At 50.3% G+C, this 57,671-nt stretch carries 53 protein-coding genes and 2 pseudogenes (1 of these 55 running past the window's edge); 30 read left to right on the forward strand and 25 right to left on the reverse strand.

Annotated elements, in window-relative coordinates:
* On the reverse strand, nt 1–70 hold a 70-nt coding region (locus tag HEN21_RS17155), incomplete at its 3' end, for a Hok/Gef family protein (RefSeq protein WP_183082921.1).
* A 400-nt stretch (nt 71–470) separates the two neighbouring features.
* Here HEN21_RS17155 and HEN21_RS17160 point away from each other — a divergent pair.
* A complete protein-coding gene (locus HEN21_RS17160) occupies nt 471–2,111 on the forward strand; it encodes a methyl-accepting chemotaxis protein (RefSeq protein ID WP_176252646.1) in 1,641 nt (546 codons plus the stop codon).
* Nucleotides 2,112–2,148: 37 nt separating this feature from the next.
* On the opposite strand, the gene HEN21_RS17165 is transcribed toward HEN21_RS17160, so the two are convergent.
* Complete coding sequence (locus HEN21_RS17165; RefSeq protein WP_000414571.1) at nt 2,149–3,072, reverse strand: LysR substrate-binding domain-containing protein; 924 nt, start codon at nt 3,070–3,072, stop codon at nt 2,149–2,151.
* Between the two features lie 216 nt (nt 3,073–3,288).
* Between HEN21_RS17165 and hglS the strand changes: the two genes are divergently transcribed.
* The 4 genes from hglS to rimL all read left to right on the forward strand — a co-directional run bounded on the left by hglS (nt 3,289) and on the right by rimL (nt 7,477).
* On the forward strand, nt 3,289–4,632 hold the full coding sequence (gene hglS / locus HEN21_RS17170) for a 2-oxoadipate dioxygenase/decarboxylase HglS (RefSeq protein WP_176252645.1): 1,344 nt from the start codon (nt 3,289–3,291) through the stop codon (nt 4,630–4,632).
* A 224-nt stretch (nt 4,633–4,856) separates the two neighbouring features.
* A complete protein-coding gene (opgD, locus tag HEN21_RS17175; RefSeq protein ID WP_071990632.1) occupies nt 4,857–6,512 on the forward strand; it encodes a glucan biosynthesis protein OpgD in 1,656 nt (551 codons plus the stop codon).
* A 141-nt stretch (nt 6,513–6,653) separates the two neighbouring features.
* Nucleotides 6,654–6,878 carry a YdcH family protein gene (locus tag HEN21_RS17180; RefSeq protein ID WP_010351400.1) on the forward strand — a complete coding sequence of 75 codons (225 nt, stop codon included), beginning with the start codon at nt 6,654–6,656 and terminating at the stop codon, nt 6,876–6,878.
* 62 nt (nt 6,879–6,940) lie between these two features.
* A complete protein-coding gene (gene rimL, locus HEN21_RS17185; protein ID WP_176252644.1) occupies nt 6,941–7,477 on the forward strand; it encodes a 50S ribosomal protein L7/L12-serine acetyltransferase in 537 nt (178 codons plus the stop codon).
* On the opposite strand, the gene ydcK is transcribed toward rimL, so the two are convergent.
* Nucleotides 7,472–8,452 carry a YdcK family protein gene (ydcK, locus tag HEN21_RS17190; RefSeq protein ID WP_176252643.1) on the reverse strand — a complete coding sequence of 327 codons (981 nt, stop codon included), beginning with the start codon at nt 8,450–8,452 and terminating at the stop codon, nt 7,472–7,474. The two genes, rimL and ydcK, sit on opposite strands and share 6 nt — an antisense overlap.
* A gap of 123 nt (nt 8,453–8,575) precedes the next feature.
* On the opposite strand from ydcK, the gene tehA reads away from it, so the two are divergent.
* The 3 genes from tehA (at nt 8,576) to HEN21_RS17205 (ending at nt 11,110) form a co-directional block, all read left to right on the forward strand.
* Nucleotides 8,576–9,568, forward strand: coding sequence for a dicarboxylate transporter/tellurite-resistance protein TehA (tehA, locus tag HEN21_RS17195; protein WP_001190279.1), 993 nt, complete (start codon nt 8,576–8,578; stop codon nt 9,566–9,568).
* Nucleotides 9,565–10,158 carry a tellurite resistance methyltransferase TehB gene (gene tehB / locus HEN21_RS17200; RefSeq protein WP_000586747.1) on the forward strand — a complete coding sequence of 198 codons (594 nt, stop codon included), beginning with the start codon at nt 9,565–9,567 and terminating at the stop codon, nt 10,156–10,158. Before tehA ends, tehB begins: the two co-directional genes overlap by 4 nt.
* Before the next feature lie 283 nt (nt 10,159–10,441).
* A complete protein-coding gene (locus tag HEN21_RS17205) occupies nt 10,442–11,110 on the forward strand; it encodes a DUF3313 domain-containing protein (RefSeq protein WP_176252642.1) in 669 nt (222 codons plus the stop codon).
* Nucleotides 11,111–11,144: 34 nt separating this feature from the next.
* Here HEN21_RS17205 and ydcO read toward each other — a convergent pair whose 3' ends face one another.
* The gene (gene ydcO, locus HEN21_RS17210; RefSeq protein ID WP_176252641.1) at nt 11,145–12,317 is read right to left on the reverse strand and encodes a BenE family transporter YdcO; all 1,173 of its coding nucleotides are present in this window, start codon (nt 12,315–12,317) and stop codon (nt 11,145–11,147) included.
* Nucleotides 12,318–12,409: 92 nt separating this feature from the next.
* Between ydcO and HEN21_RS17215 the strand changes: the two genes are divergently transcribed.
* Together HEN21_RS17215 and rlhA are read left to right on the forward strand one after the other, a co-directional pair.
* A complete protein-coding gene (locus HEN21_RS17215) occupies nt 12,410–12,946 on the forward strand; it encodes a helix-turn-helix domain-containing protein (protein ID WP_176252640.1) in 537 nt (178 codons plus the stop codon).
* A gap of 72 nt (nt 12,947–13,018) precedes the next feature.
* Nucleotides 13,019–14,980 carry a 23S rRNA 5-hydroxycytidine C2501 synthase gene (rlhA, locus tag HEN21_RS17220; RefSeq protein WP_176252653.1) on the forward strand — a complete coding sequence of 654 codons (1,962 nt, stop codon included), beginning with the start codon at nt 13,019–13,021 and terminating at the stop codon, nt 14,978–14,980.
* Between the two features lie 92 nt (nt 14,981–15,072).
* On the opposite strand, the gene HEN21_RS17225 is transcribed toward rlhA, so the two are convergent.
* On the reverse strand, nt 15,073–15,303 hold the full coding sequence (locus HEN21_RS17225) for a YncJ family protein (protein WP_016158301.1): 231 nt from the start codon (nt 15,301–15,303) through the stop codon (nt 15,073–15,075).
* A gap of 221 nt (nt 15,304–15,524) precedes the next feature.
* Here HEN21_RS17225 and hicA point away from each other — a divergent pair, with 221 nt between their 5' ends.
* The 8 genes and pseudogenes from hicA (at nt 15,525) to patD (ending at nt 23,240) form a co-directional block, all read left to right on the forward strand.
* Complete coding sequence (hicA, locus tag HEN21_RS17230; protein ID WP_176252639.1) at nt 15,525–15,701, forward strand: type II toxin-antitoxin system mRNA interferase toxin HicA; 177 nt, start codon at nt 15,525–15,527, stop codon at nt 15,699–15,701.
* Nucleotides 15,702–15,745: 44 nt separating this feature from the next.
* Entirely contained in the window at nt 15,746–16,162 is a 417-nt protein-coding gene (hicB, locus tag HEN21_RS17235) for a type II toxin-antitoxin system antitoxin HicB (protein WP_077630331.1), read from the forward strand.
* A 78-nt stretch (nt 16,163–16,240) separates the two neighbouring features.
* Nucleotides 16,241–17,650 (forward strand): aminotransferase-like domain-containing protein, encoded by a 1,410-nt coding sequence (locus tag HEN21_RS17240; protein WP_000760664.1) that lies wholly within the window; start codon nt 16,241–16,243, stop codon nt 17,648–17,650.
* Nucleotides 17,651–17,891: 241 nt separating this feature from the next.
* Nucleotides 17,892–19,037 (forward strand): annotated as a pseudogene (ydcS, locus tag HEN21_RS17245) (putative ABC transporter substrate-binding protein YdcS).
* Between the two features lie 17 nt (nt 19,038–19,054).
* Nucleotides 19,055–20,068, forward strand: a complete 1,014-nt coding sequence (locus tag HEN21_RS17250; protein WP_000220385.1) for an ABC transporter ATP-binding protein — start codon at nt 19,055–19,057, stop codon at nt 20,066–20,068.
* On the forward strand, nt 20,069–21,010 hold the full coding sequence (locus HEN21_RS17255; protein ID WP_001251309.1) for an ABC transporter permease: 942 nt from the start codon (nt 20,069–20,071) through the stop codon (nt 21,008–21,010).
* Nucleotides 21,000–21,794, forward strand: a complete 795-nt coding sequence (locus HEN21_RS17260) for an ABC transporter permease (RefSeq protein WP_176252638.1) — start codon at nt 21,000–21,002, stop codon at nt 21,792–21,794. Before HEN21_RS17255 ends, HEN21_RS17260 begins: the two co-directional genes overlap by 11 nt.
* Nucleotides 21,795–21,815: 21 nt before the next feature.
* Nucleotides 21,816–23,240 carry an aminobutyraldehyde dehydrogenase gene (patD, locus tag HEN21_RS17265; protein ID WP_001163916.1) on the forward strand — a complete coding sequence of 475 codons (1,425 nt, stop codon included), beginning with the start codon at nt 21,816–21,818 and terminating at the stop codon, nt 23,238–23,240.
* Between the two features lie 98 nt (nt 23,241–23,338).
* Here patD and yncL read toward each other — a convergent pair whose 3' ends face one another.
* Entirely contained in the window at nt 23,339–23,434 is a 96-nt protein-coding gene (gene yncL / locus HEN21_RS17270) for a stress response membrane protein YncL (protein ID WP_071598995.1), read from the reverse strand.
* A gap of 193 nt (nt 23,435–23,627) precedes the next feature.
* Here yncL and HEN21_RS17275 point away from each other — a divergent pair, with 193 nt between their 5' ends.
* Both HEN21_RS17275 and ydcY read left to right on the forward strand, forming a co-directional pair.
* Complete coding sequence (locus tag HEN21_RS17275) at nt 23,628–23,801, forward strand: GhoT/OrtT family toxin (RefSeq protein WP_000051844.1); 174 nt, start codon at nt 23,628–23,630, stop codon at nt 23,799–23,801.
* 85 nt (nt 23,802–23,886) lie between these two features.
* Nucleotides 23,887–24,120 (forward strand): DUF2526 family protein YdcY, encoded by a 234-nt coding sequence (gene ydcY / locus HEN21_RS17280; protein WP_000018633.1) that lies wholly within the window; start codon nt 23,887–23,889, stop codon nt 24,118–24,120.
* On the opposite strand, the gene HEN21_RS17285 is transcribed toward ydcY, so the two are convergent.
* Nucleotides 24,121–24,570, reverse strand: coding sequence for a DMT family transporter (locus tag HEN21_RS17285; RefSeq protein WP_021550811.1), 450 nt, complete (start codon nt 24,568–24,570; stop codon nt 24,121–24,123).
* Nucleotides 24,567–25,085 (reverse strand): GNAT family N-acetyltransferase, encoded by a 519-nt coding sequence (locus tag HEN21_RS17290; RefSeq protein ID WP_176252637.1) that lies wholly within the window; start codon nt 25,083–25,085, stop codon nt 24,567–24,569. The genes HEN21_RS17285 and HEN21_RS17290 overlap by 4 nt, the downstream gene beginning before the upstream one ends.
* A gap of 180 nt (nt 25,086–25,265) precedes the next feature.
* Here HEN21_RS17290 and curA point away from each other — a divergent pair, with 180 nt between their 5' ends.
* The gene (gene curA / locus HEN21_RS17295) at nt 25,266–26,303 is read left to right on the forward strand and encodes an NADPH-dependent curcumin/dihydrocurcumin reductase (protein ID WP_176252636.1); all 1,038 of its coding nucleotides are present in this window, start codon (nt 25,266–25,268) and stop codon (nt 26,301–26,303) included.
* Nucleotides 26,304–26,342: 39 nt separating this feature from the next.
* Here curA and pqqU read toward each other — a convergent pair whose 3' ends face one another.
* Nucleotides 26,343–28,445: a TonB-dependent receptor PqqU gene (pqqU, locus tag HEN21_RS17300; protein WP_194313396.1), complete on the reverse strand. Its 2,103-nt coding sequence runs from the start codon at nt 28,443–28,445 to the stop codon at nt 26,343–26,345.
* Nucleotides 28,446–28,685: 240 nt separating this feature from the next.
* Between pqqU and yncE the strand changes: the two genes are divergently transcribed.
* Nucleotides 28,686–29,747 carry a 7-bladed beta-propeller protein YncE gene (gene yncE, locus HEN21_RS17305; RefSeq protein WP_176252635.1) on the forward strand — a complete coding sequence of 354 codons (1,062 nt, stop codon included), beginning with the start codon at nt 28,686–28,688 and terminating at the stop codon, nt 29,745–29,747.
* Nucleotides 29,748–29,872: 125 nt separating this feature from the next.
* On the opposite strand, the gene ansP is transcribed toward yncE, so the two are convergent.
* On the reverse strand, nt 29,873–31,366 hold the full coding sequence (ansP, locus tag HEN21_RS17310; protein ID WP_176252634.1) for an L-asparagine permease: 1,494 nt from the start codon (nt 31,364–31,366) through the stop codon (nt 29,873–29,875).
* Nucleotides 31,367–31,632: 266 nt separating this feature from the next.
* Between ansP and HEN21_RS17315 the strand changes: the two are divergent.
* Nucleotides 31,633–31,737, forward strand: a pseudogene (locus HEN21_RS17315) (glutathione S-transferase); the annotation flags it as partial.
* On the opposite strand, the gene HEN21_RS17320 reads toward HEN21_RS17315, so the two are convergent.
* Both HEN21_RS17320 and HEN21_RS17325 read right to left on the reverse strand, forming a co-directional pair.
* On the reverse strand, nt 31,738–32,787 hold the full coding sequence (locus HEN21_RS17320) for a GGDEF domain-containing protein (protein ID WP_000236735.1): 1,050 nt from the start codon (nt 32,785–32,787) through the stop codon (nt 31,738–31,740).
* 105 nt (nt 32,788–32,892) lie between these two features.
* Nucleotides 32,893–34,869 (reverse strand): alkyl/aryl-sulfatase, encoded by a 1,977-nt coding sequence (locus tag HEN21_RS17325; RefSeq protein ID WP_001176569.1) that lies wholly within the window; start codon nt 34,867–34,869, stop codon nt 32,893–32,895.
* Between the two features lie 310 nt (nt 34,870–35,179).
* Here HEN21_RS17325 and pptA point away from each other — a divergent pair, with 310 nt between their 5' ends.
* Complete coding sequence (pptA, locus tag HEN21_RS17330; RefSeq protein ID WP_001120153.1) at nt 35,180–35,407, forward strand: tautomerase PptA; 228 nt, start codon at nt 35,180–35,182, stop codon at nt 35,405–35,407.
* 3 nt (nt 35,408–35,410) lie between these two features.
* Here the strand turns inward: pptA and HEN21_RS17335 are convergent, their stop codons facing one another.
* On the reverse strand, nt 35,411–35,980 hold the full coding sequence (locus HEN21_RS17335) for a flavin reductase family protein (RefSeq protein WP_000077276.1): 570 nt from the start codon (nt 35,978–35,980) through the stop codon (nt 35,411–35,413).
* A 174-nt stretch (nt 35,981–36,154) separates the two neighbouring features.
* Here HEN21_RS17335 and nhoA point away from each other — a divergent pair, with 174 nt between their 5' ends.
* On the forward strand, nt 36,155–37,000 hold the full coding sequence (gene nhoA / locus HEN21_RS17340) for an N-hydroxyarylamine O-acetyltransferase (RefSeq protein ID WP_176252633.1): 846 nt from the start codon (nt 36,155–36,157) through the stop codon (nt 36,998–37,000).
* A 42-nt stretch (nt 37,001–37,042) separates the two neighbouring features.
* On the opposite strand, the gene HEN21_RS17345 is transcribed toward nhoA, so the two are convergent.
* The 7 genes from HEN21_RS17345 to yddG all read right to left on the reverse strand — a co-directional run bounded on the left by HEN21_RS17345 (nt 37,043) and on the right by yddG (nt 47,286).
* Nucleotides 37,043–37,936 carry a PhzF family isomerase gene (locus HEN21_RS17345; protein WP_176252632.1) on the reverse strand — a complete coding sequence of 298 codons (894 nt, stop codon included), beginning with the start codon at nt 37,934–37,936 and terminating at the stop codon, nt 37,043–37,045.
* A gap of 79 nt (nt 37,937–38,015) precedes the next feature.
* Entirely contained in the window at nt 38,016–38,696 is a 681-nt protein-coding gene (gene narI / locus HEN21_RS17350) for a respiratory nitrate reductase subunit gamma (RefSeq protein WP_000617142.1), read from the reverse strand.
* Nucleotides 38,693–39,388: a nitrate reductase molybdenum cofactor assembly chaperone gene (gene narW / locus HEN21_RS17355; RefSeq protein WP_001166380.1), complete on the reverse strand. Its 696-nt coding sequence runs from the start codon at nt 39,386–39,388 to the stop codon at nt 38,693–38,695. Before narW ends, narI begins: the two co-directional genes overlap by 4 nt.
* Nucleotides 39,388–40,932: a nitrate reductase subunit beta gene (gene narH, locus HEN21_RS17360; RefSeq protein WP_000702538.1), complete on the reverse strand. Its 1,545-nt coding sequence runs from the start codon at nt 40,930–40,932 to the stop codon at nt 39,388–39,390. Before narH ends, narW begins: the two co-directional genes overlap by 1 nt.
* Complete coding sequence (gene narZ / locus HEN21_RS17365) at nt 40,929–44,669, reverse strand: nitrate reductase Z subunit alpha (RefSeq protein WP_000040425.1); 3,741 nt, start codon at nt 44,667–44,669, stop codon at nt 40,929–40,931. The genes narH and narZ overlap by 4 nt, the downstream gene beginning before the upstream one ends.
* An 81-nt stretch (nt 44,670–44,750) precedes the next feature.
* Nucleotides 44,751–46,139 (reverse strand): nitrate/nitrite transporter NarU, encoded by a 1,389-nt coding sequence (narU, locus tag HEN21_RS17370; RefSeq protein ID WP_032225171.1) that lies wholly within the window; start codon nt 46,137–46,139, stop codon nt 44,751–44,753.
* Between the two features lie 265 nt (nt 46,140–46,404).
* Entirely contained in the window at nt 46,405–47,286 is an 882-nt protein-coding gene (yddG, locus tag HEN21_RS17375) for an aromatic amino acid efflux DMT transporter YddG (RefSeq protein ID WP_176252631.1), read from the reverse strand.
* A gap of 231 nt (nt 47,287–47,517) precedes the next feature.
* On the opposite strand from yddG, the gene fdnG reads away from it, so the two are divergent.
* The 3 genes from fdnG to fdnI are packed head-to-tail and all read left to right on the forward strand — an operon-like array spanning nt 47,518 to nt 52,108.
* Nucleotides 47,518–50,565 carry a formate dehydrogenase-N subunit alpha gene (gene fdnG, locus HEN21_RS17380; protein WP_176252630.1) on the forward strand — a complete coding sequence of 1,016 codons (3,048 nt, stop codon included), beginning with the start codon at nt 47,518–47,520 and terminating at the stop codon, nt 50,563–50,565.
* Between the two features lie 12 nt (nt 50,566–50,577).
* On the forward strand, nt 50,578–51,462 hold the full coding sequence (fdnH, locus tag HEN21_RS17385) for a formate dehydrogenase N subunit beta (RefSeq protein ID WP_001240582.1): 885 nt from the start codon (nt 50,578–50,580) through the stop codon (nt 51,460–51,462).
* A complete protein-coding gene (gene fdnI / locus HEN21_RS17390) occupies nt 51,455–52,108 on the forward strand; it encodes a formate dehydrogenase-N subunit gamma (protein WP_000045638.1) in 654 nt (217 codons plus the stop codon). Before fdnH ends, fdnI begins: the two co-directional genes overlap by 8 nt.
* Before the next feature lie 50 nt (nt 52,109–52,158).
* On the opposite strand, the gene HEN21_RS17395 is transcribed toward fdnI, so the two are convergent.
* From HEN21_RS17395 to bdm, 5 genes are all read right to left on the reverse strand, one after another.
* Nucleotides 52,159–52,443, reverse strand: a complete 285-nt coding sequence (locus HEN21_RS17395; protein ID WP_105285739.1) for a HigA family addiction module antitoxin — start codon at nt 52,441–52,443, stop codon at nt 52,159–52,161.
* Between the two features lie 146 nt (nt 52,444–52,589).
* Nucleotides 52,590–53,600 carry an alcohol dehydrogenase AdhP gene (gene adhP / locus HEN21_RS17400; protein WP_000642427.1) on the reverse strand — a complete coding sequence of 337 codons (1,011 nt, stop codon included), beginning with the start codon at nt 53,598–53,600 and terminating at the stop codon, nt 52,590–52,592.
* A gap of 133 nt (nt 53,601–53,733) precedes the next feature.
* Nucleotides 53,734–55,431, reverse strand: a complete 1,698-nt coding sequence (gene maeA / locus HEN21_RS17405; RefSeq protein ID WP_176252629.1) for a malate dehydrogenase — start codon at nt 55,429–55,431, stop codon at nt 53,734–53,736.
* Nucleotides 55,432–55,585: 154 nt separating this feature from the next.
* Entirely contained in the window at nt 55,586–55,723 is a 138-nt protein-coding gene (gene sra / locus HEN21_RS17410) for a stationary-phase-induced ribosome-associated protein (RefSeq protein ID WP_000841554.1), read from the reverse strand.
* Nucleotides 55,724–55,824: 101 nt separating this feature from the next.
* Complete coding sequence (gene bdm, locus HEN21_RS17415) at nt 55,825–56,040, reverse strand: biofilm-dependent modulation protein (RefSeq protein ID WP_000495766.1); 216 nt, start codon at nt 56,038–56,040, stop codon at nt 55,825–55,827.
* A gap of 343 nt (nt 56,041–56,383) precedes the next feature.
* Here bdm and osmC point away from each other — a divergent pair, with 343 nt between their 5' ends.
* Together osmC and HEN21_RS17425 are read left to right on the forward strand one after the other, a co-directional pair.
* Nucleotides 56,384–56,815, forward strand: a complete 432-nt coding sequence (osmC, locus tag HEN21_RS17420; protein WP_000152304.1) for a peroxiredoxin OsmC — start codon at nt 56,384–56,386, stop codon at nt 56,813–56,815.
* Nucleotides 56,816–57,124: 309 nt separating this feature from the next.
* Nucleotides 57,125–57,671 carry the 5' portion of an omptin family outer membrane protease gene (locus tag HEN21_RS17425; protein WP_105285741.1) on the forward strand. It continues 377 nt past the right edge of the window, so 547 of the gene's 924 nt are visible here — the first part of the coding sequence; its start codon is at nt 57,125–57,127; its stop codon lies beyond the right edge, outside the window.

Here is a 57,671-nt window from a genome sequence, read left to right on the forward strand (position 1 = left end):
TCAGAAGTGTGAATGCCAGTATTGTGAAACAAATAATGAGCAGACACACCACCAGAGGGTTGCGCTTCATAGCCTTTCTCCTTGCCGGATGGCGGGTAAGAGGCTAACATCTGAATTGTTGGGTTCATTCGTCGGCCTCGGTTGATAGAAATATCGGTCGGGGCCTTCGTCTTTCTGATTCCCGGTTAGCCTGAAAACAGAAAGTCTCAGGCACCCGCGATCATCCTATGCAGTTTCTCTTAGCAGGAAAATAATCACTTTACGAAAGTGCGTAACGCTTTCCAGAATTTCACGCAATACACCTCACAAAGCATCCTTATTCGCCAGCCTATTCATTGCGGCGCCCGATGATCTGTTAACGCATAAAATGTTGTAAAAATGTGAAGTGAAAACGTTTTTGGCAGTAAGCAATTACCACCGATTGCCGATGATTCTCTCTCGGGAGTAAATCTGGAAGAGAGACAACGGCCATGCATACAACACCCTCACACCGCTTAGGTTTTTTATATCACATCAGGCTGGTTCCGCTATTTGCCTGTATTCTGGGCGGCATATTACTTCTATTTGCCCTGAGTTCAGCTCTGGCTGGGTTTTTTCTCTGGCAGGCTGACCGCGATCAGCGTGACGCTACTGCGGAGATCCAGACTCGCACCGGTTTGGCAAATAGCTCTGATTATCTGCGTTCAGCCCGCATCAATATGATTCAGGCCGGGGCGGCGAGCCGTATCGCAGAAATGGAAGAGATGAAGCGAAATATTGCACAAGCGGAATTGCAGATTAAACAATCGCAGCAAGGTTATCGTACTTACCAGAATCGCCAGGTGAAAACGGCTGCAGATGAAGCTCTGGATGCTGAATTAAATCAACGTTTTCAGGCTTATATAACTGGCCTCCTGCCTATGCTGAAATATGCCAAAAACGGCATGTTTGAAGCGATTATTAATCATGAAAGTGAGCAGATCCGAACGCTGGATAATAGTTATACCCATATATTAAACAAAGCCGTTGAAATACGTAGCGCCAGAGCGAACCACCTGGCGGAGCAGGCGCATCAGCGCACTCGACTGGGTGTGATGTTTATGATTGGTGCGTTTATCCTTGCCCTGGTCATGACGCTGATGACCTTCATCGTTTTGCGTCGGATTGTGATTCGACCTCTACAACATGCCGCGCAACGTATTGAACAAATCGCCAGTGGCGATCTGACAATGAACGACGAACCGACGGGGCGCAGCGAAATAGGACGATTAAGTCGTCATCTACAGAAAATGCAGCATTCTCTGGTGATGACCGTCGGGACGGTACGCCAGGGGGCGGAGGAGATTTATCGCGGCACCAGCGAAATTTCCGCTGGCAATGCTGACCTTTCTTCGCGCACGGAAGAACAAGCGGCGGCGATTGAACAAACCGCTGCCAGCATGGAGCAACTCACCGCGACGGTGAAACAGAATGCGGACAATGCACACCACGCGAGCCGTCTGGCACAAGAGGCTTCCGTTAAAGCCAGCGATGGCGGGAAGACAGTCTCCGGCGTGGTGAAAACGATGGGCGATATCTCCAGTAGCTCGAAAAAAATTTCCGAAATTACCGCCGTGATCAACAGTATTGCTTTCCAGACAAATATTCTGGCGCTCAATGCCGCCGTTGAAGCTGCGCGAGCTGGTGAGCAAGGTCGCGGATTTGCGGTTGTCGCCAGCGAAGTGCGTACACTTGCCAGTCGCAGCGCCCAGGCGGCGAAAGAAATTGAAAGCTTGATTAGCGAATCAGTCAGATTAATTGGGCAAGGGTCAGATGAGGTTACAACCGCCGGGAAAACGATGAGTGCCATTGTGGATGCCGTGGCGAGCGTCACACATATCATGCAGGAAATTGCCGCTGCCTCGGATGAGCAAAGCAGGGGGATAACGCAGGTCAGCCAGGCGATTTCTGAAATGGATAAAGTAACGCAACAGAATGCCTCTCTGGTGGAAGAGGCCTCTGCAGCGGCAGTGTCTCTTGAAGAGCAGGCGGCACGATTAACTGAGGCTGTGGATGTATTCCGCCTGAAGAAACAATCGTTACCTGCGAATCAACGAGGGGCAGGGCGCTCGGTTAGTTTGGCAACGGCGTGATAATGTCAAAGAAGGGATCGCAAGATCCCTTCACCTTTCAGAACGGCATTGATTTCCGAATTGCGTTAATCATTAGCTGACAGCCGGAAGAGAGCGTTGCATCTACGCGGGTCAGTATTCCAATAGGTTCGCCTGCGCCATGTCCCGGAACAGGTAGCGCCACCAGCGTGGCATGACGCAGGTCGTCTTTTACAGCGCCAGAAGGGACAAACCACACATAGTCATATTCAACCGTAAGCTGACGCGAAAGCGATGCTGAAAGCGTTTCAATACAACCCGAAGGAATTTTGCAGCCCTGGCTTTGTACTAACGCATCTGAATGTTGGCGGGGCGCAGTGCCTTCTGGCGATACGACAACCGGCCATTCCAGCACCCGACTTAACGTCACGTTTTCCTGAAGAAGCGGGTGGTTAGGCCGGACAACCAGTTTCAGTGATTCGAGAAACAGCAATTCGTAATTAAGCCCGGTCATCAGTTCAGGATCTGACATCCGACCAACACCGATATCAATTTCCCCCGTTTTTAAGCCTGCCAGAATCATGGTGTTACTCATAGTGGCAACTTGCAGAGTGGTCTCTTTTTGTTGCTGATGAAACTGACCAATAACGGAAGGCAAGATCCCCAGTGCAGCAGTGGGTAATGCACCAACCCTTACAACATCATTGTTAAGCCCTTCTTTACGATTAAGCGCCTGACCTGCGGTGTTGATGGCGTCAAGCACTCTGACTGCATGGGTTAAAAATTGCTCGCCAGGTAAGGTAAGCTGTGCGCCCTGACGTCCACGGTCAAATAAGCGGGTGCCTGTCAATTGTTCAAGTTCATTCAATGTTTTAGAGAGCGCAGGTTGACTCAAATTAAGGGTTTCAGCCGCGCGCCCCAAAGTTCCTTGTTGTGCGACAGCTACGAAAGTATGAAGGTGGCGCAAACGGATGCGCTGACTAAACAGACTATTTTTTTCCATAAGCGATGTTAAAAACGAAGCGGTGCCGCTGACAAGTGAAGTTGTTTGATTATGATAACTTGATTGCAAAATATTATTAACATATAAAGCAATTTTGTTACGTTTACAGGCGTGGTTTTACTGATTTCGTGGGGAGATCACAGTTTGTAAATTCTTCCCACCAGAGTAAATGTGGTTACCTACACTCCAGATTACTGACCACTGGAGGCAGAGATTATGGCGAACAGCATCACGGCGGATGAGATTCGGGAACAGTTTTCGCAGGCTATGTCAGCCATGTATCAGCAAGAAGTTCCACAGTACGGTACGCTGCTGGAACTGGTGGCTGACGTCAATCTGTCTGTGCTGGAAAACAATCCCCAATTGCATGAAAAAATGGTAAATGCGGACGAACTGGCGCGACTTAACGTTGAACGTCATGGGGCGATTCGCGTCGGCACCGCGCAAGAGCTTGCCACGCTACGGCGGATATTTGCCATTATGGGGATGTATCCGGTCTGTTATTACGATCTCTCGCAGGCTGGCGTGCCGGTACATTCCACGGCATTTCGTCCTATCGATGATGCCTCGCTGGCGCGTAATCCTTTTCGGGTTTTTACCTCATTACTTCGCCTTGAACTCATCGAAAACGAAACCTTGCGCCAGAAGGCGGCGGAGATTTTACATCAGCGCGATATCTTTACCCCGCGTTGTCGGCAACTGTTAGATGTATATGATCGGGAGGGCGGCTTTAGCAAAGCTCAGGCGCGGGAGTTTGTGCAGGAAGTCCTGGAAACGTTTCGCTGGCATCAGTCAGCAACAGTAGATGAAGAAACCTATCGCGCGTTGCACAACGAACATCGACTGATTGCTGATGTGGTCTGTTTTCCTGGCTGTCATATTAACCACCTGACGCCACGCACGCTCGACATTGACCGGGTGCAGTCGATGATGCCCGAATGCGGTATTGAACCCAAAATTCTGATCGAAGGGCCGCCGCGCCGCGAGGTGCCGATTTTACTGCGCCAGACCAGTTTTAAGGCGCTGGAAGAGACCGTGTTGTTTGCTGGGCAAAAGCAGGGAACGCATACCGCACGCTTTGGTGAGATAGAGCAACGTGGTGTGGCGTTAACGCCGAAAGGACGGCAACTGTATGATGATCTTCTGCGTAACGCCGGAATCGGACAGGATAATCTCACTCACCAACTGCATTTACAGGAAACTTTCAGCGCCTTCCCGGACAGTGAATTTCTGATGCGCCAGCAGGGATTGGCATGGTTTCGTTATCGCCTGACGCCATCGGGTGAGGCGCATCGTCAGGCAATCCATCCCGGTGACGATCCACAACCTTTGATCGAACGTGGTTGGGTAGTGGCGCAACCTATTACTTATGAGGATTTTCTGCCGGTTAGTGCTGCGGGGATCTTCCAGTCTAATCTGGGTAATGAAACGCAAATGCGCAGTCACGGTAATGCCAGCCGGGAGGCTTTTGAGCAGGCACTGGGGTGTCCGGTATTTGATGAATTTCAGTTGTACCAGGAAGCGGAAGAACGCAGTAAACGCCGCTGTGGTTTGCTTTAAATTCTGACCATCCGACTTTGCAAAAATTTGCCTGATTTTACAAACGAATCAGGCTCATCCCATCGACAGAAAAAAATTGCCGATTTATGCATATTCTCTGAGTTCAACAATTGGATTATTAATAAATATTGTCTAGAGTGAGCGGTCATTAATAAGCATTTTCTTGCCGCTGAATACGACCAGCGCGGGACCATTCACTACACCAGAAGGACTCACTTTCAGGTATGGATCGTAGACGATTTATTAAAGGTTCAATGGCTATGGCCGCCGTGTGCGGGACTAGCGGCATTGCTTCTCTTTTTTCTCAGGCTGCGTTCGCAGCAGAATCTGATATTGCCGACGGGCAAACCCAGCGTTTTGACTTCTCTGTTTTACAGTCGATGGCGCACGACTTAGCGCAAACGGCGTGGCGTGGTGCGCCGCGTCCGTTACCCGATACGTTGGCGACGATGACGCCGCAGGCTTATAACAGCATTCAGTATGACGCCGAAAAATCACTCTGGCATAACGTTGAGAATCGCCAGCTGGACGCTCAGTTCTTCCATATGGGGATGGGGTTTCGCCGCCGCGTTCGCATGTTCTCTGTTGATCCAGCAACACATCTGGCGCGCGAAATACACTTCCGTCCGGAGTTGTTCAAATACAACGATGCGGGTGTTGATACCAAACAATTAGAAGGGCAAAGCGATCTCGGTTTTGCGGGGTTCCGTGTGTTTAAAGCCCCGGAACTGGCGCGCCGTGACGTGGTTTCTTTCCTCGGTGCCAGCTATTTCCGTGCCGTTGATGACACTTATCAATACGGTTTATCGGCGCGTGGTCTGGCGATCGACACTTACACCGACAGCAAAGAAGAGTTTCCCGACTTTACCGCCTTCTGGTTCGATACGGTAAAACCTGGCGCGACCACTTTTACCGTTTATGCGTTGCTCGATAGTGCCAGCATTACTGGTGCTTACAAGTTCACCATCCACTGTGAGAAGAATCAGGTGATTATGGATGTCGAGAATCACCTGTATGCGCGTAAAGACATTAAACAGCTGGGCATCGCGCCGATGACCAGTATGTTCAGTTGCGGGACTAACGAACGTCGTATGTGCGACACCATTCATCCGCAAATCCATGATTCCGACCGTCTTTCCATGTGGCGGGGCAATGGCGAGTGGATCTGCCGTCCGCTGAATAATCCGCAGAAATTGCAGTTCAATGCCTATACCGATAACAATCCAAAAGGGTTTGGCTTGTTGCAGCTGGATCGTGATTTCTCCCATTATCAGGACATTATGGGCTGGTATAACAAACGCCCAAGTCTGTGGGTGGAACCGCGTAACAAGTGGGGTAAGGGCACTATCGGTTTGATGGAGATCCCGACGACCGGCGAAACGCTGGATAATATTGTTTGTTTCTGGCAACCAGAAAAAGCAGTCAAAGCGGGCGACGAACTGGCGTTTCAGTATCGTCTTTACTGGAGTGCGCAACCTCCCGTTCATTGTCCATTAGCACGAGTCCTGGCGACGCGTACTGGCATGGGGGGATTCCCTGAAGGCTGGGCGCCAGGTGAACATTATCCGGAAAAATGGGCTCGTCGTTTTGCCGTCGATTTTGTCGGTGGTGATCTGAAAGCTGCTGCGCCGAAAGGGATTGAGCCTGTTATCACACTTTCCAGTGGTGAAGCGAAACAAATAGAAATTCTCTACATTGAGCCGATTGATGGTTACCGTATTCAGTTTGACTGGTATCCGACTTCGGATTCAACTGATCCGGTCGATATGCGTATGTATTTGCGCTGCCAGGGCGATGCTATCAGTGAAACATGGTTGTATCAGTATTTTCCTCCAGCACCGGATAAGCGCCAGTATGTTGACGATCGCGTGATGAACTAAGCGTCATTTTTTCGGCACCTTCTTTCGGGAGGGTGCCGTCTGGTTAAACACGATCCCGCTCGCATTTTTCCTCAAGTTAAATGGGTAATCTGATGTTGTATATTTCATATACATGTTGTCAGCCACTAACAGGGAGTGCGTATGTTTCCAGAATATCGAGATTTAATATCCCGTCTGAAAAACGAAAATCCTCGCTTTATGTCCTTGTTCGATAAACACAATAAACTTGATCATGAAATTGCCAGAAAGGAAGGCTCTGACGGTCGAGGATACAATGCGGAAGTCGCCCGCATGAAAAAACAGAAATTACAAATGAAGGATGAGATGCTTAAAATCCTGCAACAGGAGAGCGTCAAAGAGGTGTAAACTTTGCTGAGCCGCCTGCCAGGCGGCTTTTTTAACGACTGCAAAGAGTGACTGGAGATAAGATGACTGAAACGATAAAAGTAAGCGACTCACTTGAATTACATGCCGTTGCAGAAAGTCATATCACACCTCTTTATCAGTTAACCTGTAAAAATAAAAGCTGGTTACAGCAGTCGCTAAACTGGCCGCAGTTTGTTCTCAGCGAAGAGGACACGCGAAAAACGGTGCAGGGGAATGTGATGCTGCATCAACGCGGCTATGCCAAAATGTTTATGATTTTTAAAGAAAATGAACTCGTCGGCGTTATATCGTTTAATCGAATTGAACCGCTGAATAAAACCGCTGAAATCGGCTACTGGCTGGACGAATCCCATCAGGGGCGGGGGATCATTTCTCAGGCGCTACAGGCATTGATTCACCATTACGCCCAGTCTGGTGAACTTAGACGCTTCGTGATCAAATGTCGGGTGGACAATCCGCAAAGCAACCAGGTTGCCTTGCGCAATGGTTTTATCCTCGAAGGTTGCCTGAAACAGGCTGAGTTCCTTAATGATGCTTATGATGATGTGAACTTATACGCGCGCATTATCGAATCATAATAACCCTGCCAGAGGCGTTCGCGTAATACGTTCCTCACCGTTAATGACTTTTGGACCACGGACATGAATCGTGTCGCCATCAAAGGCTTCAACGACGGCGTGGTCGGTTAACTCGACATGGTTTTCAATCATTACCGCACCTGCAATACGGCTCTCACCTTGTATTATAACGTGCTCGTCGAGCAGAACCGGGCCGCCACGCACAACGGCATTTCCGCCAATCAGAACATGATGTTTTAACACGCAATTGCCTTCTACAATGGCATATTCCGCCACCTGAGAGCTGTAATGAATTGTTGGAATCGCATCTTCTTCAGTTCCGGCAATCACACGTGCGTGACCGTAGACTTTCGCACAGTCACACAGCCAGACGTTATTTTCTTCATTACCTTCAATGCGCGCAAAATCAAAAACTTCGGCACGATGCTCAATAAAAGCATGGCGGACGACGGCATCGCCATAAATTTGCGCCTGATGGACAACGCGCGAGGCGCTGACGCTGGCTCGGTCATAAATTTGCAGCAGAAGATGGTGGTCGGGCGTTAACCCTTGTGCGGCGACGATCATTGAATGTTGATCGATACAGGCCTGACCAAAAATTTTACACTGACCGCAAACTAATGAATCACGAATGGTGACACTGTCACTTATATGGACGCCCTGGCTGATTTCACTATTATCGATCCAGGTGTTATCCGTCGTGAAAACCTCTCCCCATAGCACGCTGGTCCCGGTGATGCGCGTATTACCGGAAACAACCGTTCCGTCGAACGCGAGGGCATTCTGGTCGTAAATCCAGCAATTTCCTTCCTGCGCCAGCACAGTTTCGCTATCGATCCAACCACCAGCCGTTCCTGCTATCACATCGTTAAAATTGGCTATGGCAATAATCTGCCGTAATAGCACACTTTTTTTGAGGCCATCTTCTTGATAACTAAAGGCTCGTTGCTCTTCACTTAGACGATATTTGTGCATAGCGTTTTCCCGCAGGTGACTTACTATAACCGTAGCAAATTCTGCGACTCTGGCTATGCTTGAGAAATTTCCATAAAATGCATTTCAAATATACTTTATAAATTAAACAAAATGAGTAAGAAGATGCAGAGCGATAAAGTGCTCAATTTGCCGGCAGGTTATTTTGGCATTGTGTTGGGGACGATAGGGATGGGATTTGCCTGGCGCTATGCCAGCCAGGTTTGGCAGGTCAGTCACTGGTTGGGGGATGGGCTGGTGATTCTGGCGATGATCATTTGGGGATTGTTGACCACCGCATTCATTACCCGACTGATACGCTTTCCGCACAGCGTGCTGGCGGAAGTGCGCCATCCGGTGATGAGCAGTTTTGTTAGTTTGTTTCCGGCGACGACGATGCTGGTGGCAATTGGTTTTGTGCCGTGGTATCGCCCGCTGGCGGTGTGTCTGTTCAGCGTTGGGGTAGTGATTCAACTGGTTTACGCCGCCTGGCAAACTGCCGGATTATGGCGCGGTTCTCACCCTGAAGAAGCGACGACACCGGGGCTTTATTTGCCGACGGTTGCCAATAACTTTATCAGCGCGATGGCCTGCGGTGCGCTGGGTTATACCGATGCCGGACTGGTATTTTTAGGGGCTGGCGTCTTCTCCTGGTTAAGCCTTGAACCGGTGATCCTTCAACGACTGCGCAGTTCGGGAGAATTACCCACGGCGCTGCGGACATCGCTCGGCATTCAGCTTGCCCCTGCGCTGGTGGCTTGTAGCGCCTGGTTGAGCGTCAATGGCGGCGAGGGTGACACGCTGGCGAAAATGCTCTTTGGCTATGGGCTGCTGCAATTGCTGTTTATGCTGCGCCTGATGCCGTGGTATCTCTCACAGCCGTTTAATGCCTCATTCTGGAGTTTTTCGTTCGGTGTTTCTGCGCTGGCAACCACCGGTTTGCATCTGGGAAGCGGCAGCGATAATGGCTTTTTCCATACACTGGCGGTGCCGCTGTTTATCTTTACCAATTTTATTATTGCATTATTGCTCATCCGTACTTTCGCGCTTCTGATGCAGGGAAAATTGTTAATCAGAACTGAGCGCGCCGTTTTAATGAAATCCGAGGACAGAGAATGATCATTCGTGACGAAAACTACTTTACTAACAAATACGAACTCACCCGCACACACTCCGAAGTTCTGGAAGCTGTGAAAATCGTTAAACCGGGGAAAACGCTGGACTTGGGCTGTGGCAATGGACGTAACAGTCTTTACCTTGCAGCCAATGGTTATGATGTGGACGCATGGGATAAAAATGCCATGAGTATTGCCAACGTTGAGCGCATTAAAGCCATTGAAAATCTGGAAAATTTACGTACTCAGGTTGTCGATCTGAATAGCCTCACGTTTGATGGACAGTACGATTTTATTCTTTCTACTGTGGTGCTGATGTTCCTGGAGGCGAAAACCATCCCAGGGCTGATTGGCAATATGCAACGTTGCACTAAACCTGGCGGTTACAATCTGATTGTGGCGGCGATGGATACCGCTGATTTTCCATGTACCGTCGGCTTTCCGTTTGCCTTCAAAGAAGGAGAGCTACATCGTTATTATGAAGGCTGGGATTTCTTGAAATACAATGAAGATGTCGGTGAATTACACCGCACCGATGCCAACGGTAATCGTATTAAACTGCGTTTCGCGACTATGCTGGCACGTAAAAAATGACCTGAGAAGGATCAACGTAAGAAGTTTGCCTGTTGATCTATTCGGTAAGCATATTTTTTAGCAGGATGATGTGAAATAAGTCACAGCGGATGTGCTTTTTTATCGCCTCAAGTCTCTGAAAATAAATCAATGATGATTGACTCAGCTCCTTTTTCAGCATTGACTATATTGTCGAAAAAGGGGCCGATAAATTTATTTCTGCCAACACTTTTTTTGCCACAACACGAAGCGGTGCTTTTTGCTATAACTTAAAAAGTAATATAATCATCTCAGGAAACTATTCATGCGTACCACATCAATTGCGAAAGTTGCAGCTTTATGCGGCTTGTTGGCTCTGTCCGGCTGTGCCTCTAAAATCACCCAGCCGGATAAATACTCTGGCTTTTTAAAGAATTACTCTGATCTTCAAGAAACAACATCGGCAACAGGTAAACCCGTTTTACGCTGGGTTTCCCCTGATTTCGACCAAAGTAAATATGACAGTATTGTCTGGAATCCAATCACTTATTATCCGGTGCCAAAACCTTCTACTCAGGTAGGGCAGAAAGTGCTGGATAGAATTTTGAGTTATACCAATACCGAAATGAAAGAAGCGATTGCGCAGCGTAAACCACTGGTGACTACCGCTGGCCCGCGTAGTCTGATTTTCCGTGGTGCCATTACCGGTGTTGATACAAGCAAAGAAGGGCTGCAATTCTATGAAGTGGTTCCTGTTGCATTAGTGGTAGCGGGAACACAAATGGCAACCGGTCACCGTACCATGGATACCCGCCTGTACTTTGAAGGTGAACTGATTGATGCGGCTACCAATAAACCTGTTATCAAAGTCGTTCGTCAGGGCGAAGGTAAAGATCTGAATAACGAAAGTACGCCAATTGCTTTTGAAAACATTAAGCAAGTTATTGATGACATGGCGACCGATGCCACTATGTTTGACGTTAACAAAAAGTAATGCCAGTCGCGCCATCGTAAGATGGCGCTTCTTATTATCGGTTTCTGTCAGCAATTAAATTCAACACCACGTAACAGACGCCGCCGGCAATTAATCCCCAAAACGCCGAACCAATCCCAACCAATGTCAGCCCGCTCGCTGTTACCAGAAATGCCACCACAGCAGCGTCGCGCTCACGCTCATTATGTAGCGCCTGATACAAACTACCGCCAATGGTGCTTAACAGCGCCAGACCAGCCAGCATCTGGATCCAGCTAACCGGTAGGGCTGCCATCATTCCGGTAATGGCGCTACCAAACAGACCCGCAAGCAAATAAAAGACGCCCGCAACGGCGGCAGCCAACCAACGCTGATCTTTGTCCGGATGCGCTTCCGGGCTTTGGCAAATAGCGGCAGTAATTGCCGCAATACCGACGGAATAAACTCCAAAAGGGGAAAGAACCAGCGCCAGCAACCCAGTGAATACAATCAGTGGCGAAACCGGAGCCGAATACCCGGCCGCTTTCATTGCCGCAATACCCGGTGCGTTTTGCGACGCCATCGTCACCAGAAACAGAGGCAAGGCAACGCTAAGGCTATGAGCAAACGAAAAATCAGGGGCGATATAAGCAGGGAGAACGGGTTTAAAGATAACGTCAGTTGTGACAACGTCACCTTTTGCGATAACTATCACGATCCCAACAATCATCGCGGCGATCACCGCATAGCGTGGCGCAAAGGCTTTCGTCGCCAGCCACACCAGCAACATACTGCCACACAACGTAAACTGACCATCCAGACTGGCAAACGCTTGTAAACCAAAGCGTAATAAAATCCCGGCAAGCATTGCTGCTGCAAGCGAGTGCGGAATAATGCGCATCAGACGAGCAAAGAGTCCCGTTATGCCGCAGAGGACAATTAATGCATTAGTGACTATAAAAACGCCGATGGCTTCGCCGAGCGTTAATCCCTGTAAACCGGTGACTAACAACGCCGCGCCAGGTGTTGACCAGGCGGTGAGAACAGGCACGCGATACCATAATGTCAGAGCCAGCGTACTGACGCCCATTGCCAGTCCCAGCGCCGTCATCCAGCCGGAGATTTGTGTAGTGGTTGCTCCGGCGACGATCGCCGCTTGCCAGATTATTGCTGCTGAACTGGCGTAGCCAATCAATACCGCCAGAAACCCCGCCAGTAGCGTGGGTGGGGGAATAGAAAACAGACGCATAGTCACCTCTGTGCGTTATAACGTACAAATACCGTAACATTTGTCCGTTATAACGCACAAGTGATAAACTTCGGTTTTGCAGGAGGAGTCGCATGGAAAATCTCGCTCATTTTTTATCCACTACGCTTAAAAATCTTCGTCAACAGCGAGGATGGAGCCTTTCGCGGCTGGCAGCGGCGACGGGGGTTTCAAAAGCCATGCTGGGGCAGATCGAGCGCAATGAATCCAGCCCAACGGTGGCGACGTTATGGAAAATTGCCACCGGGATGAACGTGCCATTTTCGACATTTATTTCGCCGCCGCAGTCCTCCACGCCAGCGGTTTACGATCCCCAGCAGCAGGCGATGATTATCACTTCGCTGTTTCCTTATGATCCTCTGCTTGGTTTTGATCACTTTTCTATTTTATTAGCGCCAGGGGCATTGAGCGAATCGACGCCACATGAAACGGGCGTTATTGAACATGTGGTGGTGATTTCAGGGCAGCTTGAGCTGTGCGTTGATGGCCTGTGGCGCAGCGTGAAGAGCGGAGAAGGTGTCCGCTTTGCTGCCGACGTCACGCATACCTATCGTAATGACGGCAAGCAAGCCGTGCATTTTCATTCCCTCATTCATTACCCACGCAGTTAAGCGGGAAAACTATTTCGCAACGTCGCGCTTGTGGCTAAAATAGCCGCCATTTTTCAGCTACTGGATAAGAAAGTGACCGTATCTTCTCATCGCCTTGAACTGTTAAGCCCGGCACGCGATGCCGCCATTGCCCGCGAAGCTATTTTGCATGGCGCCGATGCCGTATATATTGGCGGCCCTGGTTTTGGCGCGAGGCATAATGCCAGTAACAGCCTGAAAGATATTGCCGAACTGGTGCCATTTGCCCATCGGTACGGCGCAAAAATTTTCGTTACGCTCAATACCATTTTGCATGACGATGAACTGGAACCGGCGCAGCGACTGATTACCGATCTCTACCAGACCGGTATCGATGCACTGATCGTTCAGGATATGGGGATTCTGGAGCTGGATATTCCGCCGATTGAACTACACGCCAGTACGCAGTGTGATATTCGCACTGTAGAGAAAGCGAAGTTTCTTTCGGACGTCGGTTTTACGCAGATTGTGCTGGCGCGTGAGCTTAATCTGGAGCAGATCCGCGCGATTCATCAGGCCACGGACGCGACCATTGAGTTCTTTATTCATGGTGCGCTTTGCGTGGCATATTCCGGTCAGTGCTACATTTCTCATGCGCAAACAGGGCGTAGCGCCAACCGTGGCGATTGCTCGCAGGCGTGCCGTTTGCCATACACATTGAAAGACGATCAGGGGCGGGTGGTTTCCTATGAAAAACATCTGCTGTCGATGAAAGATAACGATCAGACTGCCAACCTCGGCGCGCTGATTGATGCTGGCGTACGCTCCTTCAAGATTGAAGGGCGTTACAAAGATATGAGCTACGTGAAGAATATCACCGCCCATTATCGCCAGATGCTGGATGCCATTATTGAAGAACGTGGCGATTTGGCGCGAGCTTCATCCGGTCGTACTGAACATTTCTTTGTTCCGTCGACGGAAAAAACCTTCCATCGTGGCAGTACAGACTACTTTGTTAACGCGCGTAAAGGCGATATTGGCGCGTTCGATTCGCCGAAATTTATCGGCCTGCCGGTGGGTGAAGTCGTGAAAGTGGCGAAAGATCATCTTGATGTTGAGGTGACCGAACCACTGGCTAACGGTGATGGCCTGAACGTGATGATTAAACGTGAAGTCGTCGGTTTTCGCGCTAATACGGTAGAAAAAACCGGGGAAAATCAGTACCGCGTCTGGCCAAATGAGATGCCAGCGGAGCTGCACAAAATTCGCCCACACCATCCGCTTAATCGCAACCTGGACCATAACTGGCAGCAGGCGCTGACCAAAACCTCCAGCGAACGTCGGGTGGCGGTAGACATTGAACTGGGCGGCTGGCAGGAACAATTGATTCTGACTCTGACCAGCGAAGAGGGCGTCAGTATCACGCATACCCTGGACGGGCAGTTCGACGAGGCGAATAATGCCGAAAAAGCACTCAACAATCTGACCGAAGGATTGTCGAAGCTGGGGCAGACTATCTATTACGCTCGTAATGTACAAATTAACTTGCCGGGTGCGCTGTTTGTGCCAAACAGTCTGTTAAATCAGTTCCGCCGTGAGGCTGCTGAAATGCTGGATGCTGCGCGTCTTGCCAGTTATCAGCGCGGTAGTCGTAAACCGGTTGCTGACCCTGCGCCAGTTTATCCGCAAACGCATTTGAGTTTCCTCGCGAACGTTTACAACCAGAAAGCGCGTGAATTTTATCATCGCTATGGTGTGCAACTGATTGATGCTGCCTATGAAGCGCATGAAGAGAAGGGCGAAGTGCCGGTAATGATCACCAAGCACTGTCTGCGCTTTGCCTTCAATCTGTGTCCGAAGCAGGCGAAAGGCAATATCAAAAGCTGGAAAGCAACGCCAATGCAGCTGGTTAATGGTGATGAAGTGTTAACGCTGAAGTTTGATTGCCGCCCGTGTGAGATGCACGTCATCGGCAAAATCAAAAATCACATTCTGAAAATGCCGTTACCGGGGAGTGTTGTCGCCTCCGTAAGCCCGGATGAACTGATGAAAACATTGCCGAAGCGAAAAGGGTAACAACGCAAGTTTTCAGACCTGTTCACAACTTATTGAATTTGCAGATATTACAGGCCGGGTAAGGCGTCATGCCGCATCCGGCATCAAACGACTCAACGTTGTCCTGCTTCTGGTTTGCGCGATTTTTGCCAGTAAAAATGCTCGCGCAAACCTTCTGCCGATTCTTCCGCAATGGCGCGCAATTCATCACTGTCCGCTTCATGACGCAGTTGATGATCCACATTTTTTACCCACAAAAATTCATGTCCTTTGTGTCCTGCCATCAACTGCCCAGAGAACAGCGCACACGTTAATAAGACAACCGATAACGCCTTCGTAAACATCCCGACACCTTTTTCTTACCTTTTGCCGCTATGATGCCGATCGTTTCTTGAGGTTATTATTCAGTTTTGCAAATTAGCGCAAAGAAATTCTGGAATCTTCCTTCCTGATTTTGCATTGCATTCTTCCGTCGCGGCGATTAAGTGCTATTTTCGAGCAAATTACACACGGATGTAAACACTAATGTTTACTTTGTTGATATACTCAGCGGCAGGGAGGCGATGTGAAACAAAGCGAGTTCAGACGTTGGCTCGAATCTCAGGGCGTCGATGTAGCGAATGGCAGCAACCATTTAAAACTCAGGTTTCGCGGGAGGCGCAGTGTCATGCCGCGTCACCCAAGCGATGAGATCAAAGAACCATTGCGTAAAGCCATTCTGAAACAACTCGGTTTGAGTTAATCGCCAGTTAAAAGGTTAATGACATGCGAGAGACAGTCGAAATTATGCGTTATCCCGTCACTCTTACACCCGCGCCGGAAGGCGGTTATGTGGTTTCTTTTGTGGATATTCCTGAAGCGTTGACTCAGGGAGAAACAGTCGCTGAAGCGATGGAGGCAGCAAAAGATGCCTTAATCACCGCATTTGATTTTTATTTTGAAGACAACGAGCTTATCCCGTTACCTTCGCCATTAAATAATAACGATCACTTTATTGAAGTACCTTTAAGCGTCGCCTCTAAGGTATTGCTGCTAAATGCTTTTTTGCAGTCAGAAATCACCCAGCAAGAGCTGGCGAAGCGAATTGGTAAACCTAAGCAGGAGATCACCCGCTTGTTTGATTTGCACCATGCGACAAAAATCGACGCCGTCCAGCTTGCGGCTAAAGCTCTGGGCAAAGAGTTATCGCTGGTGATGGTTTAATTACAGTTAACGAAAAGTTGTCATTTTTAACAACTGATATAGACTGCCGGATCATCTGCACATAAAAACGATCCGATAATGAAAAAATACCAGCAACTGGCAGAACAATTACGCGAGCAAATTGTGTCGGGCATCTGGCAACCCGGCGATCGTTTGCCTTCGTTGCGTGAACAGGTGGCGCTTTCTGGCATGAGCTTTATGACCGTCAGCCATGCCTATCAGTTGCTCGAAAGTCAGGGACATATTATCGCGCGACCGCAGTCGGGTTATTACGTTGCGCCACAGGCATTAAAACTGCCGAAAGCGCCAGTCATTCCGGTCACACGTGATGAAACGGTCGATATCAATACCTATATTTTTGACATGTTGCAGGCCAGTCGCGATCCTTCAGTGGTGCCGTTTGCATCCGCTTTTCCCGATCCGCGCTTGTTTCCGCTTCAACAACTTAATCGCTCCCTGGCCCAGGTAAGCAAAACCGCAACGGCGATGAGCGTGATTGAAAACTTACCGCCAGGAAACGCAGAACTGCGGCAGGCTATTGCTCGTCGCTATGCTCTACAGGGCATCACAATTTCGCCCGATGAGATCGTCATCACCGCTGGGGCGCTGGAAGCACTAAATCTCAGTTTACAAGCGGTAACCGAACCGGGTGACTGGGTGATTGTCGAGAATCCTTGTTTTTACGGTGCGTTACAGGCGCTGGAGCGGCTAAGGCTGAAGGCGTTATCGGTGGCGACGGATGTTAACGAAGGGATCGACCTTCAGGCGCTTGAACTGGCGTTACAAGAGTATCCAGTGAAAGCGTGCTGGTTAATGACCAACAGTCAGAACCCGCTCGGTTTTACCTTAACGCCACAGAAAAAAGCACAGCTGGTAGAACTCCTTAGTCAGTACAACGTGATGCTAATTGAAGATGACGTCTACAGCGAACTTTACTTCGGACGGGAAAAACCGCTGCCCGCAAAAGCGTGGGATCGCCACGATGGCGTGCTGCATTGTTCATCATTCTCCAAATGCCTGGTGCCAGGTTTTCGCATCGGTTGGGTCGCCGCAGGAAAACATGCGCGTAAAATCCAACGTTTGCAGTTGATGAGTACACTTTCCACCAGTTCACCGATGCAGCTTGCCCTGGTGGATTACCTTTCTACACGCCGTTACGACGCCCATCTGCGTCGTCTACGTCGTCAGCTCGCGGAACGCAAACAACGCGCCTGGCAGGCGTTGCTGCGTTACCTGCCTGCGGAAGTGAAAATACACCATAACGACAGTGGTTATTTTCTCTGGCTGGAACTTCCCGAACCGTTAGATGCGGGAGAATTAAGTCTGGCGGCACTGGCGCATCACATCAGTATTGCGCCGGGTAAAATGTTTTCTACTGGCGAACGCTGGTCGCGTTTTTTCCGTTTTAATACCGCGTGGCAATGGGGAGAGCGTGAAGAACAGGCAGTAAAAGAATTAGGCAAACTTATTCAAGAACATCTGAAGTAGCTTTCAATTTAATTCCTCTCAGGTTGGGTAATATGAATTTCGAATAGAAGCCATATTTCGTAACCCCTTGTCTATACTCCAGAAGATAGCTTCACGGACGGCATAATGCGCGTTAGCTCACAACCTGATTAAATTTTCTCAGGGGCGAAGGTGTGCCTGCAAGCCGCCGTCTATGGTTAAACAAGGAGATATTTTTACGGCACGGCGGCTGAACAATTAATTACGACAGGAGTAAGACCTTATGAGCAAGACATTTGCCCGCAGCAGCCTGTGTGCGCTCACCATGACAATAATGACTGCCCACGCCGCCGAGCCTCCCGCCAATTTAGATAAACCGGAAGGGCGCCTGGATATAATCGCCTGGCCGGGATATATCGAACGCGGACAAACCGATAAACAATACGACTGGGTAACGCAATTCGAAAAAGAGACAGGTTGCGCGGTGAATGTGAAAACCGCCGCGACTTCCGATGAAATGGTCAGCCTGATGACCAAAGGGGGTTACGATCTGGTTACGGCGTCCGGCGATGCCTCGCTGCGTTTGATTATGGGTAAACGCGTGCAGCCGATTAATACCGCGCTCATCCCTAACTGGAAAACACTCGATCCTCGTGTAGTAAAAGGCGACTGGTTTAACGTCGGCGGTAAAGTTTATGGTACGCCGTATCAGTGGGGGCCTAACCTGTTGATGTACAACACCAAAACCTTCCCGACACCGCCGGATAGCTGGCAAGTGGTTTTTGTTGAGCAGAATCTGCCGGACGGCAAGAGCAACAAAGGCCGGGTACAAGCCTATGATGGCCCCATCTATATTGCCGATGCCGCGTTGTTTGTCAAAGCTACGCAGCCGCAGTTGGGCATCAGCGATCCATACCAACTTACCGAAGAACAATATCAGGCGGTGCTGAAAGTGCTGCGCGATCAGCATGGGTTAATCCATCGCTACTGGCATGACACCACCGTACAAATGAGCGATTTCAAAAACGAGGGTGTCGTGGCTTCCAGTGCCTGGCCCTATCAGGCCAACGCGTTGAAAGCCGAAGGCCAACCGATCGCTACCGTATTCCCGAAAGAGGGTGTTACCGGCTGGGCCGACACCACCATGTTGCATAGCGAAGCGAAACATCCGGTTTGCGCCTACAAATGGATGAACTGGTCATTAACGCCAAAAGTGCAGGGCGATGTGGCGGCCTGGTTTGGCTAGTTGCCGGTAGTGCCGGAAGGATGTAAAGCCAGTCCGTTATTAGGCGAAAAAGGCTGTGAGACCAACGGTTTTAACTATTTCGATAAAATCGCCTTCTGGAAAACGCCTATAGCAGAAGGGGGCAAGTTTGTTCCCTACAGTCGCTGGACGCAGGATTACATTGCCATTATGGGCGGTCGCTAACTTCGCTGAGGTGTTTTATGACGTACGCAGTGGAGTTTGACAACGTCTCGCGGTTGTACGGTGACGTGCGCGCGGTAGATGGCGTCAGTATTGCGATAAAAGATGGTGAGTTCTTTTCAATGCTGGGGCCGTCCGGCTCCGGCAAAACGACCTGCCTGCGCCTGATTGCCGGATTCGAACAGCTTTCCGGCGGGGCGATCGCTATCTTTGGTAAACCCGCCAGCAATCTGCCACCGTGGGAGCGGGATGTTAATACCGTTTTCCAGGACTATGCGCTGTTTCCCCATATGTCGATTCTCGATAATGTGGCCTACGGGCTGATGGTCAAAGGTGTGGAGAAAAAACAGCGTTACATCATGGCGCAAGAGGCGCTGGAAAAAGTGGCGCTGGGTTTTGTTCAGCAACGTAAGCCATCACAACTTTCTGGAGGCCAGCGCCAGCGGGTTGCTATCGCCAGAGCGTTAGTGAATGAACCGCGCGTATTATTGCTGGATGAACCACTCGGCGCGCTGGATCTCAAGTTGCGTGAGCAGATGCAACTTGAGCTGAAAAAGCTGCAACAGTCTCTCGGCATTACGTTTATCTTCGTTACCCACGATCAGGGCGAGGCATTATCAATGTCCGATCGTGTTGCGGTATTCAACAACGGTCGCATTGAGCAGGTCGATTCCCCGCGCGATCTCTACATGCGCCCGCGCACGCCGTTTGTTGCCGGATTCGTTGGGACATCAAATGTTTTTGATGCGTTGATGGCAGAGAAACTTTGCGGAATGATGGGTAGTTTCGCATTGCGCCCGGAACATATTCGCCTCAACACCCCTGGTGAACTGCAGGCTAATGGCACGATCCAGGCGGTGCAGTATCAGGGCGCGGCGACCCGTTTTGAACTGACACTGAGCGGCGGTGAAAAACTGCTGGTTAGTCAGGCCAATATGACGGGGGAAGAGCTCCCCGCTACGCTTACTCCAGGACAACAGGTGATGGTTTCCTGGGCGCGCGATGTGATGGTGCCGCTGGTTGAGGAGAGGTGAATGGCGATGAACGTATTGCAATCACCTTCACGTCCAGGTCTGGGCAAGGTGTCCGGTTTCTTCTGGCGGAATCCGGGGCTGGGGCTGTTTTTGCTGCTGCTTGGCCCGTTGATGTGGTTTGGCATCGTCTATTTCGGTTCGCTGCTGACGCTGTTATGGCAGGGCTTTTATACTTTTGATGATTTCACCATGTCGGTAACACCGGAACTGACACTGGCGAATATCCGCGCGCTGTTTAATCCGGCCAATTACGACATCATTCTGCGCACGTTAACCATGGCAGTTGCTGTGACCATCGCCAGTGCTTTTTTGGCCTTTCCGATGGCGTGGTATATGGCGCGCTACACCAGCGGTAAGATGAAAGCGTTTTTTTACATTGCGGTAATGTTGCCGATGTGGGCGAGCTATATCGTCAAAGCCTATGCCTGGACGTTATTGCTGGCGAAAGATGGCGTGGCGCAGTGGTTTTTACAGCATTTGGGGTTGGAACCGTTATTAACTGCGTTCCTCACGCTACCGGCGGTGGGCGGTAATACACTGTCAACTTCCGGGCTTGGACGCTTTCTGGTGTTTCTCTACATATGGCTACCGTTCATGATCCTGCCGGTGCAGGCGGCGCTGGAGCGTTTGCCCTCGTCACTTTTGCAAGCCTCAGCGGATTTAGGCGCACGTCCACGGCAAACCTTTCGTTATGTGGTGTTACCGCTGGCGATCCCTGGCATTGCAGCCGGGTCTATTTTTACCTTCTCGCTAACGCTGGGCGATTTTATTGTCCCGCAACTGGTTGGTCCGCCGGGGTATTTTATTGGCAACATGGTTTACTCGCAGCAAGGCGCGATTGGCAATATGCCGATGGCAGCAGCATTCACCCTGGTGCCGATTGTTCTCATCGCACTGTACCTGGCGTTCGTGAAACGTCTGGGAGCGTTCGATGCACTCTGAACGCGCACCGTTTTTCCTCAAACTGGCGGCCTGGGGCGGCGTGGTTTTCCTCCATTTTCCCATCCTGATTATCGCGGCCTATGCTTTTAACACTGAAGATGCGGCGTTTAGTTTTCCACCGCAAGGTTTGACGCTGCACTGGTTTAGCGTGGCGGCACAGCGCAGTGATATTCTTGATGCCGTGACACTGTCACTTAAAGTGGCGACGCTGGCGACATTGATCGCGCTGGTGTTAGGGACGCTGGCAGCCGCCGCGCTCTGGCGACGAGACTTTTTCGGCAAAAACGCCATTTCGCTGTTACTGCTGCTGCCTATTGCGTTGCCGGGCATTGTCACAGGCCTGGCGTTATTAACCGCGTTTAAAACTATCAATCTGGAGCCGGGATTTTTCACCATCGTAGTCGGTCATGCGACTTTTTGCGTAGTGGTGGTGTTTAACAATGTCATCGCCCGTTTTCGCCGTACCTCGTGGAGTCTGGTAGAGGTGTCAATGGATCTTGGAGCCAATGGCTGGCAAACCTTCCGCTACGTGGTGTTGCCGAATCTCAGTTCGGCGCTACTGGCAGGAGGAATGCTGGCGTTTGCCTTGTCGTTCGATGAAATCATCGTTACGACTTTTACGGCAGGTCATGAACGAACGTTACCACTGTGGTTACTCAATCAGCTTGGGCGACCGCGTGATGTACCGGTAACCAACGTGGTGGCACTGCTGGTTATGTTGGTAACAACCTTGCCGATCCTGGGAGCCTGGTGGCTAACCCGCGAAGGCGACAATGGTCAATAACCACTGATACAGGAATATGCTATGCAACATAAGTTACTGATTAACGGAGAACTGGTTAGCGGCGAAGGGGAAAAACAGCCTGTCTATAATCCGGCAACGGGGGAAGTATTACTGGAGATTGCCGAGGCCTCCGCAGAACAGGTGGATGCGGCTGTTCGCGCGGCAGATGCAGCATTTGCTGAATGGGGGCAAACCACGCCGAAAGCGCGTGCGGAATGCCTGCTGAAACTGGCGGATGTTATCGAAGAAAATGGTCAGGTTTTTGCCGAACTGGAGTCCCGTAACTGTGGCAAACCGCTGCATAGTGCGTTCAATGATGAAATTCCGGCGATTGTCGATGTCTTTCGCTTTTTCGCCGGAGCGGCGCGCTGCCTGAACGGTCTGGCGGCAGGCGAATATCTTGAAGGTCATACCTCGATGATCCGCCGCGATCCGTTGGGGGTTGTAGCCTCTATTGCACCGTGGAATTATCCGCTGATGATGGCTGCGTGGAAACTGGCTCCGGCGCTGGCGGCAGGGAACTGCGTAGTGCTTAAACCATCAGAAATTACCCCGCTGACAGCGTTGAAGCTGGCAGAACTGGCGAAAGATATCTTCCCGGCAGGCGTGATCAACGTACTGTTTGGCAGAGGCAAAACGGTGGGCGATCCGCTGACCGGTCATCCCAAAGTGCGGATGGTGTCGCTGACGGGGTCTATCGCCACTGGGGAGCACATCATCAGTCATACCGCACCGTCCATTAAGCGCACTCATATGGAACTTGGCGGTAAAGCGCCAGTGATTGTCTTTAATGATGCTGACATTGAAGCGGTTGTCGAAGGTGTGCGTACATTTGGCTATTACAATGCCGGGCAAGATTGTACTGCTGCCTGTCGTATCTACGCGCAAAAAGGCATTTACGACGTGCTGGTAGAAAAACTTGGTGCCGCAGTGGCAACGTTAAAATCAGGCGCGCCGGATGATGAATCCACAGAGCTTGGTCCTTTAAGTTCGCAGGCACATCTCGAACGCGTCAGCCGGGCGGTGGAAGAGGCGAAGGCGACGGGACACATTAAGGTGATCACCGGCGGTGAAAAACGGCAGGGTAATGGTTATTATTATGCGCCGACACTGCTGGCGGGTGCGTTACAAGAAGATGCCATCGTCCAAAGAGAGGTATTTGGGCCGGTAGTGAGCGTGACGGCTTTCGATAACGAAGAACAAGTGGTTAACTGGGCGAATGACAGCCAGTACGGGTTGGCCTCTTCGGTATGGACGAAAGATGTTGGTCGGGCGCATCGCGTCAGCGCGCGTCTGCAATATGGCTGCACCTGGGTTAATACCCATTTCATGCTGGTAAGTGAAATGCCGCACGGCGGGCAGAAACTCTCAGGCTATGGCAAAGATATGTCACTTTATGGGCTGGAAGATTACACCGTAGTACGCCACGTAATGGTTAAACATTAAGGATAATGTTGTAAATCTGGAGAGTGTGAGAAGATCTAACGCACTGTCAGAGAGTTGATTTTTCTCTGACAGTGCGTACTGCGTGCAATTTTGCTACATCAGATAAACCATCCAAATCTCATAGAGATAAGAGTAAACAACCCAACAGCAGCAAAGAGATTTATCAGCACTACAGTTCTACTGGAAACGTTCATTTTTGCCACCTTTTGTCATAGCCCTTATGTGTATAGTACGGGTTAAGAAAATCCGCAATCATACTTATTCTGAAGATGGACAAGAACATGCCGTAGGTTATTGAATTTATCTCAAATGGACTGAAAACTTGATATATGTCAAGAAATGACGCATATTTGCGCGCGTTTTATTCATCTGGCTGGATGCCCGTACATGTCTCTTTTTCAATGTTTGCTTGTTTTTTATGCTGTCATGGCAGCAATCGCCTTTCTCATTACCTGGTTTCTTTCCCACGATAAGAAGAGCATTCGCTTTCTGAGCGCCTTTCTGGTGGGGATTACATGGCCGATGAGTTTTCCGGTGGCGCTACTGTTTTCTCTATTTTAAATCTCACTCGCTGGCTTGACGGCACAACGCAGACTTATATCATTTGGGTGAATCGATAAATTTCACAAGTGGCTAAGGAGAAAGTATGTCGCATCTGGATGAAGTCATCGCGCGCGTGGATGCCGCGATTGAGGAGAGCGTCATTGCCCATATGAACGAGTTGTTAATCGCCCTGAGCGATGACGCAGAGTTAAGCCGGGAAGATCGTTACACCCAGCAGCAGCGTTTGCGCACCGCAATTGCTCATCACGGTCGCAAGCATAAAGAAGATATGGAAGCGCGCCACGAACAGTTAACCAAAGGCGGCACCATCCTCTGATTAAAACGTGCGTCTGGCCACCAGCCAGGCGCCAACTACCAATAAAACTGCCCCGCAAATTGGGCCAATCAGCGCCCGAAGTGGCACGCCATGACTGCGGAAAATATCCAGCACCAGACCACCAATAAGTTGACTGGCGACCAGTACAGCAATGGTCGTTGCCGCGCCAACATTCTGATATCCGCTGATACTGGCAAAAACAAAAAACGATCCCAACAAACCAGGGATTAGAGTCCACCAGCGCACGCTGGACACCAGTTCACCAAAGCCTGCTGTTCCTTGCTTAAACCATAAAATAGACACGAACAGCACAATCCCCACCAGTGAGTTCAGCAGCATGGCGATGAGAATGGTGGAGGATGTCTGGGTGATGCGTACCATCAATGTGTTTTGCACCACAAGACCAATCCCGGCAGCGATCAAAAAGGCAAGGGTAAGCGACTGATTCATTCGAGTGAATCCGGTTCGCTACGATCGTCGAGTTGTAATTGCATAAAGGTGAGATCCAACCAGCGACCAAATTTAGTGCCTACCTGTGGCATTTGCGCTGTGACGACAAATCCCAGCGTCTGGTGCAGATGCAACGACGCCTGATTTTGTGATTCTATGCCGGCAACCATCACATGCTTACCGCAGTTCTGCGCTTCATCAATCAACGCGCGCAACAATTTTCGCCCAAGACCTTTACCCTGATGATCCGGATGGACATAAACCGAATGTTCCACGGTATGGCGAAAACCGTCGAAACTACGCCAGTCACCAAACGAGGCATATCCTGTAACTACGCCATCTTCTTCGCTCACCAGCACCGGATAACCCGATAAAGTCCGTGCTTCAAACCAGGCAATGCGGTTATCTGTATCCACAGTCTGGTCGTTCCAGATAGCTGCCGTATGCAGTACAGCGTGGTTATAAATTTCCGCAATTGCAGCACAATCGGCTTTGCGGGCAGAACGGATGGACATCTTAAGCCTCGATAAAATAATGATGATGACGTTATCAATACTATCGAAAACAGCCCGAAGCAACGGATTCCTCGATGAAATTATTGCGTGTTGCAGAGGGGATGTGACGGCTGAAAACAAAACCAATCCAGTGAGCCTGCTACTATTGATGGATTCATGCCAAAAGCACAGGAGAGCATTATGGGGCAACAAAAGCAGCGTAATCGCCGTTGGGTTCTGGCGTCGCGTCCATACGGCGCGCCGGTTCCGGAGAATTTCCGTCTTGAAGAAGATGATGTCGCCACACCGGGTGAAGGACAGGTGTTATTACGCACGGTCTACCTGTCGTTGGATCCGTATATGCGCGGGCGCATGAGCGATGAGCCATCTTATTCACCACCGGTTGATATTGGTGGCGTGATGGTCGGCGGCACGGTGAGTCGGGTGGTGGAATCTAATCATCCGGATTACCAGCCTGGCGACTGGGTGCTGGGTTACAGCGGTTGGCTGGATTACGACATATCCAGTGGCGATGATCTGGTGAAACTTGGCGATCATCCGGAAAATCCTTCGTGGTCACTGGGTGTGCTGGGAATGCCTGGCTTTACGGCTTATATGGGGCTGCTGGATATCGGTCAACCCAAAAAGGGAGAAACGCTGGTAGTTGCTGCAGCAACGGGGCCGGTTGGCGCGACAGTGGGGCAAATCGGCAAACTAAAAGGTTGCCGCGTGGTGGGTGTTGCCGGTGGCGCGGAAAAATGTCGTCATGCCATAGACGTTCTGGGTTTTGATGTTTGTCTTGATCATCACGCAGATGATTTTGCCGAACAACTGGCGAAAGCGTGTCCGAAAGGCGTGGACATCTATTATGAAAACGTTGGTGGTAAGGTGTTTGATGCGGTGCTGCCTTTACTCAATACATCCGCGCGTATTCCCGTTTGCGGTTTAGTGAGCGGTTATAACTCCACCGAACTGCCTTCCGGGCCGGATCGTTTACCGCTACTTATGGCTACGGTGCTGAAAAAACGTATTCGCCTGCAAGGGTTTATTATTAGTCAGGATTATGGTCATCGCATCCATGAGTTCCAGCAAGAGATGGGGCAATGGGTGAAGGAGGGGAAAATTCACTATCGTGAACAAATTACCGATGGTTTAGAGAACGCCCCGCAGACATTCATCGGTCTGCTGAATGGTAAAAACTTCGGCAAAGTCGTGATCCGTGTTGCGGATGATGATTAACATTTCAGGTGGCGGCATTCTTGCCGCCACTAATGAATATTATTCAAATCGCCATGCGAGATTTACGCCTACACCATAATTCCGCCCAGGCGCAGGCTCGTAATATCGACCATTGGATTCATTAACAATCACCGAGCCGACATATTCTTTATCGAATAAATTATCGACACGACCAAATAAATCTATTGTCATATTACGGTAATTATATTTATAGCCGGTGAACAAACCGACGAGAGTGTAAGAGGGCGCTTTTGCCGTATTCTCGTCATCCGCCATGATATCGCCCATATAACGTGCTTCTGTGCCTGCATACCAGCCTTCTTCTGGCACATAACCTAACGACGCAAAGCCCATATTGCGGGCGATCCCGGGCATTCGGTTACCATTACAGTCCTGAGCGTTACAAACATTGCTGCGATAAGTTGCGTCAAGCCACGTCCACGACGCTTTCACACGGAAATCTCCGGCAAAACGCTGATCCCACGCCAGTTCAGCCCCCTGACGGCGCGTCTTCCCGGCATTTTTATAAGTGGTACGCCCGCCGCTACTGCTATCAACAACGATTTCATCATCGGTATCGGTCTGGAATAACGCAGCGGTAAACAAGCCATCGCCGATACGCGTTTTACTGCCGATTTCTATTGTGTCGTTAGTGGACGGTTTTAAACCAAAGTTCATGCCACTTTGCCCGTCGGCACGGTAAGAAAGCTCATTAATGGTTGGTGTTTCAAAACCGCGTCCGGCTGCCAGATAGACATTCCAGGCATCGGTCATGGCGTATTTCAACGATCCCGCAGGAAGCCATTTGTGATAACTGGCATCACCGCTGTCATCACCGTTACCGGGGGTAACGTAATGATCGTTAGAATCAAACCACACGGAGCTGTAGCGCACGCCAGCATCCAGCGACAGTTTGTCGGTTAGTTGCCACTGGGTTTGTAAATAGGGATCGACGTTCCACATCAGATTGCGTTCGTCGCGACGCAAATCACCTTTTTGTCCGTACTCCGGCACGCCGTCATTAAGGCGGAAGTTATTGTAACCCTTTCGGTTTTCACTCATGTTTTCATAGTTCAGGCCAGTAGTGAAAGTGACCGGAACTCCCAGCTCGCCACGATGTGTCCAGCGGCTGTCTATACCCTGGTAATGACGTTGCAGGGTAATTACACCTCCTGCGTGTGACGGGTTAAGCTGCGGGATCATCGGGATCGACTGATACTGGGTCGTTTCCCGTTCGCCTGCGTACATCATCACGCTCATCTCATCCTGCGCATTAAGGCTGCGCTCGTAGCGTAATCCAGCCTGAGTTTGTTTGATGGTTTTACGCGTGTCGTACTGTTCAGCACGCGGAGCTTGTTGCGGATTCGCTTTCCATTCTGCTTCGGTCAACCCACCAGGGTCATCGGCTTTGATGTCCACACTGTTGAAAATCAGGTTTAACTTACTGGCGTCATCAATGCGTACGCCCAGTCTGGCATTGGCTAAATTTTTCTGTGCGCCGCTATGGTCACGATAGCCGTGAGTCGTAAAACGCGTAGTCGAAACGGTGTAATCAACATCGCCAGGTTGGGTGCCGTCGCCCATTGCGCCCGTCGCTTTCAGTCCATAGCGCCAGCTACCATAACTGCCATAGTAACTGCTGGCTTCAATAGTTGGTGGATGTTCGCCGGTTTGTGTGGTGACGTTCATTACGCCGCCAGACGCATTGCCATACAGGGCAGAAAAGGGGCCTCGTAGCACTTCCACGTTTTGCACACTACTTAAATCGATATTAGACGTTTGCCCTTGTCCGTCAGGCATAGTGGCGGGAATGCCATCAACATACAGGCGAATACCGCGAATACCGTAAGTGGAACGGGAACCAAATCCGCGAATAGACAGTTGTAGATCCTGCGCATAGTTCTGCCGGTTTTGTACCTGCAAACCAGGCACACTGGTCAGTGATTCAGACAAATTGATGCGCGGCGTTGCCAGACGCATCTCCTCGCCATCGACCACGCTTACCGCAGCGGGTGTGTCCAGTTCAGAAACTACCTGCGGCGCGGCGCTAACAATCATGGTTTGTTCATTAGCGGCAAAAGTGGAAGGAGAAAGGAGAATCAGTGCGGGCAAAACGGTCTGTCGGACGGAAAAAATCTTCATGAAAAAAGCCAGGTTAAGAATGGGAAAACACCGTCATGGTAATGAATTTGTAAATTTATAGAAAACAAAACGGCACAATACGTTAATCAATTGGGAAAATTGTAGTCGTGGTGGCAAGAAATGCTCCACATTTGAGAAAATAATGATTACCATTCCCATTTATAACAAGGGCGTAACGAAGATTATGCTCAACGAAGCATTGTGAAGCAGCTATAAATCGGTTCATCAAAGGGAGTCGTCATGCATTTACGTCATCTGTTTTCATCGCGCCTGCGTGGTTCGCTACTGTTAGGTTCATTGCTCGTTGCTTCATCATTCAGTGCGCAGGCAGCGGAAGAAATGCTGCGTAAAGCGGTAGGTAAAGGTGCCTACGAAATGGCTTATAGCCAGCAGGAAAACGCGCTGTGGCTCGCCACATCGCAAAGCCGCAAACTGGACAAAGGCGGTGTGGTTTATCGTCTCGATCCGGTGACTCTGGAAGTCACTCAGGCAATTCATAACGATCTCAAGCCGTTTGGCGCCACTATCAACAACGCTACTCAAACGTTGTGGTTTGGTAACACAGTAAACAGTGCGGTCACGGCAATTGATGCCAAAACGGGCGAAGTGAAAGGGCGTCTGGTACTGGACGATCGCAAACGTACAGAAGAAGTGCGTCCGCTACAGCCGCGTGAGCTGGTTGCTGATGATACTACGAACACTGTTTACATCAGCGGTATTGGGAAAGAGAGTGTGATTTGGGTGGTTGATGGCGAGAATATCAAACTGAAAACTGCCATCCAGAACACCGGTAAAATGAGTACCGGTCTGGCGCTGGATAGCAAAGGCAAACGTCTTTACACCACTAACGCTGACGGCGAATTGATTACCATCGACACCGCCGACAATAAAATCCTGAGCCGTAAAAAGCTGCTGGATGATGGCAAAGAGCATTTCTTTATCAACATCAGTCTCGATACTGCCAACCAGCGAGCGTTTATCACTGACTCCAAAGCGGCAGAAGTGTTAGTGGTCGATACCCGTAACGGCAATATTCTGGCAAAGGTAGCGGCACCGGAATCACTGGCTGTATTGTTTAACCCGGCGCGTAATGAAGCCTATGTGACGCATCGGCAGGCGGGTAAAGTCAGTGTGATTGACGCGAAAAGCTATAAAGTGGTGAAAACGTTCGACACGCCGACCCATCCTAACAGCCTGGCGCTTTCTGCCGATGGCAAAACGCTGTATGTCAGCGTGAAGCAAAAATCGACTAAACAGCAAGAAGCCACTCAGCCGGACGATGTGATTCGTATTGCGCTGTAACAGACACAGACATGGAGGAGTTTGTCTTTCGTAGGCCGGATGCGGCGCAAGCGCTGCATTCGGCAAGCGGAGCACCTCGTCAGCAATATGAATATGCCCGGCTCGTAGCCGGGCACATTTTGCAATTAACCCGCCGTCTCAGGTTTAAACACAATTTCCTGTTTTTCTTCTTCGACTACCGGCGCAGTGCTGTGAATTTCGGCAACGCGTTTGCGTACACCAAACCAACCCACAACCAGCAGAATACCGATAATCGGCAGCGCCGCGATGGTGTAAGTCCCGTTCGGGTAATCGAATGCCATCAGCACCAGCACACTCAGTAAAAACAGTAATGTCAGCCAGGACGTGAAGGGCGCACCAGGCAGTTTAAAACTGACATCCGCTGCTTTACCTTCTTTGATGGCTTTACGCAGGCGCATCTGACAAACAATGATAAACGCCCACGAGGCGATAATTCCCAATGACGCGAAGTTCAGGACAATCTCAAATACGCGCGACGGCACCAGATAATTGAGGAATACGCCGACGACATACACAACCAGCGTCGCCAGAATCCCGGCGTACGGCACATGCTGGCGACTCATCTTCGCCATAAAACCCGGCGCAGATCCGCCCATCGCCATCGAACGCAGAATACGCCCGGTGCAGTAGAGGCCAGAGTTCAGACTGGAGAGCGCGGCGGTCAGCACCACAATGTTCATGATGCTGCCAATGTACGGCACACCGAGTTTAGAGAAGAAGGTCACAAAAGGACTTTGACCGGACTGATAGGCGCTCCACGGCAGTAACATGACCAGCAACACGACAGAACCGACATAAAACAGGCCAATACGCCAAATCACGCTGTTAATTGCTTTTGGCACCATAGTCTGCGGATCTTTACATTCTCCGGCGGCAGTTCCGACCATTTCGATGGAGGCAAAAGCAAATACCACGCCCTGAATTAACACCAGCGCAGGCAGCAAACCGTGCGGGAAAAAGCCACCATTATCGGTAATTAAATGAAAGCCAGTGGTGTTGCCATCCAGCGGCTGACCGCTACCGAGGAACACTGTACCCACGACCAAAAAGGTCACAATGGCGAGCACTTTAATCAGCGCAAACCAGAACTCCATCTCTGCGAACCATTTCACACCAATCATATTCATGGTGCCAACGATGGTCAGCGCAGCGAGCGCAAATACCCATTGCGGCACGCCGCCAAACGCGCCCCAGTAATGCATATACAGTGCGACGGCGGTGATATCGACAATCCCCGTCATCGCCCAGTTGATGAAGTACATCCAGCCGGCAACATAAGCGGCTTTCTCACCCAAAAACTCACGGGCATAAGAGACAAAACTACCACTGGAAGGGCGATGTAATACCAACTCACCCAACGCACGCAAAATAAAAAACGAAAACAGGCCGCAGATTAAATAAACCAGTGCCAGTGCCGGGCCGGCCATTTGCAGTCGGGCACCTGCGCCTAAAAACAAACCAGTCCCAATTGCGCCGCCAATGGCGATCATCTGCACCTGACGATTGCCCATCGCTTTGTGATAACCCTCTTCGTGGGCATTAAGCCAGCGGCGTTTCGCGGCGTGTTGATCTGAAGTGTCGGTGTCGTGTTTACTCATTGCTCTCCCTGATTGCTTCGTTGAAAAAGTCTTATAAGTCGCCATGAACAATGTTTATTCATCCTGGCGATGACAGTTATCACCATTATTCTTTATGGGTATAAAACTATCGGCGCAGCATCCTACCTGTTATCGATAAACGATGCAAAATATCCCCTTACAAGTTGAGTGGGGATTAAAAGGATTGCTGAAAAAATGACAAATCTTAGTCCGGGTTGCCCTGTTTACTGACCTACACTTAAGCTTTAACGCTGTACGGGGGAGATATGATTAAGGTTTATGGCGTACCAGGATGGGGTTCCACCATCAGTGAACTGATACTGACTCTGGCTGATATTCCCTATAAGTTTGTTGATGTCAGCGGAATAGAGTTATTTAGCCCACCGATTTCGCCCATTTTCTTTCGCTCGATATAACGCGGCATCGGCATCAGCAACTATTTGTTCAGTCGTTTTTGCGGGGGTAGAACAGGTAATCCCCTGACTAACCGTAACAACTTCACTCACGGAAGATGTCTGATGCGCAATCGCTGCCAGTTTAAGTTCTTGCTTAATTCTGGCTGCTATCGCTTCGGCTTCCTGCAAGCTCGCATTGAAAAGAATAATGGCAAACTCTTCGCCACCATAACGCGTAACTACATCTTCGGGCTGGCGAATTGCGCGTTGCAGTGCGTCGGCAACTTGTATCAGACAACGATCGCCAGCAGGGTGCCCATAAGTGTCGTTGTAGCGTTTAAAAAAATCGACATCCAGCATAATTAAAACGAACGACGTCTTTTGTTCGACGGCATCACGTAAAATACTATCCAACGCTCGTCGGTTTGCCACTCCAGTTAAGGGATCGCGATGAGCTAATGCATCGAGGCGATGAATCAACTGGTTGTTGTACTTATTTTGTTGCCATGCTTCTTCAAACCAACGCAACAAAATAAAACGTCCGCCATAGAGAGCCAGTGAAAAAATGCTCCAGATAACAGCGAAATGAATATTCACATACTGATTGAGCACAAGACTGGCTATCGGGATGGTAAACCATAATGGAATGACAAATGCGAGGAGTGATGGGGTGTGGAAATATAGCGCAACAACGGCACTAAGCATTAGTAATACACACAGTGGATATGCAAAAGGTAGCGTCCAGTGTGCAATAAAATAAAAACAACACCATGACCATAGTAGGCTTAGTATGACCAATAACTGCTGAATATACTGTACTTTGTTGCGTGGGCTAACTAATAAAAGACCACTGATTAGCAAAATACCTAATGATGAAATATCAATAGTGTGTACAAGATTTTTCTCATTAAACCATGGAGTCGTGCCTTCATTAAACAAAACCCCTCGAAGCAAAACCAACGATGCAAAACTGATGTTAATCAACGCAAACCACGGCAGGCTAATCGCCATACCGCGAATAACCATATCCTGGCGGTTTTTCCATGAATAATGAGGGTGTTTTCTTTTGTCAGAATTCATTTTTGTTTATAACCCAAAAAGGGCAGGGAACCTGCCCGACTTACACGAAAATTATGGCGTTACAATATTGAACCAGAATTCAAAGTTATCCATATACCCTAACAGCTCGTTGAGTTTTTCCGCATTTCCAGAGATTTTTACTTCGCCTTTATCCGTGGCTTCTTTTAATGTCTCTTCCTTCAGGATAATTTTATTCAAGACATCGCGGGAGAGGGTGATAGTCGCATCGGCGTCAGAGGCTTGCGTATCAGCAGTGTGATTGAGTACACCGTTTTCCAGTTCCACTTTATAAGTGCCGCCATCTTCACCGAAATCAAAATTCAATACTGCTTTAGCGTCTGCCGCTTTCTCGCCATTTATATGCACAGCAAGATAATCAAAGAACATTTCCGGTGTCATGGCTCGCACGGTGTCAGGGCTGGCTGTATTTGGCGTAGGCAGTTTTTGCACACCATTGCGTAATTCCTGTGCGCCTGTGAGATAGAAGTTACGCCACGGCCCGGATTCGGCCTGGTAGCCTAACTGTTCAAGCGCATCGGCTTCCAGATTCCTTGCTGCCTGGTTGTTTGGATCGGCAAACACTACCTTACTGACAACCTGGGCAACCCAGCGGAAATTTCCCTGGTCATAATCCTGTTTGGCTTTTTGTAAAATGGCATCAGCACCGCCCATATATTCCACGAATTTTTTAGCGGCGTCTTCTGGTGGCAGTTCATCGAGAGTCGCAGGATTACCATCAAACCAGCCGAGATAAAGCACATAAGTTGCTTTCACATCATGGCTCACTGAACCGTAATAACCGCGATTCGCCCAGGTGTTAGCAAGCGAAGAGGGCAATTTGAAGTTTGCGGCAATTTCATCACGAGTCAGCCCCTGATTCGCCATGCGTAGCGTTTGATCGTTGATATAACGGTACAAATCGCGTTGGCTTTTTAGCAGTTTGACAACGTTATCGTTACCCCAGGTTGGCCAGTGATGCTGGGCGAGAATAATCTCCGCTTTATCGCCCCACAGATTGAGTGCTTCGTTGATGTATTTAGACCACGGAAGAGGTTGACGAATTTTGGCACCACGCAGCGAATAGGTGTTGTGGAGGGTGTGCGTGACATCTTCTGCGGTTTCGATCAGTTTCTTTTCTTCAATAAACCACAGCATTTCGGAAGGTGCTTCGGAACCGGGCGCCATCAGAAAATCATAGGTCAGCCCGTCGATAGTCTCTTTTTGTCCGGTTTTGGTTATGTAGTTGGTGGGGGCAATCAATGTAACCGTTCCGGCTGAGGTCGTTGTTCCCAGCCCAGCGCCGACCTGACCTTTAGCATCAGGTTTCAACAAGTTACCGTACATATAACTGGCTCGTCGGCTCATTACATTGCCAGCCATAATATTTTCTGAAACAGCCTCTTCTAAAAATCCGGCTGGCGCATAAATTTTTGTTTTTCCTGATTTAACGTCAGCTTCATCAACCACGCCGCGAACGCCGCCGTAGTGATCGACATGACTGTGCGTGTAGATAACCGCCACCACTGGTTTTTGACCGCGATTTTTATAATAAAGATCCATGCCAACTTTAGCTGTTTCTGCTGAAACCAGTGGATCAACAACGGTAATACCTTCTTTACCTTCAATGATGGTCATATTTGATAAATCGAGATTGCGAATCTGATAGACGCCTTCAGTCACTTCAAATAAGCCGCTGATATTTATCAGTTGCGCCTGACGCCATAAACTTGGATTGACAGTATCAGGTGCTTTATCGCCTTCTTTGATAAAAGAATATTGCTGTGGGTTCCAGATAACATTCCCTTGTTCACCCTTAATCACTTCCTGAGGTAAAGGAGCAATAAAACCTTTATGAGCATCAGCAAAATCGCTGTTATCGGAAAACGGCAATTGACTATAAAGTGCGTTATTCGCTTGTTGGGTGGCAGCGGAGGCCTCTTTTGGCGCTTCTGCTGCGATGAGAGGAAGTGAACTTGTTGTGAATAATCCCATGACTAGCAGACTTTTAGCAATATGGTTAAGCTGCATCGCAAGTGTCTCCAGAAAGGCTTTGTAAAAGAAAGGATATTACGAGTGAAAATTATGATTGAGGGCAAGAATAACTATAATTGGCGTTAATAAATCAGCAAGCTGGATGTCGTGAATTTTCTTAATATGATAAGAAATAAAGAATAGATTCTGTATGTTACAGGACGGGTGCGTATTGGCGCGGAAGCTAATAGTATATGTACGTTATTAAAGTGACGGCGCATATATCGCACATCATTTCGCATCAAATAACACATGACGTTTTCGGCTTGTGCTAATTTTGCTGACATCTTTCAAAAGGAGCACAACAATGCCACACATAGACATTAAATGTTTTCCCCGTGAACTGGATGAACAACAAAAAACGGCACTGGCGGCGGAGATTACCGACGTCATTATTCGCCATCTGAACAGTAAAGAGAGTTCGATAAGCATTGCACTACAACAGATACAACCGGAATCATGGCAAGCGGTCTGGGACGCCGAAATCGCGCCCCAAATGGAGACGTTGATAAAGAAACCCGGTTACAGCATGTAATGCTTAACCTGCCGTAACACGCTTGCCGCTGGTAACAAAGGTGCCAGCGCCTAAATGATGTAGCGTATTGAGTTTATCGTCATCAAATTGCCAGCGGCCTTCGACAAAAACACGAGCGTCTGCCGCTGCTGATACCACTTCGCCAAACAACGTGTCGTATTTTTCTTGCGCAGAAGTCGCGGGAAGCAAGCGGCACTCCATCCATGCCAGACATTTCTCTTCGACCACCGGCAAGCCAAGTACCGGGCCTTTCACAACCGGAATGCCATAACAGTTAAACTTATCTTCATCACGCCCAGAAATGCTGCCCACTGCCCACGTCCAGTTAGTTGCTGCGACTCCTGGGATCACAATGCCAAACATGCCACTACGTTCAATCAACTCCCGTGACCATGTCGATTTATCAACCACAATGGCCACGCGTGGTGGTTCGAACTCTACGGGCATCGACCAGGCCGCAGCCATAATGTTACGTCGCTGGGATTGCTCATCGAAACTGGTGATCAAGACGGTAGGGCCGTGGTTTAACAGACGGCTGGCATGATGCAACTCAACGGGAATAAATTGGCTCATGGTATCGCCTCGCTAAGAAGGTTGTTTTAAAAGCGTAGCTCGTAACGCAATAAGTAACGAAATTAACGGGATTGGCGATTTGCGAACGTGATGCTTGTCCGCGATCGCACAAAATAGCCGGTGTGGCGTCCATTCCAGGTTATAAGTTGAGAAAACCACTAAGGGAAACGCCTGATGACGCCCATTCTGAATCACTATTTTGCCCGTATTCGCTGGACGGGTGCTGCTGCGGTCAATATCGATACGCTAAGAGCATTACACCTGAAACACAATTGCACTATTCCATTTGAAAATCTCGACGTTTTGCTGCCGAGAGAAATCCAGCTTGATGATCAATCGCTGGAAGAGAAACTGGTGACTGCGCGACGCGGAGGTTACTGTTTTGAGCAGAATGGTGTGTTTGAGCGGGTGTTACGCGAGCTGGGATTTAACGTTCGCAGTTTGTTAGGTCGCGTAGTGTTATCTAACCCCGCATCGTTACCGCCGCGCACGCACCGTCTGTTGTTAGTAGAACTGGAAGGTGAACAATGGATTGCCGACGTCGGTTTTGGTGGTCAGACGCTGACCGCGCCAATCCGTTTAGTGCCGGATATCGCGCAAACCACGCCACACGGAGAGTATCGGTTGTTGCAGGAGGGTGATAACTGGGTTTTGCAGTTTAATCATCATCAGCACTGGCAGTCGATGTATCGTTTTGATCTCTGCGAGCAGCAACAAAGTGATTATGTGATGGGCAATTTCTGGTCGGCGCACTGGCCGCAGTCGCATTTTCGCCATCATCTGTTGATGTGCCGCCATTTGCCGGACGGTGGCAAACTGACGCTGACCAATTTCCATTTCACCCATTATGAAAATGGGCACGCGGTGGATCAGCTGAATCTACCGGATGTGGCGTCGTTATATGCCGTGATGCAGGAGCAATTTGGACTGGGCGTGGATGATGCGAAACATGGGTTTACCGTGGATGAACTGGCACTGGTGATGGCGGCGTTTGATACGCATCCGGAGGCAGGGAAATAGTTTGTGCCGGATGCGGCGCAAACGCCTTATCCGGCAACGGTTTCAGAGATCAATGGCCCATTCGGCATGAAACAAAATCACCGCTGTGCCAGAAATGGTGACTTTCTCCGGTTGGTTGTCCCGAATAGTCACCGTCACATCAATCACGCCGTCACGCCCCAGAGCTCGCCCCTGATGGCCTTTAACACGCAACTCGTTGCCATCGTGAGGCAATACGTTGTGATGTACCAACCATGCGCCCATCGGGCCATTGGCATTGCCGGTCACCGGATCTTCCACAATACCAATCGCAGGCGAGAACATGCGACCATCGGTTTCATTTTTGCCTGAGCGGATCTGGAAGGGGAAAAAACCATTGCAGCCAATCTGTTTACTGATAGCGGTCAGCGCAGCAAGGTCAGGCGAAAGGGCGTCGATATCCACTTCCGGTTTCAGCGGAATCATCACTTTTGAGTGTCCTGTGGTTGCCACCTGAATTGGCAAGCCTGGCAAAATATCGTCTTCAGTGAGATGAAGCGCGTTGATAATTGCCGCGCGAGCTTCACCTTCCAGCGGCGGTTCAAAGTCCGGCGAGCCTTGCTCCAGAGAAATACGATAATCCCCGTTTTGTTTTTCGATAGTGACACGGTGCTTTCCCGCCAGCGATGTTTGCCAGACGGTGCAATTTCCCAAACCCAATACCTTTGAACGTACATAGTGCGCTGCTACCGTCGCGTGACCGCAAATCGGCACTTCAACCGTTGGCGTAAAGTAGCGGATGCGCACATCGCTGTCGTCACTGTGCAGCAGAAAAGCCGTTTCCGAATGGCCTAACTCGCGGGCGATAAGTTGCATTTGCGCTTCGCTAAGATTATCGGCAGGGAAAACAACACCGGCAGAATTGCCGCGAAACGGTTGAGAGGTAAAAGCATCGACGTGGTAAATCTGCGGTTTCATTAACGTTCTCCTGTGGCTGGAGAACTATCATAGCCTGCAATCGGCCGGAGAGCGAAAGGCTATCCGGCCAGCATGAGAATTATCGCCGCGAACGTACAATCTGATACCTGCGGGTAAAGTACTCAAATGGTGCGCTCCATACATGCACCAGTCGGGTGAACGGGAAGAGCAGGAAGATGGTCATTCCCAACACCAGATGAACGCGGAAGATGTAAGCTACGCCATCAAGATGCGTCGATGCGCCGCCCTGGAAAGTGACGATGCTTTGCGCCCATCCCACCAGCTTCATCATTTCACTGCCGTCCGGATGTTGTGCTGAAAAGGGAATGGTGGTTAACCCAAGAATGCACTGAATTAACAAAATAGCGAGGATCAGGATATCCGCACCAGAAGACGTCGCCCTGATACGCGGATTCGTTAAACGGCGCACCAGCAACCCCGCACCGCCAATCAACGTTAATACACCGCAAATACCGCCGAGAACCATCGCCATCTGCTGTTTTACCGCTACCGGCAAAAACCACGCATACATCCAGTGCGGCGTTAACATGCCGAACAGATGACCGAAGAAGATCCCCAGAATGCCGATATGGAACAAGTTCGACCACAGCACCATCCCGCGTTTATCCAGCATCTGGCTGGAGGAGGCACGCCAGGTGTACTGCCCGTAATCGTAGCGCAGCCAGCTTCCGAGGATAAAAACCGTGCCACACAAGTACGGGTAGATATCGTAAAAAAAGACGTTCAGATACTGAATCATTTCCCACCTCCCGCACTGATGTCCACATACTGCGGTGCGACATCCTGACTAAAGCGTCGCTGATATTGATTAAGCGGCGAGCTGTCACACGCCGTGGCGTTATCTTCAATAAACTTGACCTGTTCCTCTTCCCACACCGCATCCAGTGCCTGACGGGTGTCGTCGCGCTCCTCGCTGCGTATCTGTTTTGTGACACTGTCACTTGAGAGTGTACTTCCCGCCAGATGCAGCAGGGCGTCAAACAACGGATACCACGGCGCCTCGCGTTGTTTTAAGCGCCCGCCAAGCAGGGCGAGGATTGGCGCAACGTTGAGCAAACCTTCTTTAGCCTGGTTGTCGGGTAGCACACTTAAATACTCCAGATACAAAGGCAGATAATCAGGTAGCTCGCGACAATTTAGTTGCAGGCCGACTTTTTCATACTCCGCCAGCAGATCCACCATTGCCTGACCGCGATCGCGTGACTCGGCATGAACATGTTCAAATAGCAGCAGCGAGGTGGTACGTCCACGGTCAAACACTTCACACCATTCAGCCTGTTTATCCAGCAGCGGCGCATTAAGCAGATCGCAGGTGAAATCGGTGAGCATCGGCGCGTCGTGGCGAATCAGCGCCAGCGCGTCGTCTTTGTTCTCCCATAGCAGCTCGTCCGGGTACTCCATCAACAAGCCGATCACTTTGAGGATTTGCATTATTCCCCCTCCGCTTTATTGCGTACTTCGGTAATGTCGATAGCATCGATCCGGCTACTGTTGAACAGGTTGAATTTAGTATCAGAGCCGTGGCAACCGTCGCCAAAAGTAAAGCCGCAGCCGTTGCGTTCACCGAAGGCGTCGCCCGCCATTTCCCGATGACTGGTCGGAATGACAAACCGATCTTCATAGTTGGCGATAGCGAGATAGCGATACATATCTTCCACCTGGGCGACGCTCAGCCCGACTTCGTCGATTGCGCGGGTATCAGTTACGCCTTCTACGGTTTGCGAACGCATATAGTGGCGCATTGCCATCATCCGTTTCAGTGCCCGCAGTACAGGGCCGGTATCGCCCGCACTCAACATATTGGCGAGGTATTGCACCGGAATACGCAGGCTTTCGATGGCGGGAAGCACGCCTTCGCTTTTGGGCAGTCCGCCCGCGTCGGCGTAAGACTGAATCGGCGACAGCGGCGGCACGTACCAGACCATCGGCAGGGTGCGATATTCCGGGTGCAGCGGTAGCGCCAGTTTCCAGTCCATTGCCATTTTGTAAACAGGCGAACGCTGGGCTGCCTCAATCACGTTTTGCGGGATACCTTGTTTCAGGGCTTCCTCGATCACTGAGGGATCGTGCGGATCGAGGAACACTTCGCACTGGCGTTCATAGAGATCAACTTCGCGCTCGGTGCTCGCCGCTTCCTCGATGCGGTCGGCGTCGTAGAGCAGTACACCAAGATAACGAATGCGACCCACGCAGGTTTCGGAGCAGACCGTTGGCTGACCGGACTCAATTCGCGGATAACAGAAGATGCATTTTTCTGACTTGCCGCTTTTCCAGTTGAAGTAGATTTTTTTGTATGGACAACCGCTAATGCACAAGCGCCAGCCACGACATTTATCCTGATCGATCAACACAATGCCGTCTTCTTCGCGTTTGTAGATAGCGCCGCTGGGGCAGGTCGCCACGCAGCTAGGGTTAAGACAGTGTTCGCACAGGCGCGGCAGGTACATCATGAAGGTGTTTTCAAACTGACCGTACATCTCCTTTTGCATGGCTTCGAAGTTGCGGTCGCGGGCGCGTTTTTCAAACTCGCCGCCCAGCAGTTCTTCCCAGTTTGGCCCCCAGATCACTTTGTCCATCCGTTTGCCGTCAATCAGCGAACGTGGGCGGGCGGTGGGAATGTGTTTACCTTCCGGCGCGCTATGCAAATGTTCGTAGTCGAAGGTGAAAGGTTCGTAGTAGTCGTCAATCTGCGGTATCACCGGGTTGGCGAAGATTTTGGTTATTACGCCCATCTTGCTGCCCAGGCGCGGGCGGATCTTGCCATTCACATCACGCACCCAGCCGCCTTGCCACTCTTCCTGATCTTCCCAGTTTTTCGGATAACCAATGCCAGGTTTAGTTTCGACGTTGTTAAACCATGCGTATTCCATGCCTTCGCGCCCGGTCCAGACGTTTTTACAGGTCACCGAACAGGTGTGGCAGCCGATACATTTATCGAGATTAAGCACCATGCCGACTTGCGAACGTATTTTCATTTTTTCGCCTCCTGTACCTGATCGCGACCTTCATCATCCAGCCAGTTAACGTTCTTCATCTTGCGGATCATGATGAATTCATCGCGGTTCGAGCCGACGGTGCCGTAGTAGTTAAAGCCCCAGGCCAGTTGCGCGTAACCGCCAATCATATGCGTCGGCTTCGGGCAAACGCGGGTGACTGAGTTATGAATACCGCCGCGCATTCCGGTCACTTCCGATCCGGGGATATTCATAATGCGTTCCTGAGCGTGATACATCATGGTCATGCCCGGCGGCACGCGCTGGCTGACCACCGCTCGAGCCGTCAACGCACCGTTGGCGTTAAACACTTCCACCCAGTCGTTATCAACAATGGTCAGTTCGCGGGCATCGGTTTCGCTGATCCAGACAATCGGTCCGCCGCGCGAGAGCGTCAGCATTAGCAGGTTTTCACTGTAGGTAGAATGAATGCCCCATTTCTGGTGCGGCGTCAGGAAGTTAAGTGCTTTTTCCGGGAAGCCGTTTGGCGGGATCTGGCGCATTTCACTGACGCTACGGGTGTCGATAGGTGGACGATAAGCCACCAGGCTTTCACCAAAGGCACGCATCCACGGATGATCCTGATAGAGCTGCTGGCGCCCCGACAGCGTGCGCCACGGAATTAACTCGTGAACGTTGGTGTATCCCGCGTTATAGGAGACGTGATCGCTTTCCAGACCGGACCAGGTGGGGCTGGAGATGATTTTACGCGGCTGCGCCTGAATATCGCGAAAGCGAATCTTCTCATCCTCTTTGTGCAGCGCCAGATGAGTATGTTCGCGCCCGGTGATCTCGCCCAGCGCCTGCCAGGCTTTTACCGCCACATGACCGTTGGTTTCCGGTGCCAGCGCCAGAATCACTTCTGATGCATCAATGGCGGTGTCAATCAGCGGACGCCCCTGAGCCGGGCCATCGCGTTTGGTGTAATTGAGTTTACCGAGGAAATCGATTTCATCTTGGGTATTCCACGAAATCCCTTTACCGCCGTTGCCAAGTTTGTCCATCAACGGCCCCAGCGAGGTAAAACGTTCATAGGTGGCAGGGTAGTCGCGCTCCACTGCCACAATATTCGGCGCGGTTTTACCAGGGATCAGGTCGCATTCGCCTTTGCGCCAGTCGAGCACTTCACACGGTTGGGAGAGTTCGGCCGGAGAGTCGTGTAACAACGGTTGCAGTACAATATCTGTTTCTTTGCCAAGATGCCCCACGCAGACTTGCGAGAATGCTTTGGCGATACCTTTGTAGATTTCCCAGTCGCTGCGAGACTCCCACGCCGGATCGACCGCCGCTGAAAGCGGATGAATAAACGGATGCATATCCGAGGTATTCATATCGTCTTTTTCGTACCAGGTCGCGGTGGGCAGGACGATATCGGAGAATAAACATGTGCTGGACATGCGGAAGTCAAGCGTCACCAGCAGGTCGAGCTTGCCCTCTATCGCGGCGGTTTGCCACTCAACTTCTTCCGGTTGAATTCCCTCCGTCGGCCCAAGTTCTTCCCCCTGAATACCGCTTTCCGTACCCAGCAGATATTTCTGCATATACTCATGGCCTTTGCCGGAGGAGCCAAGCAGGTTAGAACGCCAGACAAACAGGTTACGCGGATGATTGCTGCCGTTATCCGGCTGCTCGCAGGCCATACGTAAATCGCCCGATTTCAGCGCCTGAGCGGTAAATTCGGCGGGTGACAATCCGGCCTTGTCGGCTTCGGCTTTCAACGTGAGCGGATTACGCCCCAACTGCGGCGCAGAAGGTAGCCAGCCCATGCGTTCGGCGCGAACGTTGAAATCAATCAGATGACCGCTGTATTTACTGGCATCGGCAAGCGGTGAGAGCAATTCCTGAGCGGTGACTTTTTCATAGCGCCACTGGCTGGAATGATTGTAAAAAAATGAGGTGCTGTTCATCTGACGCGGTGGACGGTTCCAGTCAAGCGCAAAGGCCAGTGGTAACCAACCGGTTTGCGGACGCAGTTTTTCCTGACCGACATAGTGCGCCCAGCCGCCACCGCTTTGCCCGACACAACCGCAGAAGATCAGCATATTGATCATCCCACGGTAGTTCATATCCATGTGATACCAGTGGTTAACACCAGCACCGAGGATAATCATCGAACGTCCGTGGGTTTTATGGGCAGTATCGGCAAATTCACGGGCGATGGTTTCAATATACTGACGCGGCACGCCGGTAATTTGCTCGCCCCAGGCCGGCGTGTAGGCTTTGATTTCAGCGTAATCTTTCGCGCTGTTTTCATCTTCCAGCCCGCGATCGAGACCGTAATTCGCCAGCACCAGATCATAAACGCTGACCACCGGACAGGTACTGCCATCGGCGAGCGTCAGATTTTTCACCGGAAGCTGGCGTACCAGAATCGGATCGTGTTTTACGCTGCGAAAATGCGGGTTTTCAATGCCGCCAAAGTAGGGGAAAGCCACGCCAGCAACAGCGTCGTGTTGACCGAGCAGGGTTAACGACAACTCTGTTTCTGAACCTGCGGCAATGGATTCCAGATTCCATTTGCCTTTTTCTCCCCAGCGAAAACCAATCGAACCGTTCGGCACCACCAGTTCCCCAGCGGTATTAACTGCCACGGTTTTCCACTGCGGATTGTTGCTTTCACCCAGACCATCCACCAGGTCAGACGCGCGGATCATGCGTCCAGGCACGTAGCTGCCATCGTCGCGCGGTTCCAGCATCACCAGCATCGGCATATCGCTGTAGCGGCGGCAGTAGTTGATAAAGTAGTCGCTGGGGTTGTCGAGATGAAACTCTCTTAAAATCACATGTCCCATCGCCATTGCCAGTGCGCTATCGGTGCCTTGCTTTGGCGCCAGCCACTGGTCGCACAGTTTTGCTACTTCCGAGTAGTCTGGGGTAATGGCGATAGTTTTGGTGCCTTTGTAACGTACTTCGGTAAAGAAGTGGGCGTCTGGCGTGCGCGTCTGCGGTACGTTAGAACCCCAGGCAATGATGTAGCTGGAGTTATACCAGTCGGCGGATTCCGGCACGTCGGTTTGCTCGCCCCAGGTCATCGGCGAGGCGGGCGGCAGGTCACAATACCAGTCATAGAAACTTAAGCAGGTGCCGCCAAGTAGTGATAAATAACGCGTTCCGGCGGCGTAAGAGACCATCGACATCGCCGGGATCGGCGAGAAACCGGCAACGCGATCCGGGCCGTAGGTTTTGATGGTCCAGACGTTAGCAGCGGCAATCAGTTGATTCAGTTCCTGCCAGTTGGAGCGGATAAAGCCACCGCGCCCGCGTATCTGCTTGTAGCTCAGGCACTTTTGCGGGTCATTCATAATCGATGCCCACGCCAGTACCGGATCGCTGTGTTGTTTAAGTGCTTCGCGCCACAGTTCAATCAGCCGTTTACGAATTAGCGGGTATTTCAGGCGGTTGGCGCTGTAGAGATACCAGGAGTAACTTGCGCCACGCGGGCAGCCGCGTGGTTCATGATTGGGTAGGTCAGGGCGAGTGCGTGGGTAGTCGGTCTGCTGAATTTCCCAGGTCACCAAGCCGTTTTTAACGTAGATTTTCCAGCTACAGGAGCCGGTACAGTTAACGCCGTGGGTGGAACGCACGATTTTGTCGAATTGCCAACGCTGGCGATAGCTGTCCTCCCAGTCGCGGTTGCTATGCATCACCTGTCCGTGACCATCGGCAAAGGTTTCGCCCTTTTGTTTGAAGTAGCGAAAGCGATCCAAAAGTTTACTCATGACATGACTCCTGCTCCAGGAATGATTTGGGATCTGATGCCTTGTCGGATGCGACACGGTTGTACATCAGGCATCGATCTCTTATTTTTGGCTAAACTTTCGCCGACCATAGACCAGCCAGGTCAGCAGTACACAGATGATGTAAAAGATTAAAAACACTTTCATCGCGCCCACCGGAGAGCCGGTCATATTCAGCGACATGCCAAACGCCTGCGGAATAAAAAAGCCGCCTACTGCGCCAATGGCTGAGATAAAGCCCAGAGCTGCCGCCGTTTCGGTGATCGCTTCTCGCTGCGCTTCATCATCGCTGCCGCCTTTCATCTTGACGCGATAAATGGTTATCTGGCGGAAGATGACGGCAATCATCTGGAAGGTGGAGCCACTACCCAGACCCGCTGTCAGGAACAACCCCATAAACACGGCGAAAAATGCGATGAAATTGCCGGAACCTGTACCAGGCAGAGTGAGGAACAACAGGGCACTGAAAAGCGCCATAAAAATAAAGTTGATAAGCGTCACCCGCACGCCACCAAATTTATCGGAGATAGCACCGCCAACTGACCGGGCAATCGCGCCGATAAACGGCCCAAAGAACGCCAGTTGCAGAATATTCACATCCGGGAACTGAGTTTTCGCCAGCATGGCAAAACCAGCGGAAAAACCGATAAACGAACCGAAGGTGGCAAGATAGAGCAAACTCAACAACCAGAGATGCAGGCGTTGTAACACAGGCAACTGATCGGCAATTGACGCGCGTGAACTGGCGATATCGTTCATCCCAAACCAGGCGGCGATAGTGGCAATTGCCAGCAGTGGCACCCAAATCCATGCAGCGTTCGCCAGCGACATCACCGAGCCATCGGCCTGCGGTACGCCATTAACACCGAGAAAGGCAAATACCGGAACAAAAATCACCAGTGGCGCAACCAGTTGCATCACGCTGACGCCTAAATTGCCTAATCCGCCATTAATCCCTAATGCGCTACCTTGTTTTGCTTTCGGGAAGAAAAAACTGATATTGCCCATACTGGAAGCAAAGTTCGCGCCAGCGAAACCACACAGCAAGGCAATAACAATAAATATTCCAAAAGGAGTATGGGGATTTTGTACGGCAATACCGAGCCAGACGCAGGGAATAATCAGGATCGCGGTACTAAAAACAGTCCAGCGACGCCCACCAAATATAGGCACCATAAAGGAGTAGGGGACACGTAATAATGCGCCAGAAACGGAGGGTAATGCGGTTAATAAAAAAAGCTGATCGGTCGTAAAATTAAAGCCAATTTTATTGAGATTAACGGTGACTGCGCTAAATAACATCCAGACACAGAATGCAAGAAGTAAACAACTGACTGATATCCAGAGATTTCTTCGTGCTATATGTTTTCCTTTATTTTCCCAGAAGGCCGGATTTTCTGGCTTCCAGTCGCGCAAAAGATAACGATTACTTTTCTCATTTTGCAGTGCCATATTCTTCCTCACATGCACACGTTGGTAATGAAAAAAAGAAAGACAGGACGTTGGGCGCGATGACCCACTTTTAGAATTAAGAGAATCAGGTGAGATACTGACTGAAAGAATAGATAAGAAAGCGCAGCCGCGCGGCGAGAATGCGGATTATCTGAAGGGTTATGTGTTACTGAATGTAACAAAGATATATCATTGCCTTCACTAATATTTCAATCCGCATAGCCTGAACGTGTTTTGTTGCAGCATGAAGCGTTGCTATCTTTCTTTATCGGTGACGTGTCGCCAGCCAACAGAGCAGAGAACCGCCACAGACCATGAGTGCGCCTTGCCAGAATGAGAACGATAGCGGTGCGTTGAGTAGCACGGCAGCCAGAGCAGAAGAAAGTACAGGCGTAAAATAAGAACCCACTGCCATAATCGTTACATTGCCATGTAAAATACCGACATTCCAGGCGGCGTAAGCAAATCCTAAAGTAAATGCCGCAGATATGAGTTTAACGATGACGGGGGTGCTAAAAACCATCTCTGGTTGTGGCGTTATAAAATAGTAAATCCATAGACTTGCTCCCGTCAGAAGAACGAAAACGGTAATGCCGTTAAATCCACGGGCATATTTATTAGTGATTGTGCAATAAGCTGCCCAGATAAACGCACCAATAAACGCCAAAAAATAACTTAATGGACTGGTGGTAATATTATTGATGATTTCATCATATTGTAGCCCATTGTCGCCGCCTAATACCCAACAGACACCCATCAAGGCTAAAAGCAATCCGGGAATAATCAGCCAGTTTGTTTTCTGACCATTAAAAAGAATGGCGAAAAGTATCGTCAGGCTGGGCCATAAATAGTTCACCATGCCTACTTCTATCGCCTGATGGCGGGTAGCAGCATAACCTAAGGAAAGCGCGAGGCAGATTTCATAACTCACGAACAATACGCTGCCAGCAAGTAAATAGCCTTTCGGGATCTGCCGGATACGTGGGAATCCAACGGTGAATATTAACAGCAGTCCGCTTAATGAATAGATCGCCGCCGCACCACCGACCGGACCAAGCCCCTCACTGACGCCGCGAATTAACCCCACCATGGTGCTCCACAGGACGATCGCGATTAGCCCTATGAGCGTTGCTTTTTGTCGTGTCATGCTCGCTGTTTAGTCTCTCTTGCCGTTAAAAATTAAGCTGAAATTTATAGCATTTTTTTAACCGGCCTGTCAGGCAGTGGTGCGTTTTTCTACCGCCATTGAGGTAGGTCAATTTGCGCAGGCGGATTATTTTGTGGCAAACACGTGTTCTTTTTGATTTCGCGCAAAAAGATTCAGAATTTTACTGTTAGTTTCCTCGCGCAGTAATACCCCTGAAAAAAGAGGAAAGCAATGGACGTCAGTCGCAGACAATTTTTTAAAATCTGCGCGGGCGGTATGGCTGGAACAACAGTAGCGGCATTGGGCTTTGCCCCGAAGCAAGCACTGGCTCAGGCGCGAAACTACAAATTATTACGCGCTAAAGAGATCCGTAACACCTGCACATACTGTTCCGTAGGTTGCGGGCTATTGATGTATAGCCTGGGTGATGGCGCGAAAAACGCCAGAGAAGCGATTTATCACATTGAAGGTGACCCGGATCATCCGGTAAGTCGCGGCGCACTGTGCCCGAAAGGCGCCGGTTTGCTGGATTACGTGAACAGCGAAAACCGTCTGCGTTACCCGGAATATCGTGCGCCAGGCTCTGATAAATGGCAGCGCATTAGCTGGGAAGAAGCATTCTCCCGTATTGCGAAGCTGATGAAAGCTGACCGTGACGCCAACTTTATTGAAAAGAATGAGCAGGGCGTAACGGTAAACCGTTGGCTTTCTACCGGTATGCTGTGTGCTTCCGGCGCCAGCAACGAAACCGGGATGCTGACCCAAAAATTTGCCCGCTCCCTCGGGATGCTGGCGGTAGACAACCAGGCGCGCGTCTGACACGGACCAACGGTAGCAAGTCTTGCTCCAACATTTGGTCGCGGTGCGATGACCAACCACTGGGTGGATATCAAAAACGCTAACGTCGTAATGGTAATGGGCGGTAACGCTGCTGAAGCGCATCCCGTCGGTTTCCGCTGGGCGATGGAAGCGAAAAACAACAACGATGCAACCCTGATCGTTGTCGATCCCCGTTTTACGCGTACCGCTTCTGTAGCGGATATTTACGCACCTATTCGTTCCGGTACGGACATTACGTTCTTGTCTGGCGTTTTGCGCTACCTGATCGAAAACAACAAAATCAACGCTGAATACGTTAAGCATTACACCAACGCCAGCCTGCTGGTGCGTGATGATTTTGCTTTCGAAGACGGTCTGTTCAGTGGTTATGACGCTGAAAAACGCCAGTACGATAAGTCGTCCTGGAACTATCAGTTCGATGAAAACGGCTATGCGAAACGCGATGACACGCTGACTCATCCGCGCTGTGTGTGGAACCTGCTGAAAGCGCACGTTTCCCGCTACACGCCGGACGTCGTTGAAAACATCTGCGGTACGCCAAAAGCCGACTTCCTGAAAGTGTGTGAAGTGCTGGCCTCCACCAGCGCACCGGATCGCACAACCACCTTCCTGTACGCGCTGGGCTGGACGCAGCACACCGTGGGTGCGCAGAACATCCGTACTATGGCGATGATCCAGTTGCTGCTCGGCAACATGGGTATGGCTGGTGGCGGCGTGAACGCACTGCGTGGTCACTCCAACATTCAGGGTCTGACCGACTTAGGTCTGCTCTCTACCAGCCTGCCGGGTTATCTGACGCTGCCGTCAGAAAAACAGGTTGATTTGCAGTCTTATCTGGAAGCGAACACGCCGAAAGCGACGCTGGCGGATCAGGTGAACTACTGGAGCAACTATCCGAAGTTCTTCGTTAGCCTGATGAAATCTTTCTACGGCGATGCCGCGCAGAAAGAGAACAACTGGGGCTACGACTGGCTGCCGAAGTGGGACCAGACCTACGACGTCATCAAGTATTTCAACATGATGGACGAAGGCAAAGTCAGCGGTTATTTCTGCCAGGGCTTTAACCCGGTTGCGTCCTTCCCGGACAAAAACAAAGTGGTTAGCTGCCTGAGTAAGCTGAAGTACATGGTGGTTATCGATCCGCTGGTGACTGAAACGTCTACTTTCTGGCAGAACCACGGCGAGTCGAACGATGTCGATCCGGCGTCTATCCAGACTGAAGTATTCCGCCTGCCTTCGACCTGCTTTGCTGAAGAAGATGGTTCTATCGCCAACTCCGGTCGCTGGTTGCAGTGGCACTGGAAAGGTCAGGACGCACCTGGCGAAGCGCGTAACGACGGCGAAATTCTGGCGGGTATCTACCATCACCTGCGCGAGCTGTACAAAGCTGAAGGTGGTAAAGGCGTAGAACCGCTGATGAAGATGAGCTGGAACTACAAGCAGCCGCACGAGCCGCAGTCTGACGAAGTGGCAAAAGAGAACAACGGCTATGCGCTGGAAGATCTCTATGACGCTAATGGCGTGCTGATTGCGAAGAAAGGTCAGTTGCTGAGCAGCTTTGCGCATCTGCGTGATGACGGTACGACCGCATCTTCTTGCTGGATCTACACCGGTAGCTGGACAGAGCAGGGCAACCAGATGGCCAACCGCGATAACTCCGACCCGTCCGGTCTGGGGAATACGCTGGGATGGGCCTGGGCGTGGCCGCTCAACCGTCGCGTGCTGTACAACCGTGCTTCAGCGGATATCAACGGTAAACCGTGGGATCCGAAACGAATGCTGATCCAGTGGAACGGCAGCAAGTGGACGGGTAACGATATTCCTGACTTCGGCAATGCCGCGCCGGGTACGCCAACCGGGCCGTTTATCATGCAGCCGGAAGGGATGGGACGCCTGTTTGCCATCAACAAAATGGCGGAAGGTCCGTTCCCGGAACACTACGAGCCGATTGAGACGCCGCTGGGAACTAACCCACTGCATCCGAACGTGGTTTCTAACCCGGTCGTTCGTCTGTATGAACAAGACGCGCTGCGGATGGGTAAAAAAGAGCAGTTCCCGTATGTGGGTACAACTTATCGTCTGACCGAGCACTTCCACACCTGGACCAAGCACGCATTGCTCAACGCAATCGCCCAGCCGGAACAGTTTGTGGAAATCAGCGAAACGCTGGCGGCGGCGAAAGGCATTGCCAATGGCGATCGTGTCACTGTCTCCAGCAAGCGTGGCTTTATCCGCGCGGTGGCTGTGGTAACGCGCCGTCTGAAACCGCTGAATGTAAACGGTCAGCAGGTTGAAACGGTGGGTATTCCAATCCACTGGGGCTTTGAGGGTGTCGCGCGTAAAGGTTATATCGCTAACACTCTGACGCCGAATGTCGGTGATGCAAACTCGCAAACGCCGGAATATAAAGCGTTCTTAGTAAACATCGAGAAGGCGTAAGGGGGCGAACAGATGGCTATGGAAACGCAGGACATTATCAAAAGGTCCGCAACTAACTCCATCACGCCGCCTTCTCAGGTGCGTGATTACAAAGCAGAAGTCGCGAAACTTATCGACGTTTCCACCTGTATCGGCTGTAAAGCTTGTCAGGTGGCGTGTTCGGAGTGGAACGACATCCGTGATGAAGTGGGGCACTGCGTCGGGGTTTACGATAACCCCGCCGATCTGAGCGCCAAGTCCTGGACGGTGATGCGCTTTAGCGAAACCGAACAGAACGGCAAGCTGGAGTGGCTGATTCGTAAAGACGGCTGTATGCACTGTGAAGATCCGGGCTGCCTGAAGGCGTGCCCGTCTGCTGGTGCAATCATTCAGTACGCTAACGGCATTGTCGATTTCCAGTCGGAAAACTGTATCGGCTGTGGTTACTGCATTGCCGGGTGTCCGTTTAATATTCCGCGCCTCAACAAAGAGGATAACCGGGTATATAAATGCACGCTCTGCGTCGATCGCGTCAGCGTCGGCCAGGAACCGGCTTGTGTAAAAACTTGCCCGACCGGGGCTATCCACTTCGGCACCAAGAAGGAGATGCTGGAGCTGGCGGAACAGCGCGTGGCGAAACTGAAAGCGCGTGGTTACGAACATGCTGGCGTCTACAACCCGGAAGGTGTCGGTGGTACGCACGTCATGTACGTGCTGCATCACGCCGATCAGCCGGAGCTGTATCACGGTCTGCCGAAAGATCCGAAGATCGATACCTCGGTGAGCTTGTGGAAAGGCGCGTTGAAACCGCTGGCAGCGGCTGGCTTTATCGCCACTTTTGCCGGGTTGATTTTCCACTACATCGGTATTGGCCCGAATAAGGAAGTGGACGATGACGAGGAGGATCATCATGAGTAAGTCGAAAATGATTGTGCGCACAAAGTTTATTGATCGCGCCTGTCACTGGACCGTGGTGATTTGCTTCTTCCTGGTGGCGCTGTCCGGGATTTCGTTCTTCTTCCCGACGCTGCAATGGCTGACGCAAACCTTCGGTACGCCGCAGATGGGACGCATTTTGCACCCGTTCTTCGGCATTGCGATTTTCGTCGCGCTGATGTTTATGTTCTTCCGCTTTGTGCATCACAACATCCCGGATAAGAAAGATATTCCGTGGCTGTTGAACATTGTCGAAGTATTGAAAGGCAATGAGCACAAAGTGGCGGATGTTGGTAAGTACAACGCCGGACAGAAGATGATGTTCTGGTCAATCATGAGCATGATTTTCGTGCTGCTGGTGACCGGGGTGATTATCTGGCGTCCGTACTTTGCGCAGTACTTCCCGATGCAGGTTGTCCGCTACAGCCTGCTGATCCACGCGGCAGCGGGTATCATCCTGATCCACGCCATCCTTATCCATATGTATATGGCATTCTGGGTGAAAGGGTCGATTAAAGGGATGATCGAAGGGAAGGTGAGCCGTCGCTGGGCGAAGAAACACCATCCGCGCTGGTATCGTGAAATCGAGAAGGCAGAAGCAAAAAAAGAGAGTGAAGAAGGGATATAATCTCTTTTGAACGTTAAGCTGAAAATGGCGCTGTAAAAGGCGCCATTTTTTTATTGCGTAACCAGACGGCGTAGTCGCGACACATCCACCGTTTTTTCAGCCTCTGCCAGACTCCACGCGTTTTGCAGATTCAACCACATTTGCGGCGAACTGCCGATCACCACGGAAAGTTTAATCGCCATTTCCGGCGTCAAAGCCGCTTTTCCGGTCAGCAATCGGCTTGCCGTTGAGGGCGCAATTTCCATTGCTCTGGCAAACTCGCGCAGGCTGACGTTCAGTTCGTCCAGTGATTCCTGAATGATGTCCCCTGGGTGGGGATGATTGGCCATTTTCATCAGTATCTTTACTCTCAGTAGTGTTCCTTCACTGGGAACACTATCATTGTTGTTCCTTCTTACGTAACAATAATCCATTTAGCCATTTCATGTTGGAGAGAGTGCGATGCTGCGACACCAGGACTGGCAGTCGCAGCAATGGTCTCTTAGCGGCGGAAATCAATCACCATACGGCCACGGATTTTGCCTTCTTCCATCTCGGTAAAGATGGTGTTGATGTCCGCTAACGGACGCAGGGCGACTTTGGGCACCACTTTACCTTCGGCGGCAAACTGGAAAGCTTCGGTGAGATCCTGGCGCGTGCCGACCAGTGAACCGACCACTTCAATACCATCCAGCACCAGCCGTGGGATGTCCAGGCTCATGGACTCCGGCGGCAGACCGACTGCCACAACACGCCCGCCTGCACGAACGGCATCAACCGCCGAGTTAAATGCGGCTTTGGCTACTGCTGTAACAACCGCAGCGTGTGCACCGCCCGCTTTCTCCTGCACAATTTTGGCGGCGTCTTCGGTGCGTGAGTTAATCGCTAAATCAGCGCCCATTTCAGTTGCCAGTTTTAACTGCTCATCATTGACATCAATGGCGATCACTTTGGCGTTAAAGACATTCTTCGCGTATTGCAGGGCGAGGTTACCCAAGCCACCAAGACCATAGATAGCAATCCACTGACCGGGACGAATTTTTGACAGCTTCACCGCTTTATAGGTGGTGACGCCCGCACAGGTAATGCTGCTGGCAGCAGCCGAGTCCAGGCCATCTGGCACTTTTACTGCGTAATCAGCCACTACGATGCACTCTTCCGCCATGCCGCCATCAACGCTGTATCCGGCGTTTTTAACTGAACGGCAGAGCGTTTCGTTACCACTGTTACAGTATTCGCAATGACCGCATCCTTCGTAAAACCATGCCACGCTTGCGCGATCGCCTGGTTTTAATGAGGTGACACCTGGGCCAACTTCTGACACAACACCAATGCCTTCGTGTCCCAGAATCACGCCGGTTTTATCACCAAAATCGCCATTCTTAACATGAAGATCGGTATGACATACGCCACAACACTCCATTTTCAGCAGGGCTTCGCCATGTTTCAGTGAGCGCAGCGTTTTATCCGTAACGTCAACATGATGATCCTTCGTAACAACCGCAGCCTTCATAGTTCCTCCTTTTCGGATGATGTTCTGCATAGCAGGTGAGGCAAATGAGATTTATTTGCCACTACCCAGTATGGATGAGATCTGAAAAAGGGAGAGGATAATTGCCCGGTAACATTCACTACCGGGCGGAGACTTAGATGGAGGTACGGCGGTAGTCGCGGTATTCGGCTTGCCAGAAATTATCGTCAATGGATTGTTGCAAAGCTTCGGCAGACGTTTTCACCGCCACGCCTTGCTGCTGCGCCATTTTGCCAACGGCAAAAGCAATCGCTCTGGAGACTTTCTGGATATCTTTCAGTTCCGGCAGTACCAGACCTTCGCCGTTCAGCACCAGCGGCGAATACTGAGCAAGAGTTTCACTTGCCGACATCAGCATCTCATCGGTGATACGTGACGCGCCGGAAGCAATAACACCCAGCCCGATGCCTGGGAAAATAAAGGCGTTGTTGCACTGGGCGATAGGATAGATTTTGTCTTTCCATACCACTGGATTAAACGGGCTACCGGTGGCGACCAGCGCGTTACCTTCGGTCCAGGCGATAATGTCCTGCGGAGTGGCTTCCACGCGTGAAGTCGGGTTAGACAGCGGCATCACGATCGGACGCGGACAGTGTTTATGCATCTCACGGATGATCTCTTCCGTAAACAGCCCGGTCTGTCCTGAGACGCCAATCAGAATATCTGGTTTTACATTGCGCACCACATCCAGCAGTGACAGCACATCGCTGTCGGTATCCCAGTCACTGAGGTTTTCGCGTTTCTGCACCAGTTTGGTCTGGAAAGGCAGCAGGTTCGGCATCTTGTCGGTGAGCAGACCAAAGCGATCGACCATAAACACTTTCTGCCGCGCCGCTTCCTCGCTTAATCCTTCGCGCTGGGTCTGGGCGATGATCATTTCGGCAATGCCGCATCCCGCTGAACCTGCGCCGAGGAAGACGATTTTTTTCTCGCTTAACTGACCACCTGCTGCGCGGCTGGCTGCGATCAGTGTGCCGACTGTTACCGCCGCAGTGCCCTGAATGTCATCGTTAAAAGAACAAATTTCATGGCGATAGCGGTTAAGCAACGGCATCGCATTTTTTTGTGCAAAGTCTTCAAACTGTAGCAACACGTTCGGCCAGCGTTGCTTCACTGCCTGGATAAATTCGTCAACGAATTCATAGTATTCGTCGTCAGTGATACGCGGATTACGCCAGCCCATATACAACGGGTCGTTAAGCAGTTGCTGGTTATTGGTGCCGACATCCAGCACCACCGGAAGAGTATACGCCGGGCTGATGCCACCACAGGCGGTATAGAGCGACAGTTTACCGATTGGAATACCCATCCCGCCGATGCCCTGGTCACCAAGACCCAGGATACGTTCGCCATCCGTCACCACAATCACTTTAATGTTGTGATTCGGCACGTTTTGCAGAATGTCGTCCATATTGTGGCGGTTCTGGTAAGAGATAAACACGCCGCGCGAACGGCGGTAGATCTCAGAAAAACGCTCACAGGCTGCGCCAACGGTCGGGGTGTAAATAACGGGCATCATCTCATCAAGATGATTGTTTACCAGTCGGTAGAAGAGGGTTTCGTTAGTATCCTGGATGTTACGCAGGTAGATGTGCTTGTCGATTTCGGTTTTGAATCCCTGATACTGGATCCATGCTCGTTCCGCTTGTTCTTCGATGGTTTCGACCACTTCCGGCAGTAACCCCAGCAGGTTGAAGTTACGGCGTTCTTCCATGCTGAAGGCGCTGCCTTTATTCAACAACGGAAATTCCAGCAGTACAGGGCCAGCGTAAGGAATATAAAGCGAACGCTGTTTTTTTGTTTTTGGTTCCATGTCACTCACTCTTTTTTGAATATCCATCCCTGGGGTTTTTATCGTCTTTGCTTTACCGCCAGGGCGTCGCCCCCAAGTATAAAGCAGATAAAAACAAAAACACCATTGCGCAGGCAATGGTGTTTAATCGTCATTGAGGACTGATTGTTAAGAATTACTTTTCAGCGGGGCGTTTTCTGCCGGTTGGGTTATTTACCACGCTGGATTTGTCACCTTCGGTAACTATTTTGCGCTGGTTAGAAATTTTATGATCCAGTCCAAGAATATGACGTGCCTGACGGTTCGATTTCATTTTAACTCCTCAATCCTGTTGCTAGTTTTAAGGACAACATCGCCGTAGCGAAGAAACACGTGCTAAACCCCTAAATTAGGTTGCCGATCAAGCATAGCAGCTTAAAGCGTAGGGTGCTGGCCACTGACCACATAATTGATGGTTTGCTGGTAGATATCACTGAGGATGTCGTTATCAGAAGCTTCCACCCATTTGGTCAGCTCCATGAGAATGTCATCTTCAGTGACAACACCGTGCTCTGCCCGAAGGCCTTGCTCAATGGCATTAACCAGAGCGGGTTCTGCTGTTGAATTTTCTGCCTGATAATAAGTAAACATAGTGATTCTCCGTGTCTGTGTATTTATGGTGTCTGCTACGGATCGCAGATTTATAAAGCACATTCAGCATGGCAAATATTTGCCGCTTCGTTGTTAAGATTAGTCCTGGTTGATGAATTTTATATTTTAACTACATGATATTCATGAGTATTATTATTGGTATTTGTGGATTTATATTGCTGCGGTATCTCTCAATACATATATTCCAGTCGTCTGTTGTGGTAATTTGATTTAAGTGCAGAGGTAATATTTTCGCCGGATTTTATTCGGAATATCCTGCTTATCCTCGTGCTGTTTCTCACGTAGTCTATAATTTCCTTTTTAAGCCCACAGGAGAGCAACAATGACAATCCATAAGAAAGGTCAGGCACACTGGGAAGGCGATATCAAACGCGGGAAGGGAACAGTATCCACCGAGAGCGGCGTGCTGAACCAACAGCCGTATGGATTTAACACACGTTTTGAAGGCGAAAAAGGAACCAACCCTGAAGAATTGATTGGCGCGGCACATGCCGCTTGTTTCTCGATGGCGCTTTCATTAATGCTGGGGGAAGCGGGATTCACGCCAACATCGATTGATACCACTGCCGATGTATCGCTGGATAAAGTCGATGCTGGTTTCGCGATTACCAAAATCGCACTGAAGAGTGAAGTTGCCGTACCGGGTATTGATGCCTCAACCTTTGACGGCATTATTCAGAAAGCAAAAGCCGGATGCCCGGTTTCTCAGGTACTGAAAGCGGAAATTACGCTGGATTACCAGTTGAAAGCATAAGTACTTGCCGGATGATGTTGTCATCCGGCAAGCATTTACACCAATATTTTCTGTTTATCCCAATGAAATCTTGCATTTAAACTGCATCGTCATTTTTTCGTTATTCCCGCCTGTTCCCGAACAATCATTATTACATCAGGTTGTAAACTCCTATTCCGTTCAGAATAACAGTAAAACTCTGTTTATTTATGTTCTCTGTTTGATGGTGAGAAACATTTATGGCATTGTAATATTCAGTTGATTTAATTAATTTGAATTAATTAAATTTAATTAATGAGCTAATTAACATTGTTTAATAAGGATGAAACTATGTTGATGAAAAAGGTCTCTTTTGCTATTGCTTTAATATCTCTAAGTCAGTATGCAAGCGCATCTTCAGAATTTAATTTCTTATCTGACAATGTCTTTGGTGATGCTTCTCTTTCATTTCTGAATGGTGAGTCAGGTGAGTTTGTTTATAGCGATGGCGGCAAACTTAGCCAACTGGACTGGAAAATTCAAAATACCCCCATTATTAAAATGGGGCTAACCTGGGATGCAATCTCATGGCTGACGCTTAATGCTAAAGGCTGGACGACGATTGCGTCTGCCGGCACGCTGATGGATGATTATGACTGGCTCGAGCCGGGGCAGCACCACTGGAGCGATTGGTCACATCATCCGGCAACGCGGTTGAATTTTGCAAATCAGTTTGATCTCAATATGACAGGTTGGTTTTTAAAGGATCAAAACTACCAACTCGGCGCCATGTTAGGCTATCAGGAGACACGTTTCAGTTGGACGGCGAAAGGAGGTTACTATAGTTATGATAATGGTGCCGACACTGGAGATATTCCTCATAACCAAAGAGTTATTG

It is taken from the genome of Escherichia sp. 93.1518, assembly GCF_013368915.2.
In the GTDB taxonomy this organism is placed as follows: Bacteria; Pseudomonadota; Gammaproteobacteria; order Enterobacterales; family Enterobacteriaceae; genus Escherichia; species Escherichia ruysiae.

Excerpts from the sequence above, each read along its gene's own strand:
- HEN21_RS17180 (WP_010351400.1), top strand. The coding sequence starts at position 6,654 with ATGTTTCCAGAATATCGAGATTTAATATCCCGTCTGAAAAACGAAAAT.
- tehA (WP_001190279.1), top strand. The coding sequence starts at position 8,576 with ATGCAGAGCGATAAAGTGCTCAATTTGCCGGCAGGTTATTTTGGCATT.
- HEN21_RS17255 (WP_001251309.1), top strand. The coding sequence starts at position 20,069 with ATGGCGATGAACGTATTGCAATCACCTTCACGTCCAGGTCTGGGCAAG.
- adhP (WP_000642427.1), bottom strand. The coding sequence starts at position 53,600 with ATGAAGGCTGCGGTTGTTACGAAGGATCATCATGTTGACGTTACGGAT.
- ydcO (WP_176252641.1), bottom strand. The coding sequence starts at position 12,317 with ATGCGTCTGTTTTCTATTCCCCCACCCACGCTACTGGCGGGGTTTCTG.
- pqqU (WP_194313396.1), bottom strand. The coding sequence starts at position 28,445 with ATGAAGATTTTTTCCGTCCGACAGACCGTTTTGCCCGCACTGATTCTC.
- HEN21_RS17275 (WP_000051844.1), top strand. The coding sequence starts at position 23,628 with ATGTCTCTTTTTCAATGTTTGCTTGTTTTTTATGCTGTCATGGCAGCA.
- hglS (WP_176252645.1), top strand. The coding sequence starts at position 3,289 with ATGGCGAACAGCATCACGGCGGATGAGATTCGGGAACAGTTTTCGCAG.
- yncL (WP_071598995.1), bottom strand. The coding sequence starts at position 23,434 with ATGAACGTTTCCAGTAGAACTGTAGTGCTGATAAATCTCTTTGCTGCT.
- ydcK (WP_176252643.1), bottom strand. The coding sequence starts at position 8,452 with ATGCACAAATATCGTCTAAGTGAAGAGCAACGAGCCTTTAGTTATCAA.
- HEN21_RS17160 (WP_176252646.1), top strand. The coding sequence starts at position 471 with ATGCATACAACACCCTCACACCGCTTAGGTTTTTTATATCACATCAGG.
- fdnI (WP_000045638.1), top strand. The coding sequence starts at position 51,455 with ATGAGTAAGTCGAAAATGATTGTGCGCACAAAGTTTATTGATCGCGCC.
- rimL (WP_176252644.1), top strand. The coding sequence starts at position 6,941 with ATGACTGAAACGATAAAAGTAAGCGACTCACTTGAATTACATGCCGTT.
- narW (WP_001166380.1), bottom strand. The coding sequence starts at position 39,388 with ATGCAAATCCTCAAAGTGATCGGCTTGTTGATGGAGTACCCGGACGAG.
- tehB (WP_000586747.1), top strand. The coding sequence starts at position 9,565 with ATGATCATTCGTGACGAAAACTACTTTACTAACAAATACGAACTCACC.
- HEN21_RS17240 (WP_000760664.1), top strand. The coding sequence starts at position 16,241 with ATGAAAAAATACCAGCAACTGGCAGAACAATTACGCGAGCAAATTGTG.
- hicB (WP_077630331.1), top strand. The coding sequence starts at position 15,746 with ATGCGTTATCCCGTCACTCTTACACCCGCGCCGGAAGGCGGTTATGTG.
- HEN21_RS17225 (WP_016158301.1), bottom strand. The coding sequence starts at position 15,303 with ATGTTTACGAAGGCGTTATCGGTTGTCTTATTAACGTGTGCGCTGTTC.
- ansP (WP_176252634.1), bottom strand. The coding sequence starts at position 31,366 with ATGAGTAAACACGACACCGACACTTCAGATCAACACGCCGCGAAACGC.
- bdm (WP_000495766.1), bottom strand. The coding sequence starts at position 56,040 with ATGTTTACTTATTATCAGGCAGAAAATTCAACAGCAGAACCCGCTCTG.
- HEN21_RS17335 (WP_000077276.1), bottom strand. The coding sequence starts at position 35,980 with ATGAGCCAATTTATTCCCGTTGAGTTGCATCATGCCAGCCGTCTGTTA.
- HEN21_RS17345 (WP_176252632.1), bottom strand. The coding sequence starts at position 37,936 with ATGAAACCGCAGATTTACCACGTCGATGCTTTTACCTCTCAACCGTTT.
- yddG (WP_176252631.1), bottom strand. The coding sequence starts at position 47,286 with ATGACACGACAAAAAGCAACGCTCATAGGGCTAATCGCGATCGTCCTG.
- ydcY (WP_000018633.1), top strand. The coding sequence starts at position 23,887 with ATGTCGCATCTGGATGAAGTCATCGCGCGCGTGGATGCCGCGATTGAG.
- nhoA (WP_176252633.1), top strand. The coding sequence starts at position 36,155 with ATGACGCCCATTCTGAATCACTATTTTGCCCGTATTCGCTGGACGGGT.
- HEN21_RS17260 (WP_176252638.1), top strand. The coding sequence starts at position 21,000 with ATGCACTCTGAACGCGCACCGTTTTTCCTCAAACTGGCGGCCTGGGGC.
- patD (WP_001163916.1), top strand. The coding sequence starts at position 21,816 with ATGCAACATAAGTTACTGATTAACGGAGAACTGGTTAGCGGCGAAGGG.
- narH (WP_000702538.1), bottom strand. The coding sequence starts at position 40,932 with ATGAAAATACGTTCGCAAGTCGGCATGGTGCTTAATCTCGATAAATGT.
- HEN21_RS17325 (WP_001176569.1), bottom strand. The coding sequence starts at position 34,869 with ATGCAGCTTAACCATATTGCTAAAAGTCTGCTAGTCATGGGATTATTC.
- yncE (WP_176252635.1), top strand. The coding sequence starts at position 28,686 with ATGCATTTACGTCATCTGTTTTCATCGCGCCTGCGTGGTTCGCTACTG.
- HEN21_RS17320 (WP_000236735.1), bottom strand. The coding sequence starts at position 32,787 with ATGGTTATTCGCGGTATGGCGATTAGCCTGCCGTGGTTTGCGTTGATT.
- fdnH (WP_001240582.1), top strand. The coding sequence starts at position 50,578 with ATGGCTATGGAAACGCAGGACATTATCAAAAGGTCCGCAACTAACTCC.
- pptA (WP_001120153.1), top strand. The coding sequence starts at position 35,180 with ATGCCACACATAGACATTAAATGTTTTCCCCGTGAACTGGATGAACAA.
- HEN21_RS17395 (WP_105285739.1), bottom strand. The coding sequence starts at position 52,443 with ATGAAAATGGCCAATCATCCCCACCCAGGGGACATCATTCAGGAATCA.
- opgD (WP_071990632.1), top strand. The coding sequence starts at position 4,857 with ATGGATCGTAGACGATTTATTAAAGGTTCAATGGCTATGGCCGCCGTG.
- HEN21_RS17290 (WP_176252637.1), bottom strand. The coding sequence starts at position 25,085 with ATGTCCATCCGTTCTGCCCGCAAAGCCGATTGTGCTGCAATTGCGGAA.
- HEN21_RS17285 (WP_021550811.1), bottom strand. The coding sequence starts at position 24,570 with ATGAATCAGTCGCTTACCCTTGCCTTTTTGATCGCTGCCGGGATTGGT.
- curA (WP_176252636.1), top strand. The coding sequence starts at position 25,266 with ATGGGGCAACAAAAGCAGCGTAATCGCCGTTGGGTTCTGGCGTCGCGT.
- narU (WP_032225171.1), bottom strand. The coding sequence starts at position 46,139 with ATGGCACTGCAAAATGAGAAAAGTAATCGTTATCTTTTGCGCGACTGG.
- maeA (WP_176252629.1), bottom strand. The coding sequence starts at position 55,431 with ATGGAACCAAAAACAAAAAAACAGCGTTCGCTTTATATTCCTTACGCT.
- HEN21_RS17215 (WP_176252640.1), top strand. The coding sequence starts at position 12,410 with ATGGAAAATCTCGCTCATTTTTTATCCACTACGCTTAAAAATCTTCGT.
- sra (WP_000841554.1), bottom strand. The coding sequence starts at position 55,723 with ATGAAATCGAACCGTCAGGCACGTCATATTCTTGGACTGGATCATAAA.
- HEN21_RS17165 (WP_000414571.1), bottom strand. The coding sequence starts at position 3,072 with ATGGAAAAAAATAGTCTGTTTAGTCAGCGCATCCGTTTGCGCCACCTT.
- HEN21_RS17205 (WP_176252642.1), top strand. The coding sequence starts at position 10,442 with ATGCGTACCACATCAATTGCGAAAGTTGCAGCTTTATGCGGCTTGTTG.
- HEN21_RS17250 (WP_000220385.1), top strand. The coding sequence starts at position 19,055 with ATGACGTACGCAGTGGAGTTTGACAACGTCTCGCGGTTGTACGGTGAC.
- osmC (WP_000152304.1), top strand. The coding sequence starts at position 56,384 with ATGACAATCCATAAGAAAGGTCAGGCACACTGGGAAGGCGATATCAAA.
- narZ (WP_000040425.1), bottom strand. The coding sequence starts at position 44,669 with ATGAGTAAACTTTTGGATCGCTTTCGCTACTTCAAACAAAAGGGCGAA.
- narI (WP_000617142.1), bottom strand. The coding sequence starts at position 38,696 with ATGATTCAGTATCTGAACGTCTTTTTTTACGATATCTACCCGTACTTG.